Source organism: Thauera carbonicopians (genome assembly GCF_025699485.1).
GTDB lineage: Bacteria > Pseudomonadota > Gammaproteobacteria > Burkholderiales > Rhodocyclaceae > Thauera.
The window spans coordinates 57,471-113,764 of the sequence record NZ_JANUXN010000013.1 but is presented as its reverse complement, the minus strand read 5'-3'; the positions used below and the strand labels follow the sequence as shown (position 1 = coordinate 113,764).

54 protein-coding genes and 1 tRNA gene (2 of these 55 cut by a window edge) are annotated in these 56,294 nt (G+C 66.9%); 27 read left to right on the top strand and 28 right to left on the bottom strand.

What is annotated here, in order from left to right; genetic code table 11:
- Positions 1–1,371, top strand: partial view of a M3 family metallopeptidase gene (locus NX068_RS15585; protein ID WP_263462170.1) — the 3' portion only. It extends 699 nt beyond the left edge of the window; only the last 1,371 of its 2,070 coding nucleotides appear in the window; its start codon lies beyond the left edge, outside the window; its stop codon occupies positions 1,369–1,371.
- A gap of 57 nt (positions 1,372–1,428) precedes the next feature.
- Here the strand turns inward: NX068_RS15585 and NX068_RS15580 are convergent, their stop codons facing one another.
- The 3 genes from NX068_RS15580 to NX068_RS15570 all read right to left on the bottom strand — a co-directional run bounded on the left by NX068_RS15580 (position 1,429) and on the right by NX068_RS15570 (position 3,700).
- Positions 1,429–2,346 (bottom strand): ZIP family metal transporter, encoded by a 918-nt coding sequence (locus tag NX068_RS15580; RefSeq protein ID WP_263462169.1) that lies wholly within the window; start codon positions 2,344–2,346, stop codon positions 1,429–1,431.
- Positions 2,347–2,362: 16 nt separating this feature from the next.
- Positions 2,363–2,986: a superoxide dismutase gene (locus NX068_RS15575; protein WP_263462168.1), complete on the bottom strand. Its 624-nt coding sequence runs from the start codon at positions 2,984–2,986 to the stop codon at positions 2,363–2,365.
- 72 nt (positions 2,987–3,058) lie between these two features.
- Positions 3,059–3,700, bottom strand: a complete 642-nt coding sequence (locus NX068_RS15570; RefSeq protein WP_263462167.1) for a DUF2325 domain-containing protein — start codon at positions 3,698–3,700, stop codon at positions 3,059–3,061.
- A 317-nt stretch (positions 3,701–4,017) separates the two neighbouring features.
- Here NX068_RS15570 and xth point away from each other — a divergent pair, with 317 nt between their 5' ends.
- The 3 genes from xth to NX068_RS15555 all read left to right on the top strand — a co-directional run bounded on the left by xth (position 4,018) and on the right by NX068_RS15555 (position 5,772).
- Complete coding sequence (gene xth / locus NX068_RS15565; RefSeq protein WP_263462166.1) at positions 4,018–4,782, top strand: exodeoxyribonuclease III; 765 nt, start codon at positions 4,018–4,020, stop codon at positions 4,780–4,782.
- 4 nt (positions 4,783–4,786) lie between these two features.
- On the top strand, positions 4,787–5,461 hold the full coding sequence (locus NX068_RS15560; RefSeq protein WP_263462165.1) for a Crp/Fnr family transcriptional regulator: 675 nt from the start codon (positions 4,787–4,789) through the stop codon (positions 5,459–5,461).
- 119 nt (positions 5,462–5,580) lie between these two features.
- On the top strand, positions 5,581–5,772 hold the full coding sequence (locus tag NX068_RS15555) for a YgaP family membrane protein (RefSeq protein ID WP_263462164.1): 192 nt from the start codon (positions 5,581–5,583) through the stop codon (positions 5,770–5,772).
- Positions 5,773–5,915: 143 nt separating this feature from the next.
- Here NX068_RS15555 and rsmA read toward each other — a convergent pair whose 3' ends face one another.
- From rsmA to NX068_RS15535, 4 genes are read right to left on the bottom strand one after another with little or no spacing between them, the layout of a single operon-like run.
- Entirely contained in the window at positions 5,916–6,719 is an 804-nt protein-coding gene (gene rsmA / locus NX068_RS15550) for a 16S rRNA (adenine(1518)-N(6)/adenine(1519)-N(6))-dimethyltransferase RsmA (protein ID WP_263462163.1), read from the bottom strand.
- 31 nt (positions 6,720–6,750) lie between these two features.
- Positions 6,751–7,779, bottom strand: coding sequence for a 4-hydroxythreonine-4-phosphate dehydrogenase PdxA (gene pdxA, locus NX068_RS15545; protein WP_263462162.1), 1,029 nt, complete (start codon positions 7,777–7,779; stop codon positions 6,751–6,753).
- Positions 7,776–9,092 carry a peptidylprolyl isomerase gene (locus NX068_RS15540; RefSeq protein ID WP_263462161.1) on the bottom strand — a complete coding sequence of 439 codons (1,317 nt, stop codon included), beginning with the start codon at positions 9,090–9,092 and terminating at the stop codon, positions 7,776–7,778. The genes pdxA and NX068_RS15540 overlap by 4 nt, the downstream gene beginning before the upstream one ends.
- Before the next feature lie 31 nt (positions 9,093–9,123).
- Positions 9,124–11,652 carry an LPS-assembly protein LptD gene (locus tag NX068_RS15535; RefSeq protein WP_263462160.1) on the bottom strand — a complete coding sequence of 843 codons (2,529 nt, stop codon included), beginning with the start codon at positions 11,650–11,652 and terminating at the stop codon, positions 9,124–9,126.
- A 118-nt stretch (positions 11,653–11,770) separates the two neighbouring features.
- Here NX068_RS15535 and NX068_RS15530 point away from each other — a divergent pair, with 118 nt between their 5' ends.
- The 4 genes from NX068_RS15530 to NX068_RS15515 are packed head-to-tail and all read left to right on the top strand — an operon-like array spanning position 11,771 to position 16,142.
- The gene (locus NX068_RS15530; RefSeq protein WP_263462159.1) at positions 11,771–12,814 is read left to right on the top strand and encodes an aminoglycoside phosphotransferase family protein; all 1,044 of its coding nucleotides are present in this window, start codon (positions 11,771–11,773) and stop codon (positions 12,812–12,814) included.
- Between the two features lies 1 nt (position 12,815).
- Entirely contained in the window at positions 12,816–13,577 is a 762-nt protein-coding gene (gene murU, locus NX068_RS15525; protein ID WP_263462158.1) for an N-acetylmuramate alpha-1-phosphate uridylyltransferase MurU, read from the top strand.
- Positions 13,574–14,929: a Xaa-Pro aminopeptidase gene (gene pepP, locus NX068_RS15520; protein WP_263462157.1), complete on the top strand. Its 1,356-nt coding sequence runs from the start codon at positions 13,574–13,576 to the stop codon at positions 14,927–14,929. The genes murU and pepP overlap by 4 nt, the downstream gene beginning before the upstream one ends.
- On the top strand, positions 14,922–16,142 hold the full coding sequence (locus NX068_RS15515; protein ID WP_263462156.1) for an FAD-dependent monooxygenase: 1,221 nt from the start codon (positions 14,922–14,924) through the stop codon (positions 16,140–16,142). The genes pepP and NX068_RS15515 overlap by 8 nt, the downstream gene beginning before the upstream one ends.
- A 54-nt stretch (positions 16,143–16,196) precedes the next feature.
- Here NX068_RS15515 and NX068_RS15510 read toward each other — a convergent pair whose 3' ends face one another.
- From NX068_RS15510 to NX068_RS15485, 6 genes are all read right to left on the bottom strand, one after another.
- The gene (locus NX068_RS15510; protein WP_263462155.1) at positions 16,197–18,596 is read right to left on the bottom strand and encodes a TonB-dependent siderophore receptor; all 2,400 of its coding nucleotides are present in this window, start codon (positions 18,594–18,596) and stop codon (positions 16,197–16,199) included.
- Between the two features lie 95 nt (positions 18,597–18,691).
- On the bottom strand, positions 18,692–18,922 hold the full coding sequence (locus NX068_RS15505) for a PIN domain-containing protein (RefSeq protein WP_263462154.1): 231 nt from the start codon (positions 18,920–18,922) through the stop codon (positions 18,692–18,694).
- The gene (locus NX068_RS15500; RefSeq protein WP_263462153.1) at positions 18,919–20,208 is read right to left on the bottom strand and encodes a sigma-70 family RNA polymerase sigma factor; all 1,290 of its coding nucleotides are present in this window, start codon (positions 20,206–20,208) and stop codon (positions 18,919–18,921) included. The genes NX068_RS15505 and NX068_RS15500 overlap by 4 nt, the downstream gene beginning before the upstream one ends.
- Positions 20,209–20,368: 160 nt before the next feature.
- Entirely contained in the window at positions 20,369–21,400 is a 1,032-nt protein-coding gene (locus NX068_RS15495) for a threonine aldolase family protein (RefSeq protein WP_263462152.1), read from the bottom strand.
- Positions 21,401–21,408: 8 nt separating this feature from the next.
- On the bottom strand, positions 21,409–22,638 hold the full coding sequence (sstT, locus tag NX068_RS15490) for a serine/threonine transporter SstT (protein WP_263462151.1): 1,230 nt from the start codon (positions 22,636–22,638) through the stop codon (positions 21,409–21,411).
- 104 nt (positions 22,639–22,742) lie between these two features.
- Complete coding sequence (locus NX068_RS15485) at positions 22,743–24,122, bottom strand: L-serine ammonia-lyase (RefSeq protein ID WP_263462150.1); 1,380 nt, start codon at positions 24,120–24,122, stop codon at positions 22,743–22,745.
- Positions 24,123–24,261: 139 nt separating this feature from the next.
- Here NX068_RS15485 and NX068_RS15480 point away from each other — a divergent pair, with 139 nt between their 5' ends.
- The 8 genes from NX068_RS15480 to arsC all read left to right on the top strand — a co-directional run bounded on the left by NX068_RS15480 (position 24,262) and on the right by arsC (position 31,500).
- A complete protein-coding gene (locus NX068_RS15480; RefSeq protein WP_263462149.1) occupies positions 24,262–25,200 on the top strand; it encodes a LysR substrate-binding domain-containing protein in 939 nt (312 codons plus the stop codon).
- A 120-nt stretch (positions 25,201–25,320) separates the two neighbouring features.
- Entirely contained in the window at positions 25,321–26,343 is a 1,023-nt protein-coding gene (gene dusB / locus NX068_RS15475) for a tRNA dihydrouridine synthase DusB (protein WP_263462179.1), read from the top strand.
- Positions 26,340–26,579, top strand: coding sequence for a helix-turn-helix domain-containing protein (locus NX068_RS15470; RefSeq protein WP_263462148.1), 240 nt, complete (start codon positions 26,340–26,342; stop codon positions 26,577–26,579). Before dusB ends, NX068_RS15470 begins: the two co-directional genes overlap by 4 nt.
- Before the next feature lie 94 nt (positions 26,580–26,673).
- Positions 26,674–28,269: a bifunctional phosphoribosylaminoimidazolecarboxamide formyltransferase/IMP cyclohydrolase gene (purH, locus tag NX068_RS15465; protein WP_263462147.1), complete on the top strand. Its 1,596-nt coding sequence runs from the start codon at positions 26,674–26,676 to the stop codon at positions 28,267–28,269.
- Positions 28,270–28,410: 141 nt separating this feature from the next.
- Positions 28,411–29,706, top strand: a complete 1,296-nt coding sequence (gene purD / locus NX068_RS15460; protein WP_263462146.1) for a phosphoribosylamine--glycine ligase — start codon at positions 28,411–28,413, stop codon at positions 29,704–29,706.
- Between the two features lie 129 nt (positions 29,707–29,835).
- The gene (locus NX068_RS15455) at positions 29,836–30,168 is read left to right on the top strand and encodes a YegP family protein (RefSeq protein ID WP_263462145.1); all 333 of its coding nucleotides are present in this window, start codon (positions 29,836–29,838) and stop codon (positions 30,166–30,168) included.
- Between the two features lie 6 nt (positions 30,169–30,174).
- Positions 30,175–31,083 carry an oxygen-dependent coproporphyrinogen oxidase gene (gene hemF, locus NX068_RS15450; RefSeq protein WP_263462144.1) on the top strand — a complete coding sequence of 303 codons (909 nt, stop codon included), beginning with the start codon at positions 30,175–30,177 and terminating at the stop codon, positions 31,081–31,083.
- A gap of 51 nt (positions 31,084–31,134) precedes the next feature.
- A complete protein-coding gene (gene arsC, locus NX068_RS15445; protein WP_263462143.1) occupies positions 31,135–31,500 on the top strand; it encodes an arsenate reductase (glutaredoxin) in 366 nt (121 codons plus the stop codon).
- A gap of 50 nt (positions 31,501–31,550) precedes the next feature.
- Here the strand turns inward: arsC and NX068_RS15440 are convergent, their stop codons facing one another.
- Positions 31,551–32,183, bottom strand: coding sequence for a TetR/AcrR family transcriptional regulator (locus NX068_RS15440; RefSeq protein ID WP_263462142.1), 633 nt, complete (start codon positions 32,181–32,183; stop codon positions 31,551–31,553).
- Positions 32,184–32,352: 169 nt separating this feature from the next.
- Here NX068_RS15440 and NX068_RS15435 point away from each other — a divergent pair, with 169 nt between their 5' ends.
- Positions 32,353–32,790 carry a VOC family protein gene (locus NX068_RS15435; RefSeq protein WP_263462141.1) on the top strand — a complete coding sequence of 146 codons (438 nt, stop codon included), beginning with the start codon at positions 32,353–32,355 and terminating at the stop codon, positions 32,788–32,790.
- Positions 32,791–32,875: 85 nt separating this feature from the next.
- The gene (locus NX068_RS15430; protein ID WP_263462140.1) at positions 32,876–33,256 is read left to right on the top strand and encodes a DUF1428 domain-containing protein; all 381 of its coding nucleotides are present in this window, start codon (positions 32,876–32,878) and stop codon (positions 33,254–33,256) included.
- Between the two features lie 62 nt (positions 33,257–33,318).
- Here the strand turns inward: NX068_RS15430 and NX068_RS15425 are convergent, their stop codons facing one another.
- From NX068_RS15425 to hemC, 4 genes are read right to left on the bottom strand one after another with little or no spacing between them, the layout of a single operon-like run.
- Positions 33,319–34,542: a heme biosynthesis HemY N-terminal domain-containing protein gene (locus NX068_RS15425; RefSeq protein WP_263462139.1), complete on the bottom strand. Its 1,224-nt coding sequence runs from the start codon at positions 34,540–34,542 to the stop codon at positions 33,319–33,321.
- Between the two features lie 10 nt (positions 34,543–34,552).
- Positions 34,553–35,857, bottom strand: coding sequence for a uroporphyrinogen-III C-methyltransferase (locus NX068_RS15420; protein ID WP_263462138.1), 1,305 nt, complete (start codon positions 35,855–35,857; stop codon positions 34,553–34,555).
- A 10-nt stretch (positions 35,858–35,867) separates the two neighbouring features.
- A complete protein-coding gene (locus NX068_RS15415; protein WP_263462137.1) occupies positions 35,868–36,665 on the bottom strand; it encodes a uroporphyrinogen-III synthase in 798 nt (265 codons plus the stop codon).
- A gap of 56 nt (positions 36,666–36,721) precedes the next feature.
- Positions 36,722–37,654 (bottom strand): hydroxymethylbilane synthase, encoded by a 933-nt coding sequence (gene hemC, locus NX068_RS15410; protein ID WP_263462136.1) that lies wholly within the window; start codon positions 37,652–37,654, stop codon positions 36,722–36,724.
- Positions 37,655–37,769: 115 nt separating this feature from the next.
- Between hemC and NX068_RS15405 the strand changes: the two genes are divergently transcribed.
- Both NX068_RS15405 and ppc read left to right on the top strand, forming a co-directional pair.
- A complete protein-coding gene (locus NX068_RS15405; RefSeq protein WP_263462135.1) occupies positions 37,770–38,195 on the top strand; it encodes a thioredoxin fold domain-containing protein in 426 nt (141 codons plus the stop codon).
- Between the two features lie 104 nt (positions 38,196–38,299).
- Positions 38,300–41,050, top strand: coding sequence for a phosphoenolpyruvate carboxylase (gene ppc, locus NX068_RS15400; RefSeq protein WP_263462134.1), 2,751 nt, complete (start codon positions 38,300–38,302; stop codon positions 41,048–41,050).
- Here the strand turns inward: ppc and NX068_RS15395 are convergent, their stop codons facing one another.
- Both NX068_RS15395 and NX068_RS15390 read right to left on the bottom strand, forming a co-directional pair.
- On the bottom strand, positions 41,051–41,836 hold the full coding sequence (locus NX068_RS15395) for a LytR/AlgR family response regulator transcription factor (protein WP_263462133.1): 786 nt from the start codon (positions 41,834–41,836) through the stop codon (positions 41,051–41,053).
- Positions 41,833–42,858 carry a sensor histidine kinase gene (locus NX068_RS15390; RefSeq protein ID WP_263462132.1) on the bottom strand — a complete coding sequence of 342 codons (1,026 nt, stop codon included), beginning with the start codon at positions 42,856–42,858 and terminating at the stop codon, positions 41,833–41,835. The genes NX068_RS15395 and NX068_RS15390 overlap by 4 nt, the downstream gene beginning before the upstream one ends.
- Positions 42,859–42,953: 95 nt before the next feature.
- On the opposite strand from NX068_RS15390, the gene argH reads away from it, so the two are divergent.
- The 7 genes from argH (at position 42,954) to NX068_RS15355 (ending at position 49,617) form a co-directional block, all read left to right on the top strand.
- On the top strand, positions 42,954–44,387 hold the full coding sequence (argH, locus tag NX068_RS15385; RefSeq protein WP_263462131.1) for an argininosuccinate lyase: 1,434 nt from the start codon (positions 42,954–42,956) through the stop codon (positions 44,385–44,387).
- Between the two features lie 9 nt (positions 44,388–44,396).
- The gene (locus tag NX068_RS15380) at positions 44,397–45,683 is read left to right on the top strand and encodes a serine/threonine protein kinase (protein WP_263462130.1); all 1,287 of its coding nucleotides are present in this window, start codon (positions 44,397–44,399) and stop codon (positions 45,681–45,683) included.
- The gene (locus tag NX068_RS15375) at positions 45,680–46,582 is read left to right on the top strand and encodes a fructosamine kinase family protein (RefSeq protein ID WP_263462129.1); all 903 of its coding nucleotides are present in this window, start codon (positions 45,680–45,682) and stop codon (positions 46,580–46,582) included. Before NX068_RS15380 ends, NX068_RS15375 begins: the two co-directional genes overlap by 4 nt.
- A 223-nt stretch (positions 46,583–46,805) precedes the next feature.
- On the top strand, positions 46,806–47,381 hold the full coding sequence (locus NX068_RS15370; RefSeq protein WP_263462128.1) for a hypothetical protein: 576 nt from the start codon (positions 46,806–46,808) through the stop codon (positions 47,379–47,381).
- Positions 47,382–47,387: 6 nt separating this feature from the next.
- Positions 47,388–47,657 (top strand): hypothetical protein, encoded by a 270-nt coding sequence (locus tag NX068_RS15365; protein ID WP_263462127.1) that lies wholly within the window; start codon positions 47,388–47,390, stop codon positions 47,655–47,657.
- 2 nt (positions 47,658–47,659) lie between these two features.
- Positions 47,660–48,526: an HprK-related kinase A gene (locus NX068_RS15360; protein WP_263462178.1), complete on the top strand. Its 867-nt coding sequence runs from the start codon at positions 47,660–47,662 to the stop codon at positions 48,524–48,526.
- Complete coding sequence (locus NX068_RS15355) at positions 48,523–49,617, top strand: nucleotidyltransferase domain-containing protein (protein WP_263462126.1); 1,095 nt, start codon at positions 48,523–48,525, stop codon at positions 49,615–49,617. Before NX068_RS15360 ends, NX068_RS15355 begins: the two co-directional genes overlap by 4 nt.
- A gap of 83 nt (positions 49,618–49,700) precedes the next feature.
- On the opposite strand, the gene grxD is transcribed toward NX068_RS15355, so the two are convergent.
- The 8 genes from grxD to NX068_RS15315 all read right to left on the bottom strand — a co-directional run.
- A complete protein-coding gene (gene grxD / locus NX068_RS15350) occupies positions 49,701–50,030 on the bottom strand; it encodes a Grx4 family monothiol glutaredoxin (RefSeq protein ID WP_263462125.1) in 330 nt (109 codons plus the stop codon).
- A 104-nt stretch (positions 50,031–50,134) separates the two neighbouring features.
- Complete coding sequence (prmC, locus tag NX068_RS15345; RefSeq protein ID WP_263462124.1) at positions 50,135–50,995, bottom strand: peptide chain release factor N(5)-glutamine methyltransferase; 861 nt, start codon at positions 50,993–50,995, stop codon at positions 50,135–50,137.
- Positions 50,995–52,074 carry a peptide chain release factor 1 gene (gene prfA / locus NX068_RS15340; RefSeq protein WP_263462123.1) on the bottom strand — a complete coding sequence of 360 codons (1,080 nt, stop codon included), beginning with the start codon at positions 52,072–52,074 and terminating at the stop codon, positions 50,995–50,997. The genes prmC and prfA overlap by 1 nt, the downstream gene beginning before the upstream one ends.
- Before the next feature lie 55 nt (positions 52,075–52,129).
- On the bottom strand, positions 52,130–53,383 hold the full coding sequence (hemA, locus tag NX068_RS15335; protein WP_263462122.1) for a glutamyl-tRNA reductase: 1,254 nt from the start codon (positions 53,381–53,383) through the stop codon (positions 52,130–52,132).
- A gap of 199 nt (positions 53,384–53,582) precedes the next feature.
- Positions 53,583–53,658, bottom strand: a tRNA-Phe gene (locus tag NX068_RS15330).
- Between the two features lie 184 nt (positions 53,659–53,842).
- Positions 53,843–55,561: a cation acetate symporter gene (locus NX068_RS15325; RefSeq protein WP_263462121.1), complete on the bottom strand. Its 1,719-nt coding sequence runs from the start codon at positions 55,559–55,561 to the stop codon at positions 53,843–53,845.
- On the bottom strand, positions 55,558–55,866 hold the full coding sequence (locus NX068_RS15320; RefSeq protein ID WP_263462120.1) for a DUF485 domain-containing protein: 309 nt from the start codon (positions 55,864–55,866) through the stop codon (positions 55,558–55,560). The genes NX068_RS15325 and NX068_RS15320 overlap by 4 nt, the downstream gene beginning before the upstream one ends.
- 171 nt (positions 55,867–56,037) lie before the next feature.
- Positions 56,038–56,294, bottom strand: the 3' portion of a protein-coding gene (locus tag NX068_RS15315; protein ID WP_263462119.1) for a sensor histidine kinase. 1,228 nt of this gene lie beyond the right edge of the window; the window shows 257 of its 1,485 coding nt (coding positions 1,229–1,485); its start codon lies off the right edge, out of view; it ends in the stop codon at positions 56,038–56,040.

Genomic DNA, 56,294 nt, shown 5'->3' with positions numbered 1-56,294 from the left:
GAGCTGCGCGCGCGCATGTATCGCGCCTACGCCACCCGCGCCTCCGAACTCGGCGATCCCGAACTCGACAACGGTCCGCTGATCGGCCGCATCCTCGCGCTGCGCGACGAAGAAGCGCGCATGCTCGGCTACCGCAACTTCGCCGAAGTGTCGCTGGTGCCGAAGATGGCCGACACGCCCGAACAGGTGCTCGGCTTCCTGCGCGATCTCGCCGCCAAGGCCAAGCCTTTCGCCGAGCGCGATCTGGACGAACTGCGCGCCTTCGCCGCGCAGGAGCTCGGCCTCGCCGACCTGCAGCCCTGGGACGTCGCCTACGCTTCGGAAAAACTGCGCCAGCAGCGCTACGCCTACTCCGACCAGGAAGTGAAGCAGTACTTCCCCGAGCCCAAGGTGCTGGACGGCCTGTTCGGTGTGATCCGCGCCCTGTACCGCGTCGACATCCTGCCCGACGAGGCGCCGGCCTGGGATCCGGACGTGCGCTTCTTCCGCATCGAGAAGGAAGGCGAGCTCCTCGGTCACTTCTACCTCGACCTGCATGCGCGCCCGACCAAGCGCGGCGGCGCCTGGATGGACTCGGCGCGCAGCCGCCATCGCGACACCTGGGGCAGCAGCACGCCGGTCGCCTATCTGGTGTGCAACTTCCCCGGCCCGGTCGGCGGCAAACCGGCCACCTTCACCCACGACGACGTGCTGACCCTGTTCCACGAATGCGGCCACGGCCTGCACCACCTGCTGACCCAGGTGGACGAACTGGCGGTGTCCGGCATCAACGGCGTGGAGTGGGACGCGGTCGAACTGCCCAGCCAGTTCATGGAGAACTTCTGCTGGGAGTGGGACGTGCTGCAAGGCATGACCGCCCATGTCGACAGCGGCGAACCGCTGCCGCGTGCGCTGTACGACAAGATGATCGCGGCGAAGAACTTCCAGAGCGGCATGCAGACCGTGCGCCAGCTCGAATTCTCGATGTTCGACCTGCGCCTGCACAGCGAGCTGGACGCCGCCGCCGGGCCCGTGCCGATCGAGCGCGTGATGGCCCTGCTCGACGAAGTGCGCAAGGAAGTGGCGGTACTGATTCCGCCCGCCTGGCACCGCTTCCCGCACAGCTTCTCGCACATCTTCGCCGGCGGCTACGCGGCGGGCTATTACAGCTACAAGTGGGCGGAAGTGCTGTCGGCCGATGCCTTCGAGGCCTTCGAGGAAGCCGGCACCGGCAAGGGCAGCCTGCTCGACCCCGAAACCGGCGCGCGCTTCTGGCGCGAGATTCTGGCCGTGGGCGGTAGCCGCCCGGCGCTGGAATCCTTCAAGGCTTTCCGCGGCCGCGAGCCGAAAGTCGACGCCCTGCTGCGCCACAGCGGCATGGTGGATGCCTGAATGAAAGCCTGATGGCCGAATGCCGCCGCCCATGACCGGGCGGCGGCATCGGCAACATCAGCCCAGCGCGGTGTCCAGCACCATCATCAGCACGAAGCCGATCATCAGTCCCGCCGTGGCATAAGCCTCGTGCCCCTTGCGGTGTGATTCGGGGATGATCTCGTGGCTGATCACGAACAGCATCGCACCGGCCGCGAAACCCAGCCCCCACGGCAGCAGCGCTGCCGAGTAGCCGACCACCGCGGCGCCCAGTACGGCGCCGACCGGCTCGACCAGGCCGGACGCGATCCCCAGCCCGACCGCGACCGCGCGCCGATAGCCCGCCGCCAACAGCGCGACGGCCACCACCAGCCCTTCCGGCACGTCCTGGATCGCGATGCCCATCGCCAGGGCGTTGGCCCGCATGCCTTCATTGCCGGCGTAACCAACCCCGATCGCCACCCCTTCGGGCAGGTTGTGCAGCGCAATCGCGAAAACGAACAGCCAGGTGCGGCGCAGCTTCTGCGCCACCGCGCCTTCGCGCCCCTTGATGAAGTGTTCGTGCGGCAGCAGGCGATCCATCACCAGCAGCACAACACCGCCCAGCAGAATGGCAATGCCGACGACGGCACCGGCCGCCCATGGCCCGCCGCCGAAGCTGCCGGTGTCCTCCGCCGCCTGCAAGCCCGGAATGACGAGCGAAAACGCGCTGGCTGCCAGCATGACACCGGCACCGAAGCCGAACAGGCTGTCCTGCACGCGATCGGACAGGCGCTGCGAGAACAGCACCGGCAGCGTGCCGAGCGCAGTCGCCAGCGCCGCCACCGAGCCGCCGATCAGCGCGCTCAGCACCACCGGATTGCCCTGGACGAAGCGCCAGCTCTGCACGAGCAGGACGAGCGCGCCCGCCACGTAGATGGCCAGGCCGAGCCATTGCCTCGGCCGCCAGCCGCGCCACCAGGGGGGTGGAGAATCCAGAGTAGGCGTCTCGTCCATATGATGATCGTCCCGCTTATCCCCGCGCCACGGCATGGCGACGGGCAACCTCGGCCCAATCGATGACGTTGTAGAACGCGGCGATGTATTCGGGCCGCCGGTTCTGATACTTAAGATAGTAGGCGTGCTCCCAGACATCCAGCCCGAGGATCGCGGTGTTGCCCGAGCCGATCCCCTTCATCGCCGGATTGTCCTGGTTGGCGCTGCTCTCGACCGCCAGCCTGCCGGCCTCGTCCACCGTCAGCCAGGCCCAGCCGCTGCCGAAGCGGCTCACCGCGGCTTTCGTGAAAGCCTCCCTGAAGGCATCGAAGCCGCCGAGATCGGCATCGATGGCACGCGCCAGATCGCCGTCCGGCTTGCCGCCGCCGGTGGGCGACATCACCGTCCAGAACAGGCTGTGATTGGCGTGCCCGCCGCCGTTGTTGCGCACCGGCGCGCGCAGGGCTTCCGGCAGCGATTCGACCTGCGCGATCAGTTGTTCGATCGGGAGCGCGGCATATTCCGTGCCTTCCAGCGCCGCGTTGAGGTTGTTCACATAGGTCTGGTGGTGCTTGCTGTAATGGATCTCCATCGTCTGCGCATCGATGTGCGGCTCCAGTGCGTCGTAGGCGTAGGGCAAAGCAGGCAGGGTATGGGGCATGTCGATCTACCGGAAAATTGGGGGAACAGGGGGGGAAACAGCTACAGGACGGGGGACGACAGGACCGGCCGCTCATGTGCGCTTGCCCGGTACGTCGTCCGCGAGACTCAGCACCCGCAGCTCCCCGGCACCGATCCTCTGCGCACCAGCGATGTTCGGCACCTCGGCCTGCTCGACGAACACGCAGGTCTTGTTGGTCCGCTTGCAGTAGTCCTGCACCCGCCAGTAGTCGCCGTGGCTCAGGCAGCCGGTCTGGCAGATCACCAGGTCGGCAGCACGCAGGCTCGCTTCCAGCGCCTCGGGGTCCAGCACCGTCCCGGGCGCTGCTGGCTCCTCGGCGACAGTCGACGCATCATTGCCATCCCATTGGCCGACCGCTCTGCCTCGCGGCCTTTTTTCCCACTGCAGGCGTTCGCGCATCAGCACCTGGATGCGCGCGACCAGCGTCTCCACATGGCGCGCCAGCGTGACGCGCTTGGGCAGGCCGGGAATCGCCGCTTCCAGCGCGGCACGATCTTCCCGCTCCCAGGCCAGCGCGGTTTCACGCCTGATGACCTCGGCCTGCAGACGCATCACCTGCGCCTGCAGGCGCTCCAGCTCGCGCGCCTGCGCGTGCAACTGTTCCGTGCAGCGCCGTTGCGTACGGCCATAGTCGTGCATCAGCGCACGATGTTCCTCGGCGAGTTGATCGAAGTCATGGCTGGCGTATTCCATGGTCGGCCTCACAAGTCTTGCGCATACGGAGGATGCGATGATCGGGACGCTTCGTCATGGTGAGTGACAAAGAAGATAAGACGACACTATAAATGAGAATGATTTTTGTTCAAGTAGCAAACAGTAATGATCCTCTCCGGCCATGATCAAATCGCCTGCGGTGCCGCATCTGCCGTGCGAGTTGTGTTATGCGGCAAGTCGTGGCTGAATGGTCTGCTGCCGCGAGGCTGCCGGGATGCTCTCCGCGACTTGCGGCCGCACCGTCACGCTCACACGGAGCCGCCAACGGGCTCCTATCGAAACGAAATACCGATCAGATGAAAATCGTTACGTGGAACGTCAACTCCCTCAAGGTCCGCCTGCCGCAGGTCCTCGACTGGCTGGCTGCCAACACGCCCGACGCGCTGTGCCTGCAGGAACTGAAACTCGAAGACAAGGCCTTTCCCACCGCCGAACTTGAAGCCGCCGGCTACCACGCGGTGTTCATCGGCCAGAAGACCTACAACGGCGTCGCCATCCTCAGCCCGCGGCCGATCGACGAAGCGACGGTGGTGCGCAACATCCCCGGCTTCGAGGACGAGCAGAAACGCATCATCGCCGCCACCATCGATGGCCTGCGGGTGGTCTGCGGTTATTTCCCCAACGGCCAAGCGGTGGGTTCGGACAAGTTCGAATACAAGCTGAAATGGCTGGCCGCGCTGACCGGCTGGCTGCGCGAGGAACTGAAGACGCACGAGCGCCTGGTGCTGGCGGGCGACTTCAACATCGCTCCCGAGGACCGCGACGCCCATCCGGACTGGAAGGACGAGATCCACGTTTCCGTGCCGGAACGCGAGGCCTTCCGCGCCCTGCTCGATCTGGGGCTGGTCGATGCCTTCCGCCTGTTCGAGCAGCCCGAGCGCGCCTTCTCGTGGTGGGACTACCGCATGATGGCTTTCCGGCGCAATTTCGGCCTGCGCATCGATCATCTGCTGGTATCCCCGGCGCTGCGCGAGGCTTGCCGCAGTTGCACGGTGGACAAGGCGCCCCGCCGTCTGGAACGGCCTTCCGACCACGCCCCGGTCGTACTCGAACTTGCTTGAGACCATGGACGCCACCGAAGCCGATCGCCTCTCGGCCTGCTATCCGATCCTGGACAGGCTGTCCGCGGATGCGCGCCTGCGCGTCCTGCGGAGCGCCCGCTGGATGCGTGTTCCGGCCGGCGCGATGCTGTTCGACGACCGCCAGGCCTGCGAAGGCTTTCCCTTCATCGTCGAAGGCTCGGTGCGCGTCAGCAAGTGCGCGCCGAACGGGCGCGAACTGCCGCTGTACCGCGTCGCGCCGGGCGAAACCTGCATCATCTCCTCGTCCTGCCTGCTCGGCCACGAGGACTACAACGCCCGCGGCGTCACCGAAACCGACACGCTGCTGATGCTGCTGCCGAAGACAGTGTTCGACGACATGATGAACGAACGCCCGTTCCGCGACTTCATCTTCCATCTGTTTGCCGAACGCATCGCCGACCTGATGCAGTTGATCGAGGAAGTGGCTTTCCGCAAGCTCGACCAACGCCTGGCCGCCTTGCTGCTGGGCAAGGGCCGCATGCTGCACGTCACCCATCAGCAACTGGCCGATGAACTGGGCAGCGTGCGCGAGATCGTCAGCCGCCTGCTGAAGAGCTTCGCCGACCAGGGCCTGGTGCGGCTGGCGCGCGAACAGGTGGAAATCCTCGATCCGGCGGGTCTGCGCCGGCTGGCGGCCGAGGGCTCGACCAGGGCCTGAGACGGCCGGGCCCCCGACGGTTTCTCCTTGGCCGGCCGCTCTGTAACCGTGGTTACAGACCGCGAATGGAATGGCGTGCTCCAATCGAAGCGCTATCCCATCCTTGCAAGGAGAACATCATGAAGAAGAACGTAGGCGGTATCGACAGGATCCTGCGTATCGTGGCCGGCATCGCGCTGATCGCCTGGGCCCTGATGGGCGGGCCGGTCTGGGCCTGGATCGGCATCGTGCCGCTGGCCACCGGCGCCATGGGCTGGTGCCCGCTCTATCCGCTGCTCGGCCTCAATACCTGCCCGCTGAGCAAGAAGTAAGCTGAGGCGCGACGCGGCAACTCGAACATCTCGGGGCGCCGCGGCAAGAAAAAACGGCAGGCTTCCACCACTGGAGTCCTGCCGTTTTCATTGCTGCCGAAAGACGGCCCATCCAGCCTACGCCAGTTCTGAAGCCCCTGTCCTCATCCCCGCGCGCTGCAGTGATTGGCGATCGCGACGAACTGCGCGACCGACAGTTTCTCGCCGCGCAGGCCGGCATCGATGCCCAGAGCGTCGAAATCGGCATCACCCATGAACTCACGCAGCGTGTTCTTCAGCGTCTTGCGGCGCTGGCCGAAAGCGGCGGTGACGATCTGGCCGAGCAGCGCCTCGTCCTGCGCCCCGAGCTGTTCCCTGGGCAGCGGCGCCATGCGCACGATGCTGGACATAACTTTGGGCGCCGGACGGAAGGCGCCGGGCGGCACGTCGAACATCCTGCCCATGCGGAAGCGGTATTGCAGCATCACCGACAGGCGGCCGTATTCCTCGGTGCCCGGCTCGGCGACCATGCGCATGACGACTTCCTTCTGCAGCATGAAGGTCATGTCCCTGACCTGGTCGGCGAAGTCGGCGAGATGGAACAGGATCGGCGTGGAGATGTTGTACGGCAGGTTGCCGACGATGCGCAGCGAGCGTTCTCCGTCGGTACACAGGCTGCCGAAATCGAACTTCAGCGCATCGCCTTCATGCACCGTGAGCTGGTCCGGCGTATAGCGCTCGTGCAGGCGCGCGATCAGGTCGCGGTCGATCTCGACCACGTGGAGGTGGCCGAGACGCTCGATCAGCGGCGCGGTCATCGCCCCCAGGCCGGGGCCGATCTCGACCATCGTCTCGCCCGCCTGCGGACGGATGGCATCGATGATGCGGCGGATGATGTTGGGGTCGGACAGGAAGTTCTGGCCGAAGCGCTTGCGTGCGCGGTGGCCGTCGGTTTCACGGTCTTGCATCGGGGTCCTCGTCGTCGTGCGCCGGCGCTGCTCAGGCCGCAGCGTGGGCTGCGCGGGCAGCGACCATCGTCGCCGCCAGCTCCAGCGCGGCGAACAGGCTGCCGGGGTCGGCCCGGCCGCTGCCGGCGAGGTCGAGCGCAGTGCCGTGGTCGACCGAGCTGCGAATGATCGGCAGGCCGAGCGTGACATTGACGCCGCCGCCGAAGCTCGCATGCTTCAGCACCGGCAGCCCCTGGTCGTGGTACATCGCCAGCACCGCGTCGCCCTGCGCCAGCGTGTGCGGCACGAACAGCGTATCCGCCGGCAGCGGGCCGACGAGCTGCATGCCTTCGGCGCGCAGCCGCGCCAGCACCGGCTCGATGACGTCGATTTCCTCGCGCCCCATGTGCCCGCCTTCACCCGCATGCGGGTTGAGGCCGGCGACGAGGATGCGCGGCGCGGCAAGGCCGAAGTGGCGCACCAGGTCGGCGTGCAGGATGCGCAGCGTTTCCTCCAGCGCCTGCGGCGTGATCGCCGCCGGCACCCGGGCCAGCGGCAGATGGGTGGTGACGAGCGCGACGCGCAGACCGCCGCCGACCAGCATCATCACCACCCGCGGCGTCTTGGTGTGCTCGGCCAGGTATTCGGTATGGCCGCTGAAAGGCAGCGCCTCGGCCGCACCCAGGTTTTCGCAGATGACGCCCTTATGCACCGGCGCGGTGACCATGGCGGCGAACTCGCCGCTGACACAGCCGGCGATCGCGCGGTCGAGCAGGCCGAGCACGTAGGCGCCATTGGCCGCATCGAGCACGCCGGGGACGGCCGGCCGGGCGAGCGGCACATGCAGCACGTCGATGGTCCCGTCCGGTGCGTCCGACTGCGTGCCGGGCTGCCAGGGCCGGAACGCCGTCGCACTGCCGAAGGCACCGGCACGCTCGCGCAGTAGCTCGAGGTCACCGAGCACGACCGGCCGGACCGGCCATTGACGCTCGGCCAAGCGGGCGCACAGCTCCGGCCCGATGCCGGCCGGCTCGCCGCTGGTGATGGCGACGACCGGCCTGGAAACCCCGGCAGCGCTCACTCGCGGTCCAGGCGCAGATCGACGTAGGTGCTGTCGCGCAACTGGCGCAGCCAGTCGTCGTAGGCCTCGTCGGCCTTGCGTTCGCGCAGCGCGGCGCGGGCGGCATTGCGCTTGCGTTCGTCGGTGACGTCCTGCACGCGGCGCTCGACGACCTGGATCAGATGCCAGCCGAACGGCGACTCCACCGGCATGCTGACTTCACCCGGCTGCAGCGCGTCCATCGCGCGTTCGAATTCGGGTACGGTGTCGCCCGGGTTGAGCCAGCCGAGGTCGCCGCCCTTGGCCGCGGACAGGTCCGCCGAATTGGCCCTGGCCAGTTCGGCGAAGTCGGCGCCATTGACGACGCGCTCGCGGATGCCCATCAGGCGCGCCTCGGCATCGGCGTCGGACAGCACTTCGGAAGTCTTGATCAGGATGTGGCGGGCGCGCGTCTGCTCCATCTGGGCCACGGCGGTGTCGCCGCCACCGCGGCGATCGATCAGGCGCACGATGTGCAGGCCGGAGGCGCTGCGCAGGACGGGCGAAGTCTCGCCGGGGCGCATTTCGCGCACCACGTCGGCGAACAGCGCCGGCAGGCGGTCGAGCGGACGCCAGCCCAGGCTGCCGCCCGACAGGCCATCGGGCGCATCCGACACTTCGGCGGCAACGCGGGCGAAATCCTCGCCCGAGCGCAGACGGGCCATCACGCTTTCGGCGCGCCCGCGCAGCGCTTCGATCTGCTCCGGCGAAGCCTGCTCCGGCACGCGCAGCAGGATGTGGGCGACCTCGAACTCCTCGCCCGAAAAGGCATCCGGATTGCTGGCAAGGAAGTTGTCGATTTCGGCGTCGGTGACGACGATCTTGCTTTCCACCTCGCGCTCGCGCAGCCGGGTCAGCAGAATCTCGGTGCGGATCTCGTCGCGGAAGCGCGACCACGATACGCCGTCCTGCTCCAGCGTCCCGCGCAACTGGTCGATGTTCAACTGGTTGTTCGAGGCGATGCGCTCGATCGCACGCTCCAGCGTGGCGTCATCCACCCGCAGCGAAGTCTCGCGCGCCAGTTGCAGCTGCGCACGCTCGATGATCAGGCGCTCCAGCAACTGCTGCTCCAGCACTTCCCGAGGCGGCAGTTCGACGCCCTGGCGCTGGAGCTGGCGCACGACCTGGTCGACGCGCGACCGCAGTTGCAGCGCGGTGATCACTTCGTCATTGACGACGGCGACGATGCGATCGACCGCCACCGCCTGCGGCGCGGCATGCAGCGGAAAACTCAGGACCAGGCTGGCGATGCCAACGGCGAGCAGCGAACGGGAACGGGACAGGGGACGATTCATGATCATTATCTGATGGGTTGCTCGCGGGGTTTCAATCCATGCCGAACACGCGGTCGGCCGAAGAATCGTTGATCTTGCCATAGCCGGGCACGCTGCGCGTCAGCAGGTTGATCGGATTGGAGCCGATGCCGGCCAGGTCGTTCAGTTCGAGCTGCACGTAGATGGCTTTCGAAACGTCGTCGCGCTCGAGCGCGAAGCGATGCACGGCGACGCGCAGCACCCAGCAGCCGCCGTTGTATTCGAGGCCGCCGATCGCTTCGGTGATGCGGTTGTCGAGCAGCGAATGAGTGACGCGGCCGACGCCGTACCAGCCGCCGCCCAGCGGCCACTGGCCCGACACGTCGATGTCCTCGAGGCCGACCAGATTCTCAGCGATGCGCAGTTCGGGGGCGTAGCGATAGCTGAAATTCAGCACCTTGGCGTAGTCGGGCTGGTAGCGCAGGTTGAAGTTCGCCCGTTCGGTGCGGCTGGTCTCGGTGTTGTACTGCAGGTAGGAGTTCAGCGAGAACTCGCGGGACAGGCGTCCGCCCAGGCCGAGCAGGATTTCGGTGCCGCGGCCGGCGTCGCGCAGTTCGTCCCGATTGAACAGGTAGACGTCCTGGTCGGAGAAGTAATAGCGCTGGCCGACCATCGCGCGCAGGCGCTCGACGCCGGTTTCGGCATCAATGAAGCGCGTCGTCAGCGCGGCGGTGAGGTCGTTGGCGTCGCCGATCCGGTCGCTGCCCGAGTAGCGGTTCTCGGAGAACATCTGGGCGAAGCCGACGTCGAAGCGGCTGCTGTCGAAATTCGGGATGTCCTGCTGGTCCCGCGACGGCACCCTCAGGTAGTACAGGCGCGGCTCCAGCGTCTGCAGATAGCTGCCGCCGAAGATCGTCGTCTCGCGCTCGAAGAACAGCCCGGAGTCCACCGAGAAGATCGGCACCGAACGCGTCATCGAATTGGGCTTGGCGGCGTTCTGCGGCAGCGGCGAACGATCGAGGTCGTAGCTGGTGTAGTGCAGGCCCGCCTTCGGCGTCACGAACCATGCCGCGCCGGTCAAAGGCAGCGAGAGCTGCGGATAGGCGACGAAGCGCGTGCCTTCGTCCTTGTTCTTGTCGGCGTCGGGATGCTCGAACCTGACGAATTCGGTGGTGAGGGCCCCGGTCAGCCCGCCCGGCAGATCGGGACGCTTGCCCTCCACCAGGACCTGCGGCAGCCGGCGATAGGGCGAGACGTTCCTCGATTCCTCGTCCGGGTTCAGGGTCTGGTAACTCTGCGCGCGAACGGTCGCACTCCACCAGTTCGAGCTCCGGTAGGTGAGCTGCCCCTGCCGCAGCAGGTTGATCCGCGAGGCGACGCCGATACGGGACGACAGATCCTCGAAATAACGATCGTCCGACACCGAGTTGAAATCGAGCGAGCCGTACAGGCTCGACGTGATCCGCTGCTGATGCTGGATGGATGCCAGCGTGCGGTCCTCGCCCGTCAGCCTGTCCTTCGGCATCCATTCGACGCGCGACTCGCCCCGGTAGCTTTCGCCCAGGTAGCGGAACTCGCCGCCGAACTGGACGCCGCGCCGGCTCATGAAGCGCGGCGTGATCGTGGCATCGTAGTTGGGCGCGATGTTCCAGTAATACGGCAGCGCGAGATCCACGCCGGTCTTGTTCGACGAACCGAAGGTCGGCGGCAGCAGGCCGGACTGGCGGCGGGCGGTGAGCGGGAACTCCGCCCACGGCATCCAGAAGATCGGCACGTCCTTGAACACGATCGAGGCGTCGCGCGCGGTGCCGACCTCACGGTCGTAGTCCAGGTCGAGCTCGCCCGCGCGGATGTACCAGTCGGGGTCGCGGGCCTCGCAGGTCGACCAGGTCGCGTTCTGCAGGTGGTACTGGTTCTCGCCTTCGAGCCGCAGCAGGTCGGCTTCGCCGCTGCCCGAAACGATGCGTGGCGCTTCGCCGGTGAAGCTGGGCTGGCGCTGACGCGAAATCCGGTAGGCCGGCGACTCGAAGGTACCGGTGCTGTCGCCGATCACCATCGTCGCCCTGGGGCCGGCGATGGTGTCCTCGCCCTGCTGCAGTTCCACGTTGCCTTCGGCCACGGCCTCGTCGATCGGCTCGCGATAGGTGACACGATCGGCGGTGAGGATCATGTCGTCGCGCTGCAACTCGGCCTCGCCATCGGCAACCAGCTCGATGCTGCGCGCGCCGAGGATTCTCAGCGCCTTCACCGAAGTGCTGCCCGCCGGCAGGGCGATTTCCTCTTCGGCCGCGGCTCCGGCAGCCGCCCGCTCCTGCTCCGCTGCTTCAGCATCGGCAGGGGCCGGCTGCAGCGTCGACGAAACGCGCGCCCCGGCCCTTGCTGCAGGGGCGGCCGGTACTGCCGCAGCAGGCCGGGAAGCCGCATTGGCAGCGGATTCGGCCGGCCTAGCCGTCGGACCGGTAGTGGCGCCGGTCGCCGAACCGGCGGGACCAGCAACGGGCTCCGGGCTTCGTACCAGATCGGGCGATACGATCAGCGGCGGCAGGCCGGCCGCGAGCGCCGTGCCGGACAGCCAGCACAGCAGGAAGGGGATCAGACGCATGCGCGTATTCAGAGGCATGAAGGCAAACGCTTTCCATCGTTCGCAGGGCGATCCCCTGTCGCACGACCGTGTTGATAAACTTGCGAATTGTACACGAACGCCCGTGGAGAACTTCCTCTTGCAACGCCTCGAACAACTGCGTGCCTGGCTCGCCGCCACCCTGCCCGGCCAGTCCTTCGATCTCGCACCGGCCTCGGCCGACGCCAGCTTCCGCCGCTACTTCCGCGCCAGCTTCGCCGATGGCAGCCCTTCCCGCATCGTCATGGACGCCCCGCCGGGCAAGGAAGACGTGCGCCCCTGGCTGCAGGTGGCCGAACTGTTCCGCGCCGCAGGCGCCCACGTGCCCGAGGTGCTGGCGCAGGATCTCGAGCAGGGTTTCCTGCTGCTGTCCGATCTCGGCTCGACGACCTACCTGGCCGCGCTGAAGGCGGAGGGGGGAGAAGGCGGCGGCGACCCGCATCGCGCCGCCCATCTGTACGCCGATGCGCTCGGCTCGCTCGCCGCCATCCAGCACGCCAGCCGCCCCGGTGTGCTGCCCGAGTACGACCGTGCCCTGCTGCTGCGCGAGATGATGCTGTTCCCCGAGTGGTACGTCGCCCGCCACAAGGGCGTCACGCTGAGCGAGGCCGAAACGGCACTGCTGAACACCGCCTTCGAACGCATCCTCGCGGTCAACCTGGCCGAGCCCAAGGTCTTCGTGCACCGCGACTACCACTCGCGCAACCTGATGCTGCTCGAAGCCGGCGACGGCCTCGGTACCAACCCCGGCATCATCGACTTCCAGGACGCGGTCCACGGCCCGATCAGCTACGACCTGGTGTCGCTGTTCAAGGACGCCTACATCCGCTGGGACGAGGAGTTCGTCCTCGATCTGCTGATCCGCTACTGGGAAACCGCGAAGAAGCTCGGCCTGCCGGTGCGCGAGGAATTCGCCGACTTCCACCGCGACTTCGAATGGATGGGCGTGCAGCGCCACCTGAAGGTGCTCGGCATCTTCGCCCGCCTCTGCCACCGCGACGGCAAGGACGGCTACCTGGCCGACATGCCGCTGGTGATGGACCATCTGCGCCGCGCCTGCAAGCGCTACCGCGACCTCGGCCCGCTGCTGAAGCTGCTCGACCGCCTCGAACCCGAGGAAACCCGGGTCGGCTACACCTTCTGACATGAAAGCGATGATCTTCGCCGCCGGCCGCGGCGAGCGCATGCGGCCGCTGACCGACCACTGCCCCAAGCCGCTGCTCGAAGCCGGCGGCAAGCCGCTGATCGTGTGGCAGATCGAAGCCCTCGCCCGCGCCGGCATCGTCGACATCGTCATCAACCACGCCTGGCTCGGCGACCGGATCGAAGCCGCACTGGGCGACGGCAGCCGCTACGGCGTGCGCCTGCGCTATTCGCCGGAGACGACCGCGCTGGAGACGGCCGGCGGCATCGCCCAGGCACTTCCGCTACTGACCGGGCGGACGGCGAGCACAGACGGTGAAATCTTTCTCGCCGTCTCCGGCGACATCCACACCGACTACGACTACCGCCGCCTGCTGCCGCGCGCCGCCGCGATGGCCGGCAGCGCCGAACCGCGCATGCACCTCGTCATGGTGCCCAACCCGCCCTTTCATCCGGCCGGCGACTTCGCGCTCGACGAAAGCGGCCTGCTGTCGCTGGATGGCTCGGACAAGGGCGCGCGCCTCACCTTCGGCAACATCGGCCTCTACGACTCCCGCCTGTTCGAGGGCATCAGCCCCGGCGAGAAGCTGGCGATGACGCCTTATTACCGCCGCAGCATCGCCGCCGGCCACGCTTCCGGCGAACGCCACGACGGCCACTGGGAAAACGTCGGCACGCCGGCCCAGCTCGCGGCACTCGATCACCACCTGCGAACGGGACGGAAGCCGGCTGCCGCGGCAGACAATGAGATAATCGCGCCATGAACGCACCGACTCCGCCCGCTACCGTCCCGTCGCCCGATCTCGCGCCCTTCCGTGCCCGCCGCGAACGCCTGCTCGCGCGCATGCAGGCCGCCGGCGGCGGCGTTGCCGTCCTGCCGACCGCGCCCGAGCGCATCCGCAACCGCGACACCCACTACCCTTACCGCCACGACAGCTATTTCTACTACCTCACCGCCTTCCGCGAGCCCGAGGCCGTCGTCGTCCTGGTTGCCGGCGAGGAACCGAAGCAGATCCTGTTCTGCCGCGAGAAGAACGAGGAGCGCGAAATCTGGGACGGCCATCGCCATGGCCCCGACGCGGCGCGCCAGACCTTCGGCTTCGACGAAGCCTGGACCATCGGCGACCTGGAAAAACGCCTGCCCGACTATCTCGCCGGCCAGCCGCTGGTATGGGCCAGCCTGGGCTACGACGAGGCCTGGGATGCCACCGTGCTCGGCGCACTGAACACGGTGCGCGGCAAGGCCCGCGCCGGCGTCACGCCGCCGCATTCGATCCGCGACCTGCGCGCCGAACTCGACGAGATGCGCCTGGTCAAGGATGCCGCTGAACTCGCCACCATGCGCCGCGCCGCGCAGATCTCGGCAGCAGCCCACTGCCGGGCGATGCGCGCGACCCGGCCCGGCCGCTTCGAATACGAGATCGAAGCAGAACTGCTGCACGCCTTTCGCAGCGCCGGCAGCCAGGCGCCCGCCTACACCTCGATCGTCGCCGGCGGCGCCAACGCCTGCGTGCTGCACTACATCGAGAACGACTGCCGGCTGCGCGACGGCGACCTGCTGCTGATCGACGCCGGCTGCGAGCTCGACGGCTACGCCTCGGACATCACCCGCAGCTTCCCGGTCAATGGCCGCTTCAGCGCTGCGCAGCGCGAAGTGTACGAAATCGTGCTCGCCGCGCAGCACGCCGCCCGCGACGCCACCCGCCCCGGCGCGCACTGGAATGCGCCGCACGAAGCGGCGGTGAAAGTGCTCGCACAAGGCTTGATCGACCTCGGCCTGCTCAAGGGCAGCCTGGACGGTGTGATCGAAAGCAACGCCTACAGCCGTTTCTACATGCACCGCACCGGCCACTGGCTGGGCATGGACGTGCATGACGCTGGTGAATACAAGCTCGACGGCGAATGGCGCCCGCTGGCCGAAGGCATGGTGCTGACGATCGAGCCCGGCTGCTACATCCGTCCCGCCGACGATGTCCCCGAACGCTTCTGGAACATCGGTATCCGCATCGAGGACGACGCGGTGGTGACGGCCGACGGCTGCGAACTGATCACGACCGACGTTCCCAAGGCCGTCACCGACATCGAAGCCCTGATGCGGGAGGCCAGCCATGGCTGACGAAGCCCCTGCCCCCGCCTCCGTCCCTGTCCACGATCTGCTGATCGTCGGCGCCGGCCCGGTCGGCCTGGCGCTGGCGCTGGCGCTGAAGGACGCCGGCCTCGACATCGTGCTGGCCGACGCCCGTTCCCGCGAAGCTGTCGCCGGCGACCCGCGCGACCTCGCGCTGGCACACGGCAGCCGCCTGACGCTGGAACACCTGGGCGTGTGGGATGCGCTGTCGGCCACGCCGATCGAGCACATCCACGTCTCCCAGCAAGGCGGCCTCGGCCGCACCCTGATCGACGCCGACGAGCACGGCCTGCCCGCGCTGGGCTATGTCGCCTCCGCGGGCATGCTGGCCGCCGCGCTGCGCGCTGCCGTCGACGCCGCCGGCATTCCGGTGCTGGACGAAACCGAAGTCGCCAACCTGGCGCCCGGCGGCGACGACCTCATCGCCAGCCTGAGCGGCCCCGGAGGAAGCCAGTCCACGCTGCGCACCCGTCTCGCCGCCTGCGCCGAAGGCGGGCTGAAGGCCGGCGACCCGAACGTGGTCGAGCACGACTATCGCCAGCATGCCCTGATCGCCCAGGTCGCCGTTGCCGGCGGCCATCGCGGCACCGCCTTCGAGCGCTTCACCCGCGAAGGCCCGCTCGCGCTGCTGCCCAGGGGCGACGGTTATGCGCTGGTGCACGTCGCCCGCCCCGACACCGCCGATGCGCTGCTGGCGCTGGACGACGAGACCTATCTCGCCCGCCTGCAGGCCCACATCGGCAACCGCGTGCGGCTGGAAAGCGTTGGCAAGCGCCTGCGCTATCCGCTGCTGCTGCGCTACCGCGAATCCGCGGTCGGCCCACGCACCGTGTGGCTCGGCAATGCCGCCCAGACCCTGCACCCGGTCGCCGGCCAGGGTTTCAACCTCGCGCTGCGCGACGTCTGGGCACTCGCCGACACCCTGCTGCGCCATAAGGACGAAAGCGCCCGCGCCGCTTCGGCCACCAAGCCACCATGTGACCTCGGCGATCCCGCCGTGCTGGCCGCCTACGCCCGCAGCCGCGGCCTCGACCGCCTCGGCACGATCCGCTTCACCGACACCCTGGTGCGCGTATTCAGCAACGACGTTGCCCCGCTGCGCCACGCCCGCGGCGCCGCGCTGTTCGCCCTCGACGTATTCCCGCCGCTGCGCAACTTCGTCGCCCGCCGCATGATGTTCGGCGCCCGCGCCTGGCCTTGAATTCTTGGGCAAGCGTGCGGGAATGCATGAAAGACATCGGGGAACACCAAGAGATCAAAAGTCATAACGCAGGTTCAGCTTGAGACTGCGCGGCGTTCCCCAATAGACGGTGTTGTAGTTGCCGATACCCGCGTAATACCTCTTGTCGGACAGATTGTCGATATTCAGCGTGGCCTTGAGCTGGCGACTCAATTCCATGCCGGCAACCAGTCCCACGATTGCATGGCCGTCCTGTTCGAAGCGCCTGGGCGCACCCGCAACCGTCTGCATGAAGTAGGTTTCGCTCTGCCATTGGACGCTGCCGCCGATGCTCAGATGACGCCATTCCCCCGGCAGCCGGTACATGGTGGAGAGCTTGAAGGTTTTCTCCGGCTGCGTGGTGCTGACGCGTCTGTCATCTGCATCGCGTGGCTGGATGTAAGTGAGGCCGGCCCCCAGCTGCCATCCCGGCAACAGTTCGCCGAAGAGTTCCAGTTCCGCGCCCCTGGTCGTCACCCCCTGGATCGCCACGCGTGCGACGCCGCCGCCGGGGCGGGTCGCACCGCTCGGATCGTTGATGGCGTAGTTGTCCTGCTTGAGCTGGAACAGTGCCGCACTGGCATTGAGCTTGCCGCCGAGGTAACTGCCCTTCACGCCAAACTCGTGGCTTTTGCCCGTCAGCGGATCCAGTTGCCGGTCGTTGACGTCGTACTCGTATGCCTGCGGCTTGAAGACGTCGGTGTACGAGGCATAGATCGTGTGATGGCCATCGATGTCGAAGGTCACGCCCGCGTAGGGAATGAGCTTGCCACTGACCTTGGTCGAGAAGTTGCTCCGGAAATTGCTGGCAAAAACGCCGTCGAGGTTCCACGAGTAATCCGTAACCCGAGCCCCTAGGATCAGCGACAGCCTGTCGGTCGGTTTCAGCACAGTCGCTGCATAGCCAATCTTCTGGCGGACTTTGGCATTAAACGACAAGACCCAGGCATAGTCGGTCGGTTGGGCCGCATTGTTGTCCCAGTTAAAAACATCGGAAATCAGCGAATCAGAGGCCCCGATCCACGAATTCGAACCAGCATCTGTGTGCGCTACGCTGTAACCGAGCACGAGTTGGTGTTTCCGATCGAAAAGCGTATATCCACCTGACACCTGCAAGTCCAGGTTTTCTTCTGTCGTGTTGGTATTGAACCGGTTAACCGGATTGGCATGCTCATGACTGTGCGTGTTGGCATCGATCAGCACATTCCGCATGCCTGCGATAACCTCGCGTGATTCGTACCTGCGCTGACCAAGGTGGGCCTTGAGATTCCAGTCGCCGCCGAAATCGTGCTCCAACGTGGCGAACAGGTGCTGCGTGTCTTGGTTGCGGTATGACCAGATGTCGGCTGCGTTCGTGGAGCGGGGAAACCGGGCGACCCTTCCATCCGAGTAGAACGCAGGCAGATGGGCATTGGTCGTCGCATCGTTCTTGTTCTTCTGCACATTGACCCCCAGCGACAGGGTGGTCGAATCGGTCAGGTCGGCTTCGACGATGCCATACAGCACTTCCTTGCGGGTTTTCAGGTGGTCGATGAAGCTGCGGCTGTCCTGCACGGCGGCGACGAGGCGGCCGCGGAGGCGGCCATCCTCGGTCAAGGGGCCTGAGACATCGACTTCCCCGCGGTAGTCGTCCCATGAACCCGCACCGATCGATGCGTGTCCGCGAAAATCCGCCGTCGGACGCTTGCGTATCAGGTTGATGACCCCTGACGGATTGCCCGCGCCATTGACGAGGCCGGTGGCTCCCTTGAGGATTTCGACGCGATCGTAAATGGTGGAGTCGGTGATGCTGTAGTTGTCGCGCACGTTGCCGCCCGCGCTGGACAGGCTGGGCACGCCATCGAACTGGTAGTTTTCGACCAGGAAACCCCGCGAGTAGAAGCTGTAGCCTTCCGTGTTGTCGCGATTCACCGTAATCCCCGGAGCCTGCCTGAGCACATCTGCGATGTCGGCCAGCCCCTGGTCGTCCATCTGTTGGCGCGTGATGACGGTGACGGATTGCGGCGTCTCGCGTAGTGACAGTGCAAGCCTGGTGGCCGTGCTGGAGCCCGCGGTGGAATAGCTGCCCGTGCCTTCGGTCACGCCGCCAGAGCCGTCCTGGGCAGTCACCGTGACCGCAGACAAGGTGACCGGTGCGTCCGTAGCAGCCGACTCGATGACCAGCGTCCTGCCTTCGATGCGTCCACGCAGACCCGTCCCGCGCAGCATCTGCGCCAGCGCATCACCCGCATCCCGCGCGCCGCTGACGGCCTGGGCCTGCCGGCCGCGAAGCAGCTCCGGTGCAGCCAGCACCTGCAAGCCGGCCTGGCGGGAGAAACGGTCGAGCGCCTGCGCGAGCGGCTGGGCAGGTTGATCCAGCGGGGCGGCGTGGACGATGGCGGCGGGACTGCCGAGGGCGAACAGGGCTGCTGCGAGCAGGATGGTGCGTGGGGCCATGATGCGATGTTCCTGTAGCGGGTCGAAGGAAGGGTGTTGCTGCTTCAACCGCTAGAACGCGCCAGCCGCAAAAGTCCCCCCAAGAAATTTCGCTTTCAGGCCAAAGGATCGAGCAAACGCGCACCCGTGCCGGCAAAATCCGTCGTGTTGCGCGTGGCCACGGTAAGGTCGTGAATGAGGCTGATGGCAGCGATCTGCTCGTCGATCGGATGCGGAGGGCTGGATGACGGCAGGCAGCCCCGGAGCCGGACGCAGCCGAGGTCGAAATCCAGGATGCGGCAGGAATGCTCGGCGACCGCGGCATCGAGCCGCTTGATCGGTGTCATGTGCGCCTGACGATGTGCAGCCCGCCCTCGGCGTCGTCCATCAGCAGGACCGGCAGGATGCGCGGCAGTTGACGCAGCCAGGCCTGGCTGTCGGCGATGCTGACGCGGCCATAGACGCGCAGGCCGGCGGCCTTGGCGTCCACCCGGACGGGGGTGGCGGTGTAGCGGGACAAGCGCTGCGCGGCCTGGCCGAGCGGCACGTCGTCGAAGTTCAGCCAGCCTTCGCGCCAGGGAGCGGACGGCGCATCGGCGGTGTGGCTGATGAAACCGCCGGCTTCGCGCACGAGCAGGCTCTCGCCGGCGCCGAGTTCGCGTTCGCTGCCGTCGGCGGCCTGCACCCGCACGTGGCCGGATTCGACGTCGACGCGCACCTGCCCCGCTTCGACGTCCACGCCGAAGCGGGTGCCGAGCACGGTGATGCGCGCATCCAGCGCATGCACGGTGAAGGGACGCTCCAGGTCGTGGGCGACCTGGAAGAAGGCCGCGCCCCGGCGCAGCGTGGCAATGCGCCGGGTGGCGTAGTAGGCGATCTCGATGGCACTGGCGCTGTCGAGCAGCACGGTGCTGCCGTCGGGCAGCGCCTGGCCGTGGAAGCGGGCGCCGGCGGTCGTCCACTCGCCGCGCCAGACGGGCACGACGTGGCGCCAGCCCTGCCAGGCGGCGGGCAATGCGAGCAGGCCGCCGAGCAGCGACAGCAGGCGGGCGAGATTCTTGCGGCGCGGCTTGCCGTTGGCGGAGGCTGCGGGCGGGCACTCACCGCGCTGGGCATGCAGCGCGCGCTCCAGCGATTCCATCGCGGTGGTGATGTCGCGCTCGACGGTTTTCAGCGAGATGCCGAAACGCTCGGCCAGTTCGGCACGGCGCATGCCCTCGAGCCGGCTGGCGAGGAAGACTTCGCGCGTGCGCTGCGGCAGTCGTGCCAGTGCAGCATCGATGTGGCGCAGGGTGTCGCGAGCAAGATAGATTTCGCCGACGTCGGGGGTGCTGGAAAGGCCATCGAGCCGGGCCGGATCGTCGACATGCACGAAGCGTTCGGCGCTGCGGCCCGCCTTGCGGTAGCGGTCGATCTCCAGGTTCGCGGCGACGGTGTAGACGTAGGCACTCAAGCCCCGGCCATGCTGCTGGGACAGCGCGGCGCCGTCCTTTTCCGCCAGGCACAGCCAGGTCTCCTGCATCAGATCCTGTGCCGCATCGGCGCAGCGGGTGCGCCGAGTGAGAAAGCGCAGCAGTCCTGCGTAATGTTCCTGGTAGCAGGCGAGCAAAGGGTTGGAAGCAAAACCGGACATGCGGCCCACCCTGCGGCGAACTAGAAAACATCGGATTCTATGTGCGACCGATTCTCATTTCAATTCATCTTCGCCGTGCGCCCCACCCCATTGCGAAATGGCCCGCATGCCACTCCAGGGAACGGCTTGCCTGGAATCGACGATGCGGGCATCACGATCTTCACGCCGACAGCACGCGCAGATCCGCGAGCAGCGCATCGACACTCTCCGGCAGCGTGTCCCAGCCGCACATGAAGCGCGCGCCGCCGGCGCCGATGAAAGTGTAGAAGCGCCAGCCGCGCTCGCGCAGGCCGGCGAGCACGTGCTCCGGCAGTTCGCAGAACACGCCGTTGGCCTCGACCGGGAACATCAGCTTCGCCCCCGGCACCTGCTGCAGGCCGGCCGCCAGGCGCCGTGCCATCGCATTGGCATGGCGGGCATGATTCAGCCAGACCTCGCCCTCCAGGATGCCGAGCCAGGGTGCGGACAGGAAGCGCATCTTCGAGGCGAGCTGCCCGGCCTGCTTGCAGCGATAGGCGAAATCCTCGGACAGGGCACGGTCGAAGAACACCACTGCCTCGCCCACCGGCAGCCCCATCTTGGTGCCGCCGAAGCACAGCACATCCACGCCGGCGCGCCAGGTGATGTCGGCCGGCGCCACGCCGAGCGCGGCCACTGCGTTGGCGAAGCGGGCGCCGTCCATATGCACCCGCAGGCCGTGTTCGTGCGCGCAGGCGGAAATCGCCGCGATCTCCCGCGGCTGATACACGGTGCCGACCTCGGTGCTCTGCGTCAGCGTCACCACGCGCGGCTTCGGATAATGCACGTCGCTGCGGCGCGAGATCACTTCCAGCACCGCGGCGGGCGTCAGCTTGCCGTTCTCTCCGCGCGCGGGCAGCAGCTTGGAACCGTTGGAGAAGAACTCCGGCCCGCCGCATTCGTCGGTCTCGATGTGGGCCAGTTCGTGGCACACCACGCTGTGGTAGCTCTGGCACAGCGCGGCGAGCGCGAGCGAGTTGGCCGCGGTGCCGTTGAAGACGAAATAGACGTCGCAGTCGGTGTCGAACAGCACGCGCAGGCGGTCCGACACCCTGCGCGTCCAGTCGTCCTCGCCGTAGGCGGGGGCGTGGCCGGCATTGGCCGCCGCGAAGGCCGCCATGGCCTCCGGGCAGATGCCGGCGTAGTTGTCGCTGGCAAAATGCTGCGTACTCATGGCGGGCCTCAAAGCTTCAGCGGTTCGCCGCTTTCGGCCGCGCACACGGCGCCGACGAACACGATGTCGGTGTGCGAGTTGAGCGCGGTCTCGACCGAATCCTGCAGGACGCTGATGATGAAGCCGATCGCCACCACCTGCATCGCCACGTCGGTGTCCATGCCGAACAGCGCGCAGGCCATCGGGATCAGCAGCAGCGAACCGCCCGCCACGCCCGACACGCCGGCCGCAGCAAACGAAGACACGACGCACAGCAGCAGCGCAGTGGGAAGGTCCACCGGAATGCCCAGCGTGTTCGTGGCTGCCAGCGTCATCACGGTGATGGTGACGGCCGCGCCGGCCATGTTGATCGTGGCGCCGAGCGGAATCGCGATCGAATAGGTGTCTTCGTGCAGGCCGAGGCGCTTGCACAGCTCCATGTTCACCGGGATGTTGGCCGCCGAGCTGCGCGTGAAGAAGGCGGTGACGCCGCTCTCGCGCAGGCAGGTGAACACCAGCGGATAGGGGTTGCGGCGCATCTTCCAGTACGCGATCAGCGGATTCAGCCCGAGCGCGACGACCAGCATGCAGCCGACGATCAGCAGCAGCAGGCGGCCGTAGTCGAGCAGCACGCCGAGACCGGAGTCGGCAAGCGTGGAGGCCACCAGGCCGAAGATACCGAAGGGCGCGAAGCGGATCACCAGGCGAACGATCGACGAGATCGCGTCGGATACGTCATTGACCATCGTGCGCGTGCTCGGGGCCGCATGCCGCAAGGCAATGCCGAGGGCGACGCCCCACGCCAGGATGCCGATGAAGTTCGCCTCCAGCAGCGCCTTGACCGGGCTCGTGACCACGCTCAGCAGCAGGTTCTTCAGCACGCTCATGATTCCGCCCGGCGGCGCGCCGGTGACCGGAGGCGTATTGAGGGTGAGCGTGACCGGAAAGGCGAAGCTGGCGATCACCGCGATTGCCGCCGCGCCCAGCGTACCGATCAGATAGAGCATCAGCACCGGCTTCAGATGGGTCGGCTGGCCATGCTTGTGGTTGGCGATCGATGCCGCCACCAGTACCAGCACCAGGATCGGCGCCACCGCCTTCAGCGCGGAGATGAAGACTTCGCCGAGTACCCCGACGGCCGAAGCAGTGGCGGGCGAGACAAGGGCCAGCGCGATGCCGAGGACGAGCCCGATCGCGATCTGGGCGACGATGCTCAGGCGCCTCAGGCGCTGGAATACGGTGAGTTCTGCAGTGGTCATCAGGGAGTCTCCTTATAAGGTCTGGTTTTGTCTGAACGGCCCGGACCGCCTGGTACCGGGCACGGATGCAGCGTGAGAAACGGATGGCTGGGAAGCAGCAGCACTCAGCACTCGGGAAAGCTGACCGCAAGCCCGCCGCGCGAGGTTTCCTTGTATTTGTCCAGCATGTCGCGGCCGGTGTCCCGCATCGTGCGGATCGCCTGGTCGAGCGAGATCGTGTGCGCGCCGTCGCCGCGCAAGGCGAGCTGGGCAGCATTGATCGCCTTGATCGAAGCCATCGCGTTGCGCTCGATGCAGGGCACCTGCACGAGGCCGCCGACCGGATCGCAGGTCAGGCCGAGGTTGTGCTCCAGGCCGATCTCGGCAGCATTCTCGACCTGCTCCGGCGTGCCGCCGAGCACTTCGGTCAAGCCTGCCGCCGCCATCGCACAGGCCGAGCCGACTTCGCCCTGGCAGCCGACTTCGGCGCCGGAGATGGAGGCGTTCTTCTTGCACAGCACACCGACTGCGGCAGCGGCAAGCAGGAAACGATCGACGTCCCGGTCGCTGCTGCCGGGCATGAATTCCATGTAGTAGTGCAGCACGGCCGGAATGATGCCGGCGGCGCCATTGGTCGGTGCGGTGACGACACGCCCGCCGCCGGCGTTCTCCTCATTGACCGCCAGCGCATACAGGTTCACCCAGTCGAGCGCCACCATGGTGTCGCTGATCAGGTTGCGGCCGGCGGTGCGCTCGCTGAGCTTGCGGTGCAGGGCCGGTGCGCGGCGGCGCACGTTCAGGCCACCCGGCAGCACGCCTTCCTGGGTGATGCCGCGTGCGACGCAGCCGCGCATCACCGCCCAGATACGCTGCAGCGCGGCACGCGTGTCCGCCTCGCTGCGCCACGCGGTCTCGTTGGCGAGCATCAGATCGCTGATGCCCAGGCCGTGCCGACGGCACTGTGCCAGCAGCTCCGCCCCGGTGTCGAAAGGATGGGGCAGCGCGAGCTCGGCCTCGGCCGACAGCCCGGACTGCACCTGCGCCTCATCGACGACGAAGCCGCCGCCGATCGAATAATAGGTGTTCCCGTACACCACGCCTGCCTCGCCATGGGCGGCGAGGCGCATCGCGTTCGGATGGTAGGGCAGGCTGACCGGCAGCAGGCGCATGTCGCGGCTCCACACGAACGGTATGGCGTGCGTACCGGCGAGCGGCAGTTCCTCGTCGAGGCGCACGAGATCGACCGCCTCGATGACGAAATCGGGATCGACTTCGTCTGGCCGGGCCCCCATCAGCCCGGCGACGACCGCACGGTCGGTGCCGTGGCCGACGCCGGTCGCCGACAAGGAACCATAGAGCTTCACTTCGATGCGCGTCACATCGCCGAGCCGCCCCTGCCCTGCCAGCGCAGCGGCGAAATCATGGGCAGCACGCATCGGCCCGACGGTGTGCGAGCTCGACGGCCCGATACCGATCTTGAACAAATCGAGAACACTGATGGACATGACTGCTCCGGATAGAATGCACAAGCTGTTTAATCGACCTAAGCAATAAAATTCTTATTGCTGCATGAGCGCATTTTCTACGCTCGATACAGGCGACTCAATCGATTGTTTTTGACTTCGGGTTTAGATTTTCTAAATCATGACATCAACTCCACCAGCACAGCTCCACACCCGCCTGCGCGTGTTCCTGGCCACGGCGCGCCATCTTTCGTTCACCCGCGCAGGCGAAGAGCTGCACATCACGACCGGCGCCGTGAGCCAGCAGATCAAGCTGCTGGAGAACTGGCTGGGACAGCGGCTGTTCCGCCGCCTGCCGCGGCGCATCGAACTGACCGACGCCGGCAATCGCCTGCTCGCCGCCGTCGACCCTGCCTATTCGGCAGTGGATCTGGCCATCGGCCGCCTGCGCAACGGCGCACTGAGCGGCGTGGTCCGCCTGCGCGCCCTGCCGTCCTTTCTCACCACCTGGCTGGTTCCCCGCCTGCCCGGGCTGATGAAAAGCTTCCCGCAGATCGAACTGCAGGCGGAAGCCGAGGACAGCACGCATTCACTGCGCGACGGCGACTTCGATCTCGCCATCGACCTCAACGACGGCATCTACCCCGGTTTCCAGAGCACGGTGCTGCTCGAGGAAGAAATCTTCCCGGTGTGCTCGCCGCGCCTGCTCGACGGCCGCCCCCCGCTCGTCTCGCCCGAGGATCTGCGCCACTATCCGCTGCTGCACGACATGACCGCCTGGCGCGGCAGCCCGCCCTATGCGGAATGGGAGCGCTACCTGAGAGCGATCGGTGCGCCGCAGGTCGAGGTGCGCCGCGGCTACATGTTCAATCGCAACCACATCACCATGCAATGCGCGATTGCCGGCATGGGCGTGGCGATCGCCCGGCGCACGCTGATCACCGACGAACTCGACAGCGGCCGCCTGGTGGCGCCGTTCCGGCAATCCGTGCCCACCGGCAAGCGCTACTGCCTGGTCTACTCGAGCGGCGCGCTGGCCGACCCGCGCATCGCCTCCGTACACGACTGGGTCGTCCGCGAAGCGCGCGGATCGGCCGAGCCCCTGCCGCGCGGCACCTGATGCGCGGGCACGGCGAACCCCGGTCCGGGCCTCGCGCCAGTGCGCGCATATGCGATACCGACGCGCCAGAGCCTTGAGCGATGGGGTAAAATGCGCCGTTTCCCCCCGCTCGATCCCAGCATGCAGTTCGCCGGCTTCACTCTGCGTAACAATCTTTTCGTCGCTCCGATGGCCGGAGTGACGGATCGTCCTTTCCGCCAGTTGTGCAAGAAGCTCGGCGCAGGCGTCGCCGTGTCCGAGATGGTCACCTCCAACTCCCTGCTCTACGGCAGCGAGAAGACCCAGCGCCGCGCCAACCATGACGGCGAAGTCGATCCGATCTCGGTGCAGATCGCCGGCGCCGACCCGGCGATGATGGCCGAGGCCGCACGCTACAACGCCGACCGCGGCGCGCAGATCATCGACATCAACATGGGCTGCCCGGCCAAGAAGGTGTGCAACGTGATGGCCGGCTCGGCGCTGATGCAGGACGAGCCGCTGGTCGCGCGCATCCTCGAAGCCGTGGTCGAGGCCGTGCCGCACACGCCGGTGACGCTGAAGTTCCGCACCGGCTGGAACCGGCAGAACAAGAACGCCCCGGTGGTCGCCCGCATCGCCGAGGAATCCGGCATCCGCGCCATCGCCATCCACGGCCGCACGCGCGCCGACCAGTACATGGGCGAAGCCGAATACGACACCATCGCCCAGGTCAAGACGCTGGTGAAGATCCCGGTGATCGCCAACGGCGACATCACCACGCCCGAGAAGGCGAAGTTCGTGCTCGACTACACCGGTGCCGACGGCGTCATGATCGGCCGCGCCGCGCAGGGCCGGCCGTGGATCTTCCGCGAGATCGAACACTACCTGAACACCGGCGAGCTGCTGCCGCCGCCGCTCGTCAGCGAAATCCACCGTGTCTGCCGCGAGCACCTGGCCGACCTGTACGGTTTCTACGGCGAGGACCGCGGCGTCAAGATCGCCCGCAAGCACATCTCCTGGTACACCAAGGGCCTGGTCGGCTCCGCCGCCTTCCGCCGCACGATGAACCAGATTCCCGACATCCCCGCGCAGCTCGCCGCGGTCGACGAGTTCTTCGGCCAGCTCGCCGAAGCCGACGCCCGCCTGAGCTACGAGGCCGAACTTCCGCAGGAACTCGCAGCATGACCGGCCGCAGCAACGAGATCGCGGACGCCGTCGTCCGCACGCTGGATCAATACTTCCGCGACCTCGACGGCGAGAAACCGGCCGCCATCCACGACATGGTGATCCGCAACGTCGAGCGCCCGATGCTGCAGTTCGTGCTGCAGCAGGCCGGCGGCAACCAGACCGTCGCCGCCGAGATGCTCGGCATCAACCGCAACACGCTGCGCCGCAAGCTGACCGACTACGAACTGCTGTGAGGGGCATGGCCGCCATGGACCACGATGGCCGCCCGCCTCCCCCGCTCAGCCGGCATCCCTTCCCACGTTTCCCCTCTTCGCTTCCGATCCCACGATGAACGTCACCCAAGCCCTGATCAGTGTCTCCGACAAACGCGGCGTGCTCGACTTTGCGCGCGAACTCGCCGGCCTCGGCATCAAGCTGCTGTCGACCGGCGGCACCGCCAGCCTGCTGCGCGACGCCGGTCTCGACGTCACCGACGTGTCCGAACACACCGGCTTCCCGGAAATGCTCGATGGCCGCGTCAAGACCCTGCACCCGAAAGTGCATGGCGGCATCCTCGCCCGCCGCGACCTGGCCGAGCACATGGACACCATCGCCGCGCACGACATCGGCCGCATCGACCTCGTGGTGGTGAACCTCTACCCCTTCCAGCAGACCGTGGCCAAGCCCGACTGCACGCTGGAAGACGCGATCGAGAACATCGACATCGGCGGCCCGACCATGGTCCGTGCCGCGGCCAAGAACCACGGCAACGAGGACGGCGGCGTCGGCATCGTCACCGACCCCGAGGACTACGCCGGCATCGTCGCCGAACTGAAGTCGAACGCCGGCAAGCTCAACCACAAGACCCGCTTCGCGCTAGCGGTGAAGGCTTTCACCCACACCGCGCGCTACGACTCGGCGATCTCCAACTACCTCACCGCGCTGGTCACCAACGAGGCCGGCGACGTCTCGCTGCAGACCTATCCCGAGCGCCTGCAACTGGCTTTCGACAAGGTGCAGGACCTGCGCTACGGCGAGAACCCGCACCAGAGCGCGGCCTTCTACCGCCAGCCGGGCGCGGCCGAAGGCGGCATCGCCGGCTACACCCAGCTGCAAGGCAAGGAGCTGTCGTACAACAACATCGCCGATGCCGACGCCGCCTGGGAATGCGTCAAGGCCTTCGACCGCGACGCTGCGGCCTCGGCCTGCGTCATCGTCAAGCACGCCAACCCCTGCGGCGTGGCACTGGGCGCGAACCCGCTGGAAGCCTACAAGAAGGCCTTCTCCACCGACCCCACTTCGGCCTTCGGCGGCATCATCGCCTTCAACGGCGAAGTCGACCGTGCCGCCGCCGAAGCGGTGTCGGCGCAGTTCCTCGAAGTGCTGATCGCACCGTCCTATACCGACGAGGCGCTGGAACTGTTGCGCGCCAAGCAGAACGTGCGCGTGCTGAGCTGCCCGCTCGGCCAGCCCGCCGGCGCCTTCGACTACAAGCGCGTCGGCGGCGGCCTGCTGGTGCAGAGCGCCGACGAGGCCCGCATCCAGCTCGCCGACCTGAAGATCGTTACCAAGCGCGCACCGACCGAAACCGAACTGCGCGACATGCTGTTCGCCTGGCGCGTGGCCAAGTACGTTAAGTCCAACGCCATCGTCTATTGCAAGGACGGCATGACCATCGGCGTCGGCGCCGGCCAGATGAGCCGCGTCGATTCCGCCCGCATCGCCAAGATCAAGGCCGAGAACGCCGGCCTGGTGATTTCGGGCTGCGTGGTCGCTTCGGACGCCTTCTTCCCCTTCCGCGACGGCCTCGACGTGCTCGCCCAGGCCGGCGCCACCGCGGTGATCCAGCCGGGCGGCTCGATGCGCGATGCCGAAGTGATCGCCGCGGCCGACGAGCAGAACATCGCGATGGTATTCACTGGTTTCCGCCACTTCCGCCACTAATGCATACCGGTTTGCATTCGAAGCGGGAACACGACGCGAAGCCGCAGACAATGCTCGTAGTACGGCAAGGATGAGCAAGGCCGTTATCGCTTTGAAGGCAAGCCGGCAAAGCATCAACCCAGCAGAAACTCGGAGTACTCCATGAAAGTCCTCGTCATCGGTTCCGGCGGCCGCGAACACGCGCTGGCCTGGAAGCTCACCCAGTCGCCCAAGGTCACCCGCGTGCTGGTGGCGCCGGGCAACCCCGGCACCGCGCGCGAGCCCAAGGTGCAGAACGTCGACGTCGGCGCCACCGCCGTGGTCGAACTGGTCGAGCTGGCACGCCGCGAGCAGGTCGCGTTCACCGTGGTCGGCCCCGAAGCGCCGCTGGCGGCCGGCGTCGTCGACGCCTTCCGCGCCGCCGGGCTGGCGATCTTCGGCCCGACCAAGGCCGCGGCCCAGCTCGAAAGCTCGAAGGACTTCGCCAAGCAGTTCCTGGTCCGCCACGGCATCCCGACGGCGAAGTACCAGACCTTCTCCGACGCCGCCGCGGCCCATGCCTACATCGACGCCGAAGGCGCGCCGATCGTGATCAAGGCCGACGGCCTCGCCGCCGGCAAGGGCGTGGTGGTGGCGATGAGCGCCGACGAAGCGCACGCCGCGATCGACATGATGCTGCTGGACAACCAGCTGGGCGTGGATTACGGCGAAGCCGGCGCCCGCGTGGTCATCGAGGAATTCATGAGCGGCGAGGAAGCCAGCTTCATCGTCCTGGCCGACGGCAGGAATGCGCTGGCGCTGGCGACCAGCCAGGACCACAAGCGCCTGAAGGACGGCGACGAAGGCCCGAACACCGGCGGCATGGGCGCCTATTCGCCCGCCCCCGTCGTCACCCCCGAAGTCCACGCGCGGGTGATGCGCGAGATCATCGATCCGACGCTGGCCGGCATGGCCGCCGACGGCCTGCCCTACACCGGTTTCCTGTACGCCGGCCTGATGATCGACGACGAAGGCCGGCCGCGCGTGGTGGAATTCAACTGCCGCATGGGCGACCCCGAAACCCAGCCGATCATGATGCGGCTGAAGACCGATCTGTCCGACCTGGTCGAAGCCGCCATCGCCGGCAAGCTCGACCAGGTCGAAGCCGAATGGGATCGGCGCTTCGCCCTCGGCGTCGTGCTGGCTGCGGCCGGCTACCCCGCCAGTCCGCGCAAGGGCGACCCGATCAGCGGCCTGCCCGGGAACGGCGCCGAGGACACGCACGTCTTCCACGCCGGTACCGCCGAACGCGATGGCACGGTCGTCACCGCCGGTGGCCGCGTGCTGTGCGTGACCGCGCTGGGCGACAGCGTGCGCACCGCGCAGAAGAATGCCTACCAGGTGGCCGACGGCATCGCCTTCGACGGCCGCCAGTATCGCCGCGACATCGGCCACCGCGCACTCGCCCGCAAGGCTTGATCGTACCCGACACGAGGCGCGGCCCTCCGCGCCCGTGCCATCTGCCACGGACAGAGGCGTAAACCACGGCTATCCTAGGCACGCGCCAGCCCGGCGCTCACCACCAAACCCGATGCCATGGAGGCGCAGATGTCCGTCAGATTCGAGATCACCAAGAACGACAAGGGCGAGTTCTACTTCAAGCTGCTCAACGCGGACGGCAAGACGCTGGTTCGCAGCGAGGGCTACAACGCCAAGGCCAGTTGCACCAACGGCATCGAGTCGGTGCGCAAGAACGCCGGCGACGACAAGCGCTACGAACTCAAGACGGCTTCCGACGGCCGTCCCTACTTCAACCTGAAGGCGAGCAACGGCCAGATCGTCGGCACCAGCCCGATGTTCGCCGATGCTGCCGCCTGCGCAGCCGCCGTCGCCGCCACCAAGGCCGGTGCCGCCGAGGCGCCGATCGACGACAAGAGCTGAGCCACGATGAATCCCGCCACCGTCAAACCCTGGTTCACCGATCTCCAGCAACGCATCGTCAGCCGCCTGGAAGCCTTCGACGGCAAGGCTTTCGCAGCGGACGGCTGGGAGCGGCCCGGCGGCGGTGGCGGCCTGACCCGCGTCATCGAGGAAGGCGACTTCTTCGAGCGCGGCGGGGTCAATTTCTCCCATGTGATGGGCGACGGCATGCCGGCTTCGGCCACCGCCCACCGCCCCGAGCTCGCCGGCCGGCGCTTCGAGGCGATGGGTGTGTCGCTGGTGCTGCATCCGCGCAATCCCCACTGCCCGACGGTGCACATGAACGTGCGCTGCTTCGTCGCCCTGGCCGAAGGCAAGGCGCCGGTATGGTGGTTCGGCGGCGGCATGGACCTGACGCCCTACTATCCGGTGGAAGAGGACGTGCGCCACTTCCACGCCGCCTGCAAGGCGGCGGTGCTGCCCTTCGGCGGCGAGGCGGAATATGCCCGCCTGAAGGAGTGGTGCGACCGCTACTTCTTCCTCAAGCACCGCAACGAGCCGCGCGGCGTCGGCGGGCTGTTCTTCGACGACCTCGGTGCCGACGGCAAAACCGGCTTCGACACCGCCTTCGGCCTCACCCGCGCGGTCGGCGACGCCTTCCTCGACGCCTACATGCCGATCGTCGAACGTCGCCGGAACACGCCCTGGGGCGAGCGCGAGCGCGACTTCCAGGCCTATCGCCGGGGGCGCTACGTGGAATTCAACCTCGTCTTCGACCGCGGCACGCTGTTCGGGCTGCAGTCGGGCGGACGCACCGAATCCATCCTGATGTCAATGCCGCCGATCGTCAAATGGCGCTACGACTGGCAGCCCGAACCCGGTTCGGCCGAGGCGCGTCTGTACGACGAATTCCTCAAACCGCGCGAGTGGGCGTAAAAGCCAGGGCCTGAACAGTCCCCGCGCAGACTTCGATTCATTGGAAACGGCATGAGCGACATCACGATCTTCCACAACCCGAGATGCGGCACTTCGCGCACCGTGCTGGAGATGATCCGGGCCAGCGGTGCCGAACCGGACATCGTCGAATACCTGAAAACGCCGCCGTCCGCCGACGAACTGCTGGCGCTGGCGCAGGCCACCGGCGAGCCGCTGCGTGCGCTGCTGCGCACCAAGCAGCCCGAATATCTCGAACAAGGCCTGGACGAGCCTTCGCTCACCGATGCCCAGTTGGCCGCCGCCATGGTGGCCACGCCCGTACTGATCAACCGGCCCATCGTCGTCACCCCGCGCGGTGTGCGGCTGTGCCGCCCGGCCGAACTGGTCGAGGCATTGCTGCCCGGCGCCGCGGCGTGATCCTGAACCGCCCGGACCTCCGCGCCTTCTCCACGCCGTAGCTGCAGGGTTCACAAACCCAGCTCGACCATGCGCAGCAGACGGGCGCCCAGCGCCTGCTGCTGCTCGGCCGATGCGTTCCGCAGCGGCCCATCGATGATCAACAGTGCCATGCCATGCACTGCCGACCAGGCCAGATACTCCGCACCGGGCCGCCGCTCGGCAGGCAGCACGCCGGCATGCACCATCGCATCCAGCGCATGGCCCAGCAATTCGAAGGGATTGAGCCCCTTGGCAGCAGTGCGCGCCGGGTCGGCAGGCACTTCGACGTCGTGCACGCCGAAGGCGAACGCGGTGCGGAACCATCCCGTCTCGGCCCGCGCGAAGCCCAGGTAGCCGCGCCCCACGGCCGCCAGCATGCCGCGTGCACGCTCGGCGGGATCCCGCAGCCTCTCCGCCTGCCGCAGCTCGGCTTCCATCGCCGCCGCCAGCACGCCCAGCACCGCTGCGCGCACCGCCTCGAACAAGGCCTGGTGGTTGGCGAAATGGCGATAGGCCGCATTGGGCGTCACCCCTGCACGGCGCGTCGCCTCGCGCAACACCAGCGCCTGCGGCCCACCCTCGCGCACCAGCGCCATGCCGGCCTCGACCAGTGCCGTCCTCAGGTCGCCATGGTGATAGGTCGAGCGGGCAGCGATGGACATGGACAATTCTCGGCAGCAGGGAATATTTATTTACAAGCGCGAAGCACGATTCATGTAGACATCGTTCACATCGGATTCTAACCTATGTGCACGCCGTCCACACACTCTTTGCGGCGGCCCACCACGCGTTGGGGCAGCCCCTGCCCCAGCCTCGCCCCGGGAGACAGCAATGGAGTTCACGCCTTATCTCAATTTCGACGGCAACTGCGCCGAAGCCTTCGCCTTCTACGCCGATCTGTTCGGCGGCAGCATCGTCCACCAATCCACCTTCGGCGAAATGCCCGCCATGGAAGACATGCCGCCGATTCCCGAATCGGCCAGGAACGGGATCATGCATGTGCACCTGCAGATCGGGCAACAGTCGCTGATGGGCTCCGATGCCATGTCCGGCGCCGATGGCGACTGCGGCGGCTACCAGCCGGCCCAGGGCCTGTGGATATCGATCCAGGCCGCCGACGTGGCGGAAGGCCGGCGCCTTTTCGATGCCCTGGCGCAAGGGGGACAGTGCGTGATGCCTTTCGCCGAGACTTTCTGGTCACCCGGCTTCGGCATGGCCAGGGACCGCTTCGGAACACCCTGGATGGTCAACGTCGCCATGCAGGCCTGACGGCCGAAGCGCTTGCGGCGGAGGGGGCTTGCAGCCTCTCCGCCGCATGGCTGAAGCCGCCTTCCCAACCCCAAAGGAGAGACTCATGCACTACGTCGATGGATTCGTGCTGCCCGTACCCCGCGCCAAGCTGGATGCCTATCGCGCACTCGCGCAGCAGGCCGGCGAGGTCTGGATGGAACACGGCGCACTGCAGTATTGGGAATGCGTGGGCGACGACGTGCAGCCCGGCAAGATCACTTCGTTTCCGCAGGCCGTACAGCTCAAGGACGACGAAGTGGCCGTGTTCTCGTGGATCATCTACGCTTCGCGCGCCGAGCGCGACCGCATCAACGCACTGGTGATGGAGGATCCCCGCATCACCTGCACCAAGCCGGAAGACATGCCTTTCGACGGCATGCGGATGTTCTGGGGCGGCTTCAGCGGCCTGGTCGAGATGGGTGCCTGCCCTCCGGCTTCCGCCTGAAAGCCATCGGCCGCGCCGCCGGTGCAGGCAAGCCGCGCCGGCAGCGCGGCGGCGCAGCCTCCTCAGGCGGGCAGCAGCGCCACGGCGTTCTTCTGCCCGCCGGCGGCAACGATTTCGGCCGCTGCGCGATAGTAGGGCTGGGCCTCGGCATTGCGTTCGAGATTTTCCAGCAGATGCGCCAGGGCGAGATAGGCATCGACGCTCGGGCCGTACTTCACCGACGATTCGAGATAGCTCTGCGCCTTGCCCCACAACTGCGCACGAACGCAAAGCTGGCCGAGCGCGAACAGCAACCCCGCATCACGCGGCTGCTGCTGCAGCCAGCTTTCGGCTTTCTGCAGGCAGGCGCGCACGCTGCTTTCGCCTTCGTTCTCGGCGCAATGCGCATATTGCCGTGCAAGGTCGGAATCCCAGTGCTCGTCGAGCAGATGCTCCACCTGCTTGCGTGCGAGCTCGCCGCGCCCGGCTTTCGCCAGCAGCGGCAGCACGCGTTCGATCAGGCCGCGATCCTGCAGCTCGCCGGCGGGAATGTTCTTCCAGTAATCGATCAGCGCCTCGCTGTCGCCGGCGAGTTCGCGCATGCGCTCGACATGGCCACGGCGCAGCAGCGGCACGGCCTGCTCGTCGGTCAATGCCTTGTGCTTGCGCAACTGGCGGACGGTGCCGATCAGCTCTTCCCAGCGCCGCAGCGCCGATGCCACACGCGCCTCCAGCCGCAGCATGGCGATGTGGCGGTGGCCGCCTTCGCGCAGCGTCGCCAGTCGCGCCGCGGCCTCGTCGAAGCGGCCGGCATCCACAGCCAGCTCCGCTTCGGTCATCAGGCGCGCGACATCGCCGTTCGCTTCCTTCTTCGCCGCATTGCCGAGCCATTCACGGTAGCGCGGTTCGTCCTGCATCGCATGGGCGGCGCGCGCCGCGACCAGCGCTGCCATCGACGCCCCCTCGCCCGTCTCGTAGGCGCGCGATGCCGACTTGAGCGACTGCGAGAAGCGGCCTTCGAACAATGCATTGACGGAATCCGTCAGCGCCCGCCCGGCACGTTCGCGCCGGCGTCGCTCGCGCCACTGCGCCACCCGGGTGGGCAATTGCAGGGTCCGGCTGACGAGGCGGATCAGCGCATAGCCGAGGGCAAAGCCGACGACGACGATGACCACCAGCAGGTTCAGGGACAGCTGCACGCGCCACGGCGGCGCCACCAGCAACAGGTAGCCATCGTTGAGGCCGGCCACCATCGCCACGCCCACTGCGACGGCGAAGATGCCGATCATCCAGATCAGGGTCCGCATCGTCGTCCCCTCACTGCGCCGGAGACGCGGCCGGCGCGTCCTCCGTTACGGGGTCGGAAGCAGGCTCGGCCGTGGCCGGTTCAGCGGCAGCCGGTGGTTCGGCGGCGGCTGGCTCGGCTGACGCCGGCAGCGAAGGCGCTTGCGCAGCGGCCTGTTCCTGGGCCGCCGGACGCTCGCCGCGCGCCTGCATCACGCGCAAGGCGGCGAAAGTCTCGGTCAGCGTGGGCAGCTCGGTACGGATGGAAACCGATTCCAGCGCCTTCAGTTCTTCCAGTACCAGCTTCACACGCTCGTCGCTCAGGTCGAAGAAGCGTTCGACCCACGCACGCGCCTGAGCGAGGTCGGCGGCATAGGTGCGCGCATCCCGCGCCAGCAGTCCAAGACGCGCGGTGAGCAGCCGGATCTTCAGATTTTCCCGCAGGAAAGTGTTCTGCGCCGGTGCCAGCAGTACGGGATCGTCCTGGTCGAGCCGCTCCATGCGGACCAGGCCGCGAATCTCGCGCCAGACGTCGGCGGCGAGCTCGCGCGCATAGCCGAGCCCCTTGGCCATCCAGTCGTCGCCGGAGGGGACGACAGTGCCGTCCTCGGGCGGAAGCTGCGGCGCCGGCAATTGGCCCTCGAAGGCCAGCGGCATCACGTCCGCACGCTCGAGCAGGCGTTCCAGGCGCAGGCCGAGTCCGGGCACGTCGACCACCGGCTGCAGCTTCAGCGCTTCGATGTCGCGTGCCAGGGCACGGCGCAGCGGCGCATACTGGCCGCGATCGTAAAGCGCGAGGCGGGCATCGGCCTGGTTCAGCGCGATCAGCGCCGCCTCGACATTGCCGGCGAGCTGCAACTGCTGCGCCGCCAGGGCAACGGCCTGCTCGACTTCGGCAACGACACGGTCCTCGCGCGAGCGGGAAAACTCCTGGTACAGAGCTTCCAGCGCGGCGGCCTGGCCTTCGGTGGCCTCGACCTTGGATTCGAGCCCCCCCAGCTTGCCCTGCAAGGCGGCAAGCGTTTCCTGCTGCTGGCGGACGATGCCCCGCGCCTCGTTGGCGAGGCCTTCGGTTTCGGCGAGGCGGCTGGCCAGCGTCTCGCGCAGTTGCGCCGACTGCCCATGGACATCGCGCGCCTGCCAGGCCGACCAGCCCGCGCCGCCACAGGCTGCGAGCGCCAGCAGCAACGCCCACCAGGCGACGGTCTGGCGGGGGGCCGCCGATCCGGCCGGCGGCGGCGATGTTTGTTCGGTCGATTGTTCGGGCATGGCACCGTCCTTGCTGGAGGATTTGGCCGCCCCGGGCGGCTGGGTCAGGGCAGGAAGTTCAGTATTCATGCCGGAGAGTTTAACCAAAGTATCCTGCCAACGCCTGCAACAGGCCTTCATCGCCGGCCGCAGTCTCGATTACCGTACCGAAACCGGCCTCGCTCGCCTGTGACACGATGCGCGCATGCGATGCGAACACCGGGATCGCCGCCAGCGCACGCATCCCCTCGTCACCGAGGATGGCCGCCAGATTGCGTACCCCCTCGCTGCTGGTCAGCAGCAGCCCGGCAAGCTCGCCCCGGGCGGCAGGCTCCAGCAACAGCGCAGGATCCGGCGTCGGGCAGTAGCGTCGGTAGCAGGTCACGTACTCGGCCTGCGCGCCGCGTTCGCGCAAGGTGTTCCGGATCAGGTCGCGCCCGCCGTCGCCGCGGAAGATCACGACCTTACGGCCGCGCACGGCCTCGGCCGCGAATTCCGCCAGGGCCAGCACGGACTCGCTGTCGAAGCCGTGCTCGGGCACGATCGGGTCGCCGAAGCCGCGCTGGCGCAGCACTTTCCCGCTGCCCTTGCCGACAGTGGACACGCGCAGCGTCGCAGGCCAGGCACGGCGCGCGAGGATGAATTCGAGCGCATGGTGAATGGCGTTCGGGCTGACGAAGAAGGCGAGATCGAATTCGTCCAGTCGCGGCACGATCGCTTCGAGCTGCGCCGGATCCGGCGCCGGTCCGATGCCCAGCACCGGGAAGCGGATCGCCTTGCCGCCAGCAGCCTCGATACGACGGCACAGGCCGTCGGCCTGCTCCAGCGGGCGGGTGACGGCCAGCAGGCGCCCGGCCAGCGGCAGGGCACAGTCCTTGGTCTGCAGATCCTGCGTCATGACGGCTGCCGCATCTGCCGTTGAGCCACTCGTTCGGCCACGCATTCAGCCGCGCATCAGCCGATGTCGGCGAGGATCGCTTCGGCACCCTGGGCCCGTAGCTCCTCGGCCAGCGCCCGGCCCAGTGCTTCGGCCTCGGCCGGCAGGCCTTCGCGCTCGGCACGCACGATTTCGCTACCGTCGGGGCGGGCGACGAAGCCGCGCAGCCAGACCTTGCCTTCGCGCATCAGCGCATAGGCACCGAGCGGCACTTCGCAGCTACCGGCCAGCGCACGGGCCACCGCACGCTCGGCGCGCACGCAGGCGGAGGTATCGGCATCGACCAGCGGCTGCAGCCAGCCGATCACGTCCGCGCGCGAAGCCAGGCATTCGATGCCGAGCGCGCCCTGGCCGGCAGCGGGCAGCGAGACTTCGGCCGGCATTACCGAACGGATGCGTTCGCCCAGCCCCAGCCGGGTCAGGCCCGCCGCGGCGAGGATGATGGCGTCGTACTGGCCCTCGTCGAGCTTGCGCAGGCGGGTGTCGAGGTTGCCGCGCAGGCTGGTCACGCCGAGGAAGGGATACTGGGCGTGGATCTGCGATTCGCGCCGCAGCGACGAGGTGCCGACGACCGCGCCCGGCGGCATGTCGTCCAGGCTCGCATAGCGGTTGGACACGAAGGCATCCAGCGGCACTTCGCGCTCGGTGATGCAGGGCAGCACGAATTCCTCGCCCATTTCCATCGGCACGTCCTTCATCGAATGCACGGCGATGTCGGCGCGGCCGTCGAGCAGGGCGGTTTCGAGCTCCTTGACGAACAGGCCCTTGCCGCCCACCTTGGCCAGCGGCCGGTCGAGGATCTGGTCGCCGCGGGTGGTCATGCCCAGCAGTTCGACGCGACAGCCGGGATACAATCCTTCGAGACGGGCCTTGATATGTTCGGCCTGCCACAGGGCGAGGCGGCTTTCACGGGTGGCGATGACGATGCGCTCGGGGTTCGCTTGGCTCACGGTTGGGATCACTCAAGAACAGGATTCGACGATGCCGGGGAAACTCGATTTTCGCCGCACCGCAGCATCAGGGTTCGCACCAATGGTGCGTGGATTGGCCGCGATTCTAGCATGCGTGCCACTTGCACTCCCGGCGGCGCCCGGCGCGCTGCCGGCGGCAAACGACCTGGCGCGGGACAAGGCCGCGATGCGCAGCAGGCAGTTGCCGATGGTGGTGCTGTTCAGCCAGGCCGACTGCAGTTACTGCGACACCGCGCGCCGCTACCTGGTGCCGATGTCGGCCGCGGAGCGGCACGCCCTGTTCCGCCAGATCGACATCGACTCCGGCGCGGCGCTGGTGGATTTCTCCGGCCGCCGCTCGACCCACCGCGAGGTGGCGGCGGCGCAGGGCGTGCGCTTCGCGCCGACCGTCAGGATCTTCGACGCGGACGGCCGCGCGCTGGGTGAGGACATCGTCGGCATCGGCGTGGAAGATTTCTACGGCCTGTACGTCGATGACGCGCTCGCTGCCGCGCGCCGTCGCATGGGTGCGCCAGACTGACGGTACCCGCTCGTTCTTTTTTCTTGCAGCACCGTGCGGCGGCGGATCCCTCCCCGCTTGCCGCGCGTTCCACCTCCCCACCCACTCCTACAAGCAGAAACGACATGAACCAGGACAAAGACGCACCGCTGCGCGAAGACATCCGCCTGCTCGGCCGCCTGCTCGGCGACACCGTGCGCGACCAGCAAGGCGCCGCCGCATTCGAGCTGATCGAGCGCATCCGGCAGAATTCGGTCCGCTTCCACCGCGACGACGATGCCGCCGCGCGCCGCGAACTCGAGGACATCCTCGACGCCCTGTCGCGCGATCAGACCATCCAGGTCGTGCGCGCCTTCAGCTACTTCTCGCACCTGGCGAACATCGCCGAGGACCAGCACCACATCCGCCGCTCGCGGGCCCACCTGATCGCCGGCTCCGCGCCGCGCGAAGGCAGTCTCGCCCACGCCGTGGCCAGCGTGCTGGACAGCGGCGCGGCCGATGCCGCCGGGCTGGCCGAATTCTTCGACACCGCGCTGGTGTCGCCGGTGCTGACCGCTCACCCCACCGAAGTCCAGCGCAAGAGCATCCTGAACTGCGAGACGGTGATCGCGCGCCTGCTCGACGAGCGCGACCGCATGCAATTGACCCCCGAGGAAACCGAAGCCAGCCTCGAAGCCTTGCGCCGCGCCGTGCTCACGCTGTGGCAGACACGCATGCTGCGCACCGCCAAGCTGTCGGTGATTGACGAGGTCACCAACGGCCTGTCCTATTTCGACACCACTTTCCTGCACGAACTGCCGCGGCTCTACGCCAGCCTCGAAGACCGCCTGGCCGCGGCCGACACCACCCTCGGCAGTGTCGAACTCGCCGCCTTCCTGCAGGTTGGCAGCTGGATCGGCGGCGACCGCGACGGCAATCCCTTCGTCACTGCCGAAGTGCTCGACAAGGCCTTGTCGATGCAGGCCACCGTGGTGCTCGACCACTACCTCGACCAGTTGCACCGCCTGGGCTCGCAACTGTCGATGAGCCACGGTTTCGCCGGCGCCTCGGACGCGCTGCTGGCGCTGGCCGAACGCTCGCCGGACAACTCGCCGCACCGCAGCGACGAACCCTATCGCCTGGCCGTGTCGGGCATCTACGCCCGGCTGGCCGCCAGCTATCGCGCACTGCTGGGCCACGAGCCCACCCGCCACGCCGTCGCCGAAGCCGCGCCGTATGCCGATGCGGCGGAACTGGCCGACGATCTCGACATCCTGCACCGCTCGCTGCTCGCCAACGGCTCCGCTGCGCTCACCCGCGGCCGCCTGCGCCAGTTGCGCCGCGCAGTGAAGGTGTTCGGCTTTCACCTGGCGCCGATCGACCTGCGCCAGAACTCCGACGTGCATGAACGCGTCGTCGCCGAACTGCTCGAAACCGCCTGCCCCGGCACCGATTACCGTGCCCTCGACGAGACCGGCCGCTGTGCGCTGCTGCTCGAGGAACTGGCCACCGCCCGCCCGCTGGCTTCGCCGCACCTGCGCTATTCGGAAGAGACCGAAGGCGAGCTGGCGATCTTCCGCACTGCCCGCCGCGCCCACCTGCGCTACGGCACGGCAGCGATCCGCAACTGCATCATCTCCAAGACCGACGACGTCTCCGACCTGCTCGAGCTGGCGGTGCTGCTGAAGGAAGCCGGCCTGCTGCGGCCGCTGGAGAAGGCGCTCGACGTCAACATCGTGCCGCTGTTCGAGACCATCGGCGACCTCGAGAACGCCGCCGGCGTCATGGACCGGCTGTTCTCGCTGCCGATCTACCGCGAACTGCTGGCCGCGCGCGGTCAGACGCAGGAAGTGATGCTGGGTTATTCGGACAGCAACAAGGACGGCGGCTTCCTGACTTCGGGCTGGGCGCTGTACAAGGCCGAAGGCGAACTCGTCGCCGTGTTCGCCCGCCACGACGTCCGCCTGCGCCTGTTCCACGGCCGCGGCGGCTCGGTCGGCCGCGGCGGCGGCCCGAGCTACCAGGCCATCCTGGCCCAGCCCGACGGCGCCGTGCAGGGCCAGATCCGCCTCACCGAACAGGGCGAAGTCATCGGCGCCAAGTACGGCAACCCGGAAGTCGGCCGCCGCAACCTCGAAGTGCTGGTCGCCGCCACGCTCGAGACCAGCCTGCGCCCGGCCGACGCCGGACCCACGCCGGCCGCCTTCCTCGACGCCATGCAGGCGCTGTCCGATACCGCCTTCGCCGCCTATCGCGGCCTGGTCTACGACACCGAAGGCTTCGAGCGCTATTTCTGGGAATCCACCGTGATCAGCGAGATCGCCGCGCTGAACATCGGCTCGCGGCCGGCCTCGCGCAAGAAGAGCACCGCGATCGACGATCTGCGCGCGATTCCGTGGGTATTCAGTTGGGCGCAGTGCCGGGTGATGCTGCCGGGGTGGTACGGTTTCGGCAGCGCGGTGCGCGCTTTCCTGGAAAAGCATCCGGACGACGGCCTGGCACTGCTGCAGCGCATGTACCGCGAGTGGTCCTTCTTCGCCACGCTTCTGTCGAACATGGACATGGTGCTGGCCAAGAGCGACCTGGCGATCGCCAGCCGCTACGCAGGCTTGGTCAAGGACGTCGCACTACGCGAGGATATCTTCGGCCGCATCCGCGCCGAGCACCAGGCCACCGTCGACGCGCTGCTGCAGATCACCGGCCAGCACGAACTGCTCGACGACAACCCGCTGCTGAAGCGCTCGATCCGCAACCGCTTCCCCTATCTCGATCCGCTCAACCACGTGCAGGTTGAACTGCTGCGCCGCCACCGCGAACAAGGGGAAGATCCGCGCATCCGCAACGGCATCCACATCTCGATCAACGGCATCGCCGCCGGCCTGCGCAACAGCGGCTGATCAGCGTCCGAGCGCCTGCTTCACCACCGGCCATTGCCGGCGGCTGACCGGCAGGCGCCCGTCCGGACCTTCCAGCCCTCTCAGCAGCACTTCCCAGCGCCCTTCGCCGTCGGCCTCGCCGACACGCTCGACACCCAGCACCGCGTCGCGCGCCACCAGGCAGCTGCGGTGCACCCGCAGCAGGCGCCGAGGGAACTCCTGTTCGAGCTGCACCAGGGACTCGTCGAGCAGGTAGTCGCGTTCGGCGGTGCGCGCGGTGACGTATTTCAGCTCGGCCTTCAGGTAGAGCACGTCGGCCACCGGCAGCAGCAAGATGCGGCCGCGCTCGCTGACGCTGAAATGCCGGCGCTCGTTCGGCGCCAGGCTCGCCAGCACCGGATCGGCCGGCGGCTGGCGGCTGCGCAGCTTGCCCAGCGCAGCCGCCAGCCGCTCGGCGCGCACCGGCTTGAGCAGGTAATCCACCGCCGCCAGCTCGAAAGCCTCGACCGCGTACTGGTCGTAGGCGGTGACGAAGATCACCGGCAGCGGTGGCGTGCAACGGGCCAGATGGCGGGCAAGCTCGACGCCGTCCATCGCCGGCATGCGGATGTCGGCGAGCACCACGTCGGCCTCTTCGGTTTCGAGCAGGCGCAAGGCCTCGACACCATTGGCGGCCATGCCGGCCACGGCGTTCGGGCAGGCCCGGGCGATGTCGCCGAGCAGGTCGCGCAGGCGGGAGCGGGCGGGCGCTTCGTCATCGACGATCAGTACCCGCAGTGCGGCCGGCTGGCCGGCAGCAGGATTCATGCTTTCGAGCTCCTGTAGGGCAGGCGGATGCGGACGCGATAGCGGCCCTCGCCGCTATCGCTGTCCAGCCCCGCTTCCAGATCGAAGAACAGCATCAGGCGTTCGCGGATGTTGTCCAGCGCCATGCGATTGCCGGCGCGATGGCGCTCGGCATCGCACACCGGATTATCGACTTCCAGCCTCAGTTCGCCGCCGCGGCGCTCGATGCGCACGACGACCTCCCCCGGCTCGCTGGACGGCTCGATGCCGTGGTAGACGGCATTCTCCAGCAGCGGCTGCAGCAGCAGCGCTGGTACGCAGGCATGCATCAGCTCGGCATGCGCGGGCGTTCCCGCCGCCGGCAGCTCCCAGCGCACGGCCAGGCGCTCGTCGAGACGCAGGCGTTCGAGGTCGACGTAGCGCTCGCACAGCGCCACCTCGTCGCCCAGCGGCACCAGTTCGCGGTTCTCCCGCATCAGCACGCGGAACAGATCGGCCAGTTCCTCGAGTGCCCGTTCGGCCCGCCGGGGGTCGGAACGGATCACGCCCAGCACGCCGTTCAGGCTGTTGAACAGGAAATGGGGGCGGATGCGCGCGCTCAGCGCCTGCAGCCGCGCCTCGGCCAGCGCCGGGGAATAGCGCCGGCTGCGATAGTCGAAGTAAGTCAGGCAGATCATGGCCGCCGCCAGCGCCCAGGCAAGGCGGCGGAACAGGCTGCCGCCTTCGGTCAGCGGATAGCTGAGCGCCACCGCGAACACCACCAGCGCCAGCAGGCCGCCCAGCGCGATGCGGGGGGACACCGTCCTGAGCCGGGGCGAAGCGAGATACAGCAGCAGCACGACCAGCAGCAGCGGCAGTTCGAGGCGGCCGGCCATCAGCACCGCCTCGGCGAGCAGCCGTTCCCCTTCGTCGACGCGAACCAGCAGCGTGGCCAGCGCGAACAGATTCACCAGCACCAGCAGGCGCAGGATGACGCCCAGATTGCGGAAATCCGGCAGCGCCGGGGCGCCGAGCGGCACGGGCTTTTGCTTTATACTTTCCATCGTTTTCGGCGCCGCGCCAGCGATCGCTCCCCCGCAAGACAAGTCCCCATGCAAGACCCGCCGAATACGCGGGCCGACACCCTCCGACACGCATTATGACAGACACCACGATGCCGGCTGCCGGCAATGGCGAACCCGCCAAGGCCTGGTCCGGCCGCTTCACCGAACCCGTTTCCGACCTCGTCAAACGCTACACCGCCTCGGTCATGTTCGACCAGCGCATGGCCCGCCAGGACATCCGCGGCTCGCTCGCCCACGCCAGGATGCTGGCGAAGCAGGGCATCATCGCCGCCGCCGACCTTGCCGACATCGAACGTGGCATGGCACAGATCCAGGACGAGATCAAGCGCGGCGAATTCGCCTGGAACCTCGACGACGAGGACGTCCACCTCAACATCGAGAAGCGCCTGACCGCGCTGGTCGGCGACGCCGGCAAGCGCCTGCACACCGGCCGCAGCCGCAACGACCAGGTCGCCACCGACATCCGCCTGTGGCTGCGCGATGCGATCGACCAGATCCTGGCGCTGATCACCGAATTCCAGGACAGGCTGCTCGACGTCGCCGAAGCCAATGCCGACACGCCGATGCCCGGCTTCACCCACCTGCAGGTCGCCCAGCCGGTCACCTTCGGCCACCACCTGATGGCCTACTACGAGATGAGCCGACGCGACGCCGAGCGCTTCGCCGACTGCCGCAAACGCGTCAACCGCCTGCCGCTCGGCGCCGCCGCGCTGGCCGGCACCAGCTATCCGATCGACCGCGAATTCGTCGCCGCCGAACTCGGTTTCGACGAAGTCTGCTTCAACTCGCTCGACGCCGTCAGCGACCGCGACTTCGCCATCGAGTTCTGCGCCGCCGCCGCGCTGCTGATGACCCACCTGTCGCGCCTGTCGGAAGAGCTGATCCTGTGGATGAGCCCGCGCGTGGGCTTCATCGACCTCGCCGACCGCTTCTGCACCGGCAGCTCGATCATGCCGCAGAAGAAGAACCCCGACGTGCCCGAACTGGTACGCGGCAAGACCGGCCGCGTCAACGGCAGCCTGATCGCGCTGCTGACGCTGATGAAGGGCCAGCCGCTGGCCTACAACAAGGACAACCAGGAAGACAAGGAACCGCTGTTCGATACCGCCGACACGGTCATCGACACGCTGCGCATCTACGCCGACATGATCACCGGCATCCGGGTCAAGGCCGAGGCCATGCGCGGCGCTCTGAGCCAGGGCTATGCCACCGCCACCGACCTCGCCGACTATCTGGTGAAGAAGGGCCTGCCCTTCCGCGACGCGCACGAAGCCGTGGCGCTGGCGGTGCGCGCAGCCGACGTCAAGGGCTGCGACCTGCCGCAGTTCTCGCTCGACGAACTGCGCATCGCCATGGCGCATGTACCGGGCGCCGCCGAGCGCCTGGGCGAGGACGTGTTCGGCGTGCTGACCGTCGAAGGCTCGCTCGCCTCGCGCAAGCACGTCGGCGGCACCGCGCCGGAGCAGGTGCGGGCAGCGATCGCGCGCGCGCGCAAGCTGCGAGGCTGACCGAACCCCATGGCGGTGGAGCGGATAGGAAAGTACGAGATTCGCCGCCAGCTCGGCGAAGGGGCCACCAGCGTCGTCTTCCTGGCCTGGGACCCCTTCAACCAGCGGGAAGTGGCGATCAAGCAGCTGCGCCGCGACGTGCTCAACGATCGCAACCGCGGACGGCTCTACCGCCAGCTCTTCCTCAACGAATCCGCCTTCTCCGGCCGCCTGCACCATCCGCACATCGTCCAGATCCATGACGCCGCGGTGGACGACGACAACGCCTACGTCGTCATGGACTACGTGCCCGGCGGCACGCTGGAGCAGCTGACCCGCCCCGGCTCGCTGGCCAGCTTCGAACGCATCATCGAAATCGTCTTCAAGGCCACCCGCGCGCTGGACTACGCTTTCCACCAGGGCATCACCCATCGCGACATCAAGCCGGCCAACATCCTGCTGATGACGCCGGAAAGCAGCGGCATCCGCATCTCCGACTTCGGCTCGGCACTGGCCACGGCGCGCGAGACCACGCAGATCTCGGGCATCGGCTCGCCGGCCTACATGTCGCCCCAGCAGGTTCGGGAAGTGCCGCTCGACCATCGCACCGACATCTATTCGCTTGGTGTGGTGATGTTCGAGCTGCTGACCGGCCGCCTGCCCTTCGAAACCAGCAACAACTACAGTCTGCTGTACCGCATCGCCCACGACGTCGTGCCGCGCCCGTCCGAACTGCGCCCCGAGGTCCCCGAAGCGCTCGACGCCATCGTCCGCCGCGCCACCGAGCGCGACGTCGACCACCGCTACCAGAGCTGGGCCGAGTTCTCGCACGACCTGGCGCTCGCCTTCCGCAACCGCAGCGTGGAAGTCGCGCGCGGCTCGATACCCGAAGCCGAACGCTTCGAGGCCTTGCGCGCAATGCGCTTTTTCCGCGAGTTCTCGGACGCCGAGCTGTGGGAAGTGCTCCGCCTGTCGCAGTTCAGCCAGGTGCAGCCCGGCACCGTGATCATGAAGGAGGACGAAGGCGGCGACTCGATCTGCTTCATCATCGACGGCGAAGCGCAGGTCAAGAAACGCGGCCGCCTGCTCAACGTGCTGACGGCAGGCGAATGCTTCGGCGAAATCGCCGTCTTCTCGGCCGCTGCGGGCATACGCTCGGCCTCGGTCACGGCAAGCACGGCGACCAGCCTCGTCACGTTGCGCGCCCGCGCCTTGCGCCGTGCCAGCGACACCTGTCGCATGCACTTCTACAAAGCCTTTCTCGAAGTCCTGGCCACCCGCCTGTCGCTGGCCAGCGCCCGGATCGCCAACCTGTGACACATCCAGCCCTGCCAACGGTCGAGGCCGCGATTCGCCAGCGCCTCGGCAACCGCTTCGGCATCCGCAGCGCTCACGCAAGCAGCGCCGGCATCAGCACCACGATGGTCGTCACGGGCGACAGCGAACGCTTCTTCGTCAAGCTCGGCAGCGCCGACCGGCTGCCGATGTTTGAAGCCGAAATCGACGGCCTGCTCGCGCTCGCCGCCGGCAGCTTCCGCACGCCGACTCCGATTGCCAGCGGCAGCGACGGCGACGCACATGCTTTCCTGGTACTGGAACATCTCGAGCTGCATCCGCTGCAATCTGCCGAGGACGGCGTCCGCTTCGCCGATGCCCTGATCGCACTGCACCAGGCCACCGGCCCGCATTTCGGCTGGCGACGCGACAACTTCATCGGCAGCACGCCGCAACGCAACCCCTTCGCCGACAACTGGGCGCTATTCTTCACCGAACACCGCCTGCGCCCGCAATTCGCCCTCGCCCGCAGCAAGGGATTCGGTGGCGAACTCCAGAAGCAGGGCGAACGCCTGTTCGACCGCGTGCCGGCACTGTTCCTCGACTACCGACCGCGCGAAAGCCTGCTGCACGGCGACCTCTGGCACGGCAATGCCGTGATGCTCGCCGATGGCACACCGACGATCTACGACCCCGCCGTGCATTACGGCGACCGCGAGTCCGATCTCGCCATGAGCGAACTGTTCGGCGGCTTTCCGGGCAGCTTCTATGCCCGCTACCGTGCCGGCTGGGCACTCGACGAAGGCTACGAGACCCGCAAGCAGCTCTATGGTCTGTACCACATGCTGAACCATCTGAACCTGTTCGGACGGGGCTATCTGGGCGAAGCCCTGCGTCTCGCCACACGCCTGAATGCCGCGCTGTCGATGTGGCGCACCTGACAGGCACTCTTTCGTGCGGCACAGCCGGATTGTCGGGATTTCTTACACCAGAAATGCGAAACTGAATTCCGCCTAAAAAAAATTCATGTTATTCAACGGGCTGAGAATTTTCTTGGCATCCGGGCGTGAAATTTGCTACACCGATATCAGACTTCGCTCTCGGGTTTGGAACCCGAGCCGATATAATTGCTCAAACACAGCCAGAAATTCGAAGAGGTTGAACATGACACACGCTCCCCGGAACGACTCCACCGAGCAGCGACGACGCCTGCTGAAGGGTGCATTGGGCGCCTCTACCGTTGTCACGCTTGGATACGGCGCACCGGCTGCGGCAGCCTCGCTCGGTTGCGTAGCCAATGTGCGCGAAAACGGGGGCTACCCGACTGAAGATTACCAGATCACTACGCTGGCTCCAGATTCCTCGACCCGCCCGGATAATGGCCCAACATGGGCGTGGAAGGCAGTCTCGCCCGCTCCCGATGTCTTTTCATATCAGGTTCCAGGCCAGCAAGAGTTCGAAGGCTTCACATTCGAAGGCAAAGTCTATCGAGCCGAAGAGGCTGTGAAAGCAATCGAGGTGCCCGGAGCTACGCGGCTCAACGGTGTTCAGCAACCCATCAGGCAGCAACCCGTGTGGGTTCTTGTCTACTTCGCTGACGACGGAACGGAATCCGGTACCTACCCGGGAGTCTTAGCGGCCGAGGAAGGCGCCACGCCCGCCCAACAATCTTGCCTTGCCTCTCTCACACCAGGGGGCGGGCCCGGGGGCGCACCCGCGAATTACACCTATGGTGGCTGATCGCCGATGACAGCACCCGGCCCCTGCGCTTGGCTCGAACGCCACTGCCCGTCCTTCGGCGGGCAGTTTCTTTTTCTGGATCCACTTTGGTGGGGTACTCACCAGCTCAGCGAAGGTGCGGCACTGGTTCTGCATGAAGCCGCCGAAGCCATCGAGACCGGGCATTTCGAGGATTTCCTGCGTGACGTCGATGCTGCCGGGGGCTGGCCGCCAGGCCTGGAAAGACTGGCCCGCACGCTCACGATCCTGGGCGCCCCCGTCCCGGTGAATGGGTGAGCATGCCGGCATACCGCGTGCTCGATGTCGGTGCCGCGCGCATCGGGGTGTACTCACCGATCGCCCGCTTCCACGCCGATCTGGACACCGTCTATCCGCACCAGAGCCGCGAAGATCCGGCAGCCTTTGCCGACGTGCGCGTGTCCCTGCTGCCCGACGCCCCCTTGTTGCGGCCATGGAAGCGCCAGGTATCGCTCTGGTCCGAAGCCACCCGCCCTTTCGACCCCTACCCGCGCGACAGCGCGCTGCCGCTATTCGAATGGGGCGGCAACTGGCTGATCGCCCAGCGTCTCAATGCCTACCTGCTGCTCCATGCCGGCGTCGCCGCCCGCAATGATCGCGCGCTGATCCTGCCTGCAGCACCCGGCTCCGGCAAGAGCACGCTCACCTGCGCGCTGCATCTGGCCGGCTGGCGGTTTCTGTCGGACGAGTTCGGCGTGATCGACCCCGAATCCGGTCTGGTGCTGCCGCTGATCAAGCCGGCGGCACTGAAGAACCGCTCGATCGAGGTGATCGGCGCACACCCTGGCGCCGTCCTCGGTCCGGTTTTCCCGGGAACACGCAAAGGCGACGTCGCCCATTTCGTGCCCGGCCGCGACAGCCACGACGGCCGGCACCGCCCTGCCCGCCCGCGCCTCGTCGTCTTTCCGCGCTACCAGGCCGGCGCAACGCTGTCATGCACACCGGTCCCTGAAGCCGAGGCGGCCATGCGGCTCGGCCTGAACAGCTTCAACTACCGGGCGCTAGGGACCGTCGGCTTTCAGGCCGTGATCCGGCTCGCCCGCGAATCTCATGCCTGGGAACTAGTATACGACAGCCTGGACAGTGCCATCGAAACCATCGAAAACCTGCTGGAGCGTGCACCATGAGCATGTCGGCCCGCTCCGCAACCCGGCTTCTGCTGCAGGGCATCGCAGGTCCGCTGCAACTGGCTGAATCGGACTGGGAATACGTCCTCCGCCTTGCCCGCATGAGCGGCCTGCACGGCCGGCTGGCCGCTGCCAACAAGGACAATCCCGCACTGCCCGCTCCCATTCGCCGCCACCTGCTGTCGGCCGAACGGATGTGTGCCTTCAACCAGCAGATGCTGAAAGGCGAGCTTTCGAGCCTGGCGGAGCTGTGCGACGGGCAGTTCCCGGTCGTGCTGCTGAAGGGGAGCGCCTATTTCCTGCAGGGCCACGCCTTCACCCGCGGCCGTTTCGTGTCCGACGTCGATCTGCTCGTTCCTCGCGAACACCTTCGCAGCATGGAACAGCGCCTGCGGTCTGCAGGATGGAAGCCGGCCGAACTCGACCCCTACGACGAACGCTATTACCGGGACTGGAGCCACGAAACACCGCCGATGCGTTTCCCCGGGCACTTCCTGGAAGTGGATCTGCACCACGCGATCACACCGGTGACCACACGCCTGCGCTTCGATCCCGCACCCTTGTTCGAGACCAGCCAAGCGCTGCCCGGCACCCCTTTCCGCGCCCTGTCGCTCGAGGACCAGGTGCTGCACGCCTGCCTGCATTGCTTTCAGGACGGGGATCTGTCGCTCAGGCTGCGCGAGGTGGCCGACATCGACGGCCTGCTGCAGAGCGCAGCCGGGCTGCACGGATTTGCCGAGTGCCTGGCCGATCGTGCCGCACGCCTCGGCCTGCAGCGCCCGCTATGGTATGGCCTGCACTTCGCCCATGCCTGGATGGGAACGCTGCAGGCGCAGGAGGTGCTGGCAAGGCTCGAAGCGCCGCCGGCCGTGTGCCGCGCGGCGATGGAACGGCTGGTCCCGCTGGCCATGCTACCGTCGGATCCAGATTTTCCGCCGTCGGCGGGAGTGCACCTCGCCCGGCTGGCCATGCTGACCCGCTATCATCTGCAGCGCATGCCCTTGCGTATGCTCCTGCCTCACCTGGCGCGGAAAGCCGGCTTGCGCATGCGCAGCCGTTTCGCCGGCCACGCCCCCGCACAAAATGCATGAAGCCAGCCCTCGGGCTGGCTTCGATCGATGCACTTCCGACGGGCCTGTTCAGTGCCAGGACAGACCCCGGTTTTTGGCAACTTTCAATCCGCGCCGTCGACACCTGCATCCTTCAGCATCTGCTGCAGCTCGCCGTTCTGGTACATCTCGCGCATGATGTCGCTGCCGCCGACGAATTCGCCCTTGATGTAGAGCTGCGGAATGGTCGGCCAGTTGGAGAATTCCTTGATGCCCTGGCGGATCTCGTCATCGGCCAGCACATTGACCGCCAGCACTTCCTTCACACCACAGGCCTTCAGGATCTGGACGGCGGCCGACGAGAAGCCGCACTGCGGAAACTGCGGCGAACCCTTCATGTAGAGAACCACATCGTTGTTGGTGACCTGGTCGCGAATGACGTCTTGAATGCTCATGATTGGGGCCATCAAAAGTTGAGTTTAATAGTCGGGTAATTTTAGGATGGGTGGTGTTCAGCGTCAATGCACCCACAATGGGCATGCCGCAGCACTTCGTGGATTCAGTCACGCCCCAGCCAGCGGCCGCCCGAGACCCGCTCGATGCCGGCGATGTCCTTCCACGAGGCGATTTCCGCAAACCCGGCATCCGCCAGCAGGCTGCGCACGGCAGCGGCCTGATCATAGCCATGTTCGAGGAACAGGCGGCCGCCGTCTGCCAGGCGGGCAGGCGCCTGCATGACGATTTCCTGCAGATCGTCGAGCCCGGCAGGGCCCGCGGCCAAGGCGCCCGGCGGCTCGAAGCGCACGTCGCCCTGGTCCAGATGCGGGTCGCCCGCGGCGATGTAGGGTGGATTGGCGACGATGAGGTCGAAGCGCTCGTCGCCCAAGGAGGCGAACCAGTCGCTCTGGACGAAGGAGACGCTGGCGCCGAGGCGGGCGGCATTGGCCATCGCCACCCACAGGGCTTCGCGCGAGCGGTCGATCGCGCTGACATCGACCTCGTCGAGTTCCAGCGCCAGCGTGATCGCCAATGCCCCGCTGCCGGTGCCCATGTCCAGCACACGAGCAGCCTTGCGGTCGGAAAAATATGCGATCGCCAATTCGACCAGCAATTCGGTATCCGGGCGAGGGATCAGCACCGCAGGCGTGACCATGAACTCGCGGCCGAAGAACTCACGCATGCCGACGAGATAGGCAACCGGCTCACCGATCACACGGCGCTCGACCAGCGCGCGATACGCTGCCCAGTCTTCTCCATCCAGCATCTGCTCCGGCCAGGCCACCAGCCGTGCCGCCGGGCACTGCAGCACGTGGCGCAGCAGCACGCGTGCATCCATCAGATCGATACGCATCCTCGCCCACGCCAGGGCGCCGGCGATGTCGGTTCGATCGGGGGCGGAGCCCGGCGTGTTCTCCGTCATCACTCTTCAGCCAGGGCGGCAAGCAGTTCGGCCTGATGCTCGAGCGTCAGCGCATCGACCAGTTCGTCGAGCTCTCCCTGCATGACCGCTTCCAGCTTGTACAGCGTGAGGTTGATGCGATGGTCCGTCACCCTGCCCTGCGGGAAGTTGTAGGTACGGATGCGCTCGGACCGGTCGCCGCTGCCGATCAGGCTCTTGCGCTGCGCCGCCTCCGCGCTCTGCTGGGCGCGCACCTTGGCATCGTGGAGCCGCGCCGCCAGCACCGACATGGCCTGGGCCTTGTTGCGATGCTGGGAGCGGTCGTCCTGGCATTCGACGACGATGCCAGTCGGGATGTGCGTGATGCGGACGGCGGAGTCGGTCTTGTTGATGTGCTGGCCACCGGCTCCGGAAGCCCGGAACGTGTCGATGCGCAGATCGGCCGGGTTGATCTCGACCGCCGCGACCTCGTCCGCTTCGGGCAACACGGCGACGGTGCACGCCGAGGTATGGATGCGCCCCTGGGTTTCGGTCGCCGGCACACGCTGCACGCGATGGCCGCCCGACTCGAACTTCAGTTTCGAGAACGCGCCGTTGCCGGCGATGCGGACAATCACTTCCTTGTAGCCGCCCAGGTCGGATTCGCTCGCCGACACGATCTCGACTTTCCAGCGCTGGCGCTCGGCATAGCGCGAATACATGCGCAGCAGGTCGCCGGCGAACAGCGCCGCCTCGTCGCCGCCGGTACCGGCACGGATCTCGAGGAAGAGATTGCGTTCGTCGTTGGGATCGCGCGGCAACAGCGCACGCTGCAGTTCGTCTTCCAGCGTCGCGATGCGTGCTTCGCCCGCTTCCAGTTCCAGCTCCCCCAGTTCGCGCATTTCGGGATCGGCCAGCAACTCGCGCGCAGTATCCCGATCCGCTTCGGCCTGTACGTAGGACGCATACAGCACGACCACCGGCTCGATCTCGGCGCGCTCCCGCGACAGATCGCGAAAGGCATTCATGTCATGCGCGCCATCCTCGGCCGCCAGGGCACGGTCCAGTTCCTGCAGGCGCGCTGCAAGATGTTCGAGTTTGTCGCGGATGCTCTGTTTCATGGCTGGATGACGGCTGTCGGCCCGCAGTTGCGGGCCCGAGCGCAGGCGTGCTGCGCTAGCCCTGGTGGGGGAGATTGAAAAGCTGACGCACGAACTGGCCGGCCTCGGCCTTGTGCGCGACCTCCGCCTGATTCAGATAGCGGGTCGGGCCGTGCATCAGCTTGTTGGTCAGACCGTGCGACAGCGCCTCGAGCACCTTCTGCGGATCGTCGCCCTTGGCCAGCAAGCGCACCGCACGCTCCAGTTCGGCCTGGCGCAGGCTCTCGGCATGTTCCCGCAGTGCCCGGATCGCCGGCACGGTCTCACGTGCCGACATCCAGTGCAGGAAGCCGTCCACGCGCATGTTGATGATCTGTTCGGCCTCGACCACCGCCTGCTGGCGCGACTCCATGCCGGCATCGACCACTTGGGCGAGATCATCGACGGTATACAGGAAGATGTCGTCGAGCTCGGCGATCTCCGGTTCGATGTCGCGCGGCACGGCAAGGTCGACCATCACCATCGGGCGGTGGCGGCGCGCCTTCACGGCCCGCTCGACCATGCCCAGGCCGACGATAGGCAAGGGTGCCGCAGTACAGGACACGACCACGTCGAAGCGCGACAGCATGTCACCGATCTGGTCGATGCGCATGGTCTGCGCGCCGAAGCGGGAAGCCAGCGCGAGCGCACGCTCTTCCGTGCGGTTGGCCACCGTCATGGATTTCGGCTGAGCCCCGGCGAAATGCGCTGCGCACAGCTCGATCATCTCGCCCGCGCCGATGAACAGCACGTGCTGATCGCTCACGCTCTCGAAGATCCGCTCGGTCAGATGCACCGCCGCCGCCGCCATCGACACCGTATTGGCGCCGATCGCGGTGGTCGAACGCACTTCCTTGGCCACCGCGAAGGTGTTCTGGAACAGCTTGTGCAACAGCGTGCCCAGCGTACCCGCCTCCTCGGCCCGGCGCGCGGCATCCTTGACCTGGCCGAGGATCTGGGGCTCACCGATGACCATCGAGTCGAGGCCGCTGGCAACGCGGAATACGTGGCGGATCGCATCGCGCTGCGGATAGGCGTACAGATAGGGCGACACGTCGTTGAGCGCCACCTGATGGAAGCGCGCCAGCCAGTCGGCCGCATGCTGGGGCTGCTCGGCAGCGAAATAAAGCTCGGTGCGGTTGCAGGTCGACAGGATCGCCGCCTCCCGCACCGAATCCGCATGGGCCAGATCGTGCAGCGCCTGGCCCAGCCTTTCCGGCTGAAACGCAACGCGCTCGCGAATCGCAAGCGGCGCTGTGTGATGATTCAGGCCAAGGGCGTAAAGCTGCATTCGGAATCAGGCGGTTCAGCACGCTTCGATGGAGAGGTACGCATTATAGCACCCAGGCCTACAGGCAAAAATTGAGCGGAATCAGCCTGTTTCCCTGCTCCACCGGCAGCTCGCACATCGCCTGCATGAGGACGGAGAGGCGCTTCAAAAGCAAAAAGCCCGATCGCAAGGACCGGGCTTTTTGCTTGAACGAATTCCGTGGTGGCCAGGGACGGAATCGAACCGCCGACACGCGGATTTTCAATCCGCTGCTCTACCAACTGAGCTACCTGGCCGAAGAGGTGTGCATTATAGCCTGAATTCATTCGAGGTCAAGCATTACCTGTCAGCAGCCCTTCTTTTTTCCTTCGCCTGAATCAGGCCGTCCAAAAACCGACAGGCGGTGGGCCTGAGCCCACCGCCTGTCGTATTGCCTTCCCGGCAGCCCCTCTTCAGTGAAGGAGGGGCATGGACCGGGGTTTAGTGGCTCGAAGCCGCCGCTGCACCGATACCGGTTTCGGAACGCACACGCTGGGCCAGGTAGCCGGCGCGGTCCGCCTTGGCACGGGCGCTGTTGTCGAGGATCGAGAACAGCCAGATGCCGAGGAAGCCGGCGGTCATCGAGAACAGCGCGGGCGAAGTGTAGGGGAACAGCGCCGAACCCTTCGGGTTGCCGAGCGTGGCTTCCCACACCGACGGCGACACCACGGTGAGGCCCACGGCCGTGATCAGGCCGATGAAGCCGCCGATGGCCGCACCACGCGTGGTGCAATCCTTCCACAGCACCGACATGAACAGCACCGGGAAGTTGGCCGACGCGGCGATGGCGAAGGCCAGCGACACCATGAAGGCGATGTTCTGCTTCTCGAACGCAATACCCAGGATCACCGCGATGACACCCAGCACGATGGTAGTGATACGCGACACGCGCAGTTCGGAGGCGGAATCGGCATTGCCCTTCTTGAACACCGTGGCGTACAAGTCGTGCGACACCGCCGAGGCGCCCGACAACGTCAGGCCGGCCACCACCGCGAGAATGGTCGCGAAGGCCACTGCCGACATGAAGCCGAGGAAGATGTTGCCGCCGACCGCGTTGGCAAGGTGGATCGCCGCCATGTTACCGCCGCCCTTCAGCACGCCATTGGCGTCGAGGAACTCCGGATTGTTCGACACCAGCACGATCGCACCGAAACCGATGATGAAGGTGAGGATGTAGAAGTAACCGATCCAGGTCGTGGCCCAGAACACCGACTTGCGTGCTTCCTTGGCATCCGGCACGGTGAAGAAGCGCATCAGGATGTGCGGCAGACCCGCAGTACCGAACATCAGCGCCATGCCGAAGGAGATCGCCGAGATCGGGTCCTTGATGAAGGAGCCCGGCCCCATGATCAACTGAGCGAGCGCACTGGCCTCTTCCGGCGACTTGCCGACCGCGATCGCGGCATCAGCCTTGACCTTGACGGAAGCGGCGAACAGCTGCTCGGGCGAGAAGCCGTAGTTCATCATCACCATGAAGGCCATGAAGGACGCGCCCGACAGCAGCAGCACCGCCTTGATGATCTGCACCCAGGTAGTCGCGGTCATGCCGCCGAACAGCACGTAGATCATCATCAGCGCACCGACGATCACCACCGCCATCCAGTACTCGAGGCCGAACAGCAGCTTGATGAGCTGGCCGGCACCCACCATCTGGACGATCAGGTAGAAGGCCACCACGACCAGCGTGCCCGAGGCCGCGAAAGCGCGGATCGGGGTCTGTTCGAAGCGATAGGCAGCCACGTCGGCGAAGGTGAACTTGCCGAGGTTGCGCAGCTTTTCCGCCATCAGGAAGGTGATGATCGGCCAACCGACGAGGAAGCCGATCGAGTAGATCAGGCCGTCGTAGCCGCTGACCATGACCGCGGCGGAAATACCGAGGAAGGACGCCGCCGACATGTAGTCGCCGGCGATGGCCAGGCCGTTCTGGAAGCCGGTAATGCCGCCGCCGGCGGTGTAGAAGTCGGCCGCCGACTTCGTCTTCGACGCCGCCCACTTGGTGATGAACATGGTACCGGCGACGAAGGCGCCGAACATGATGATCGCGGTCCAGTTGGTGGCCTGCTTTTCGGCCTGACCGAGATCACCGCCGGCAGCCAACGCTGCCGCCGACAGCAGGGCGAGGGCGAGGCCTCCGCCCAGACGTGCATAAGAACCCATCATTTGCCGGCCTCCTTGACGATTTCCTCGGTCAGGGCGTCGAACTCCGAGTTGGCACGACGCACATAAATGCCGGTGATGATGATGGTGAAGAGAATCACCCCGAAACCGACGGGAACGCCGAGCGTCATCACCCCTTCACCCAGGCGCTGATGGAACAGCTCCTTGTCGAAGGCGATGATCGCGGTGTAGCCGTAGTACACGAGCAGCATGATGATCGTCAGCGTCCAGCCGTAGCGGGTACGCGTACTGACCAGCTTCTGATACTTGGGATTGGCGACGATCTTCGCCACCGTATTGCTTTCCATGTCTCCCTCCTACTTGTTTGAACAAACCGGGCATCCACCGGCTGGACTCAAAAGTATGCGACGACACTTACGGTGTGCTTACACGTTGTCAAAAAGTTTCTCTTATGACGAATTTTCGAATATCTATTGACCTCGATCAAGCAATCCAGCCGCCGAACCATGCAGGCGCGCTCAGCCGAGGGGGTAGACGTCGCCCTGCACCGGGGGCGGAGCGTGCAAGTGGCTGCGCGGAAAAACCACGCGCGCCAGCGTCCCCTGCCCGGCCGGATTCGCATCCAGCGTGACGATGGCACGGTGCAGTTCGGCGATCTCGCGCACGATCGGCAGCCCCAGGCCGGAGCCGTCGACCCCACTTCCCAGCACGCGATAGAAACGCTCGAACACGCGCTCCCGATCGGCCTCGGGAATGCCCGGGCCGGTATCCTCGA

Bases quoted from the DNA above. Each gene is read 5' to 3' on its own strand.
- NX068_RS15415 (WP_263462137.1), bottom strand. From the start codon at position 36,665: ATGACGCAGGATCTGCAGACCAAGGACTGTGCCCTGCCGCTGGCCGGG.
- rsmA (WP_263462163.1), bottom strand. From the start codon at position 6,719: ATGCAAGACCGTGAAACCGACGGCCACCGCGCACGCAAGCGCTTCGGC.
- NX068_RS15360 (WP_263462178.1), top strand. From the start codon at position 47,660: ATGCCGGCATACCGCGTGCTCGATGTCGGTGCCGCGCGCATCGGGGTG.
- NX068_RS15560 (WP_263462165.1), top strand. From the start codon at position 4,787: ATGGACGCCACCGAAGCCGATCGCCTCTCGGCCTGCTATCCGATCCTG.
- NX068_RS15570 (WP_263462167.1), bottom strand. From the start codon at position 3,700: ATGGAATACGCCAGCCATGACTTCGATCAACTCGCCGAGGAACATCGT.
- murU (WP_263462158.1), top strand. From the start codon at position 12,816: ATGAAAGCGATGATCTTCGCCGCCGGCCGCGGCGAGCGCATGCGGCCG.
- NX068_RS15480 (WP_263462149.1), top strand. From the start codon at position 24,262: ATGACATCAACTCCACCAGCACAGCTCCACACCCGCCTGCGCGTGTTC.
- NX068_RS15510 (WP_263462155.1), bottom strand. From the start codon at position 18,596: ATGGCCCCACGCACCATCCTGCTCGCAGCAGCCCTGTTCGCCCTCGGC.
- NX068_RS15575 (WP_263462168.1), bottom strand. From the start codon at position 2,986: ATGCCCCATACCCTGCCTGCTTTGCCCTACGCCTACGACGCACTGGAG.
- NX068_RS15440 (WP_263462142.1), bottom strand. From the start codon at position 32,183: ATGTCCATCGCTGCCCGCTCGACCTATCACCATGGCGACCTGAGGACG.
- ppc (WP_263462134.1), top strand. From the start codon at position 38,300: ATGAACCAGGACAAAGACGCACCGCTGCGCGAAGACATCCGCCTGCTC.
- NX068_RS15555 (WP_263462164.1), top strand. From the start codon at position 5,581: ATGAAGAAGAACGTAGGCGGTATCGACAGGATCCTGCGTATCGTGGCC.
- NX068_RS15325 (WP_263462121.1), bottom strand. From the start codon at position 55,561: ATGATGGGTTCTTATGCACGTCTGGGCGGAGGCCTCGCCCTCGCCCTG.
- NX068_RS15505 (WP_263462154.1), bottom strand. From the start codon at position 18,922: ATGACACCGATCAAGCGGCTCGATGCCGCGGTCGCCGAGCATTCCTGC.
- NX068_RS15535 (WP_263462160.1), bottom strand. From the start codon at position 11,652: ATGCGTCTGATCCCCTTCCTGCTGTGCTGGCTGTCCGGCACGGCGCTC.
- NX068_RS15470 (WP_263462148.1), top strand. From the start codon at position 26,340: ATGACCGGCCGCAGCAACGAGATCGCGGACGCCGTCGTCCGCACGCTG.
- NX068_RS15355 (WP_263462126.1), top strand. From the start codon at position 48,523: ATGAGCATGTCGGCCCGCTCCGCAACCCGGCTTCTGCTGCAGGGCATC.
- NX068_RS15430 (WP_263462140.1), top strand. From the start codon at position 32,876: ATGCACTACGTCGATGGATTCGTGCTGCCCGTACCCCGCGCCAAGCTG.
- hemA (WP_263462122.1), bottom strand. From the start codon at position 53,383: ATGCAGCTTTACGCCCTTGGCCTGAATCATCACACAGCGCCGCTTGCG.
- NX068_RS15380 (WP_263462130.1), top strand. From the start codon at position 44,397: ATGGCGGTGGAGCGGATAGGAAAGTACGAGATTCGCCGCCAGCTCGGC.
- NX068_RS15455 (WP_263462145.1), top strand. From the start codon at position 29,836: ATGTCCGTCAGATTCGAGATCACCAAGAACGACAAGGGCGAGTTCTAC.
- NX068_RS15500 (WP_263462153.1), bottom strand. From the start codon at position 20,208: ATGTCCGGTTTTGCTTCCAACCCTTTGCTCGCCTGCTACCAGGAACAT.
- NX068_RS15515 (WP_263462156.1), top strand. From the start codon at position 14,922: ATGGCTGACGAAGCCCCTGCCCCCGCCTCCGTCCCTGTCCACGATCTG.
- prfA (WP_263462123.1), bottom strand. From the start codon at position 52,074: ATGAAACAGAGCATCCGCGACAAACTCGAACATCTTGCAGCGCGCCTG.
- NX068_RS15540 (WP_263462161.1), bottom strand. From the start codon at position 9,092: ATGAATCGTCCCCTGTCCCGTTCCCGTTCGCTGCTCGCCGTTGGCATC.
- dusB (WP_263462179.1), top strand. From the start codon at position 25,321: ATGCAGTTCGCCGGCTTCACTCTGCGTAACAATCTTTTCGTCGCTCCG.
- NX068_RS15425 (WP_263462139.1), bottom strand. From the start codon at position 34,542: ATGCGGACCCTGATCTGGATGATCGGCATCTTCGCCGTCGCAGTGGGC.
- NX068_RS15420 (WP_263462138.1), bottom strand. From the start codon at position 35,857: ATGAATACTGAACTTCCTGCCCTGACCCAGCCGCCCGGGGCGGCCAAA.
- NX068_RS15395 (WP_263462133.1), bottom strand. From the start codon at position 41,836: ATGAATCCTGCTGCCGGCCAGCCGGCCGCACTGCGGGTACTGATCGTC.
- sstT (WP_263462151.1), bottom strand. From the start codon at position 22,638: ATGACCACTGCAGAACTCACCGTATTCCAGCGCCTGAGGCGCCTGAGC.
- NX068_RS15435 (WP_263462141.1), top strand. From the start codon at position 32,353: ATGGAGTTCACGCCTTATCTCAATTTCGACGGCAACTGCGCCGAAGCC.
- NX068_RS15485 (WP_263462150.1), bottom strand. From the start codon at position 24,122: ATGTCCATCAGTGTTCTCGATTTGTTCAAGATCGGTATCGGGCCGTCG.
- arsC (WP_263462143.1), top strand. From the start codon at position 31,135: ATGAGCGACATCACGATCTTCCACAACCCGAGATGCGGCACTTCGCGC.
- purD (WP_263462146.1), top strand. From the start codon at position 28,411: ATGAAAGTCCTCGTCATCGGTTCCGGCGGCCGCGAACACGCGCTGGCC.
- prmC (WP_263462124.1), bottom strand. From the start codon at position 50,995: ATGACGGAGAACACGCCGGGCTCCGCCCCCGATCGAACCGACATCGCC.
- NX068_RS15320 (WP_263462120.1), bottom strand. From the start codon at position 55,866: ATGGAAAGCAATACGGTGGCGAAGATCGTCGCCAATCCCAAGTATCAG.
- NX068_RS15580 (WP_263462169.1), bottom strand. From the start codon at position 2,346: ATGGACGAGACGCCTACTCTGGATTCTCCACCCCCCTGGTGGCGCGGC.
- purH (WP_263462147.1), top strand. From the start codon at position 26,674: ATGAACGTCACCCAAGCCCTGATCAGTGTCTCCGACAAACGCGGCGTG.
- grxD (WP_263462125.1), bottom strand. From the start codon at position 50,030: ATGAGCATTCAAGACGTCATTCGCGACCAGGTCACCAACAACGATGTG.
- NX068_RS15370 (WP_263462128.1), top strand. From the start codon at position 46,806: ATGACACACGCTCCCCGGAACGACTCCACCGAGCAGCGACGACGCCTG.
- hemF (WP_263462144.1), top strand. From the start codon at position 30,175: ATGAATCCCGCCACCGTCAAACCCTGGTTCACCGATCTCCAGCAACGC.
- xth (WP_263462166.1), top strand. From the start codon at position 4,018: ATGAAAATCGTTACGTGGAACGTCAACTCCCTCAAGGTCCGCCTGCCG.
- argH (WP_263462131.1), top strand. From the start codon at position 42,954: ATGACAGACACCACGATGCCGGCTGCCGGCAATGGCGAACCCGCCAAG.
- pepP (WP_263462157.1), top strand. From the start codon at position 13,574: ATGAACGCACCGACTCCGCCCGCTACCGTCCCGTCGCCCGATCTCGCG.
- NX068_RS15495 (WP_263462152.1), bottom strand. From the start codon at position 21,400: ATGAGTACGCAGCATTTTGCCAGCGACAACTACGCCGGCATCTGCCCG.
- NX068_RS15365 (WP_263462127.1), top strand. From the start codon at position 47,388: ATGACAGCACCCGGCCCCTGCGCTTGGCTCGAACGCCACTGCCCGTCC.
- NX068_RS15390 (WP_263462132.1), bottom strand. From the start codon at position 42,858: ATGGAAAGTATAAAGCAAAAGCCCGTGCCGCTCGGCGCCCCGGCGCTG.